This window comes from Georgenia daeguensis (genome assembly GCF_039537705.1).
Lineage (GTDB): Bacteria > Actinomycetota > Actinomycetes > Actinomycetales > Actinomycetaceae > Georgenia > Georgenia daeguensis.
This window is the reverse complement of the sequence record NZ_BAABBA010000023.1, coordinates 1-57,671: the sequence shown is the minus strand read 5'-3', so window position 1 is coordinate 57,671 and position 57,671 is coordinate 1. Positions and strand designations below refer to the sequence as shown.

The window sequence follows — 57,671 nt, the reverse complement described above, 5'->3', positions numbered from 1 at the left end:
CGGCCGAGCGTGAGATCCGCACGATGGCAGCGACGTCCTGCTGGCGCAGTCCGTGCCTGGCGGCCTCGAACCTGACGTTGGCCGCGACGACCGCGGCCAGACCGTGGGCGGTGAGCGTCGGCGGGTCGAACGGATCATGCACAGGGGTCATCTCGGTCGCCCCCTCCACCCGCCCGGACGGGTCCGGCCGCTTCTGTGAACCTCGCGGGCCGACATGTCCTTTTCGGCGGGTTCCAGGTCAGCGGGAGGCGTGCGCGCTACGCTCACGCGGGGCCCACGTGGCACGCGTCTGCGAGCACTCCACCAACCGTGCGGCTCTGGCTCGCGCGAGGCCAGCTCGGCGCGCGCGTGTGAACCTGGCGGGATCGTGGCGAGCGAAGCTCGCACAGGTCCCGCAGGTGTAGAAGTCGCCGGAAAAGTGTTGTCGCCGGTGCGCCGACGTGGGCCCGCGCGGTCATGAGGCGTGGTGGATCGACGTGCCATGGGGCGATGGTGATCGGGTCGCGGGGTCCGTCGCGGCGCGCGTCCCCAGTCCCGGCTCGCGGCGACCGGCGTCCACAGTCCCGGCTCGCGGCGACTGGCGTACAGAGACCCCCCGGGCTGCCGCGGGGTCAGCGGGCCCGTTCGGCGATTTGCCGCTCGACCCGCCGCAGGGCGAGCGCGGTCATGGCCTCCAGCGGGGGCGTGAGCGGGAGGCGGGTCAGCTGGCGCGGCAGCGGTCCGCGGAGCCACACGTCCTCTCGCCAGTCGACCGTGCACGCGTCCGGCCCGACGGGCTCGACCGTGATCTCGACGCGGCCGAGGAGGACAGGACCCAGCTTGCGGACGACCAGGACGCCGGGAGCACCGTCGTCGGACGGCGGACGGACCTCCTCGACCTGCATACGGTCCGGGAAGATGCCGGCGGTCAGCGCGATGAGCGCGTCGCCCGGGCGGGCCGGCGGGGGAGGGGCGTCGGTGGTGGTGAGGGGGATCCACCGGTGATGGCCGCGCAGATCGGTCAGCAGCGTGAACGTCTCGTCGGCGGGAGCGGGGATGGTGCGGCGCACCACGTCATCCTCGCCCATCGCCGCGCGGGCCGCCTCGCGGGACGGAGCTGGCCTCGCGGGAGCCGAGCTGGCCTCGCGCAGCCGAGCGGGGCGTGGTTCGGTGATGCCGTCGCCGACCGCCAGTTCGACAAGGGTGAGGCTCTTCCGGGAGGCTTCGGCACGCACCGGTTCACCGGGCTGCAGCAGGACGCGACGGAGCAGCGGAGCTCCCGGCGGCTGCGGCCCCGACGAGGAGGACGTCTGATGCGAGACCCTGAGCAGGCCGCAGCGCACCTGGCCCACGCCGTCGAGCTCGCGACGGCGAGTGTCGCCTCGAACGGCGGGCCGTTCGCGGCCGTCGTCGTCACGGCGGACGGGCGTACGTTCGAGGGCACCAACCGCGTGACCGCGACCCTGGACCCCACCGCGCACGCCGAGATCGTCGCGATCCGGACGGCGTGCCGGGAGACGGGGTCCCCGGACCTGGCGGGGGCGACGCTGTACAGCAGCTGCGAGCCGTGCCCGATGTGCCTCAGCGCCGCGCTGTGGGCGCGGGTGGACGCGGTCTACTTCGCCGCGGACCGGCACGACGCGGCGCGCGTCGGCTTCGACGACGCCGAGTTCCACAAGTACGTCAGCAACCACGCCGAGCGGGACCGGATGCCGCTGATCGAGCTGCGCCCGGAGAACGCGACCGCGCCGTTCGAGGCGTGGGAGGCGTACGAGGGGCGTGTGCACTACTGAGCGCGGCCCTGCACCCGGGACTACGCGGTCCGGCTCAGCAGGTCGTGCTCGGCGATGAGCTCGCGGGACAGCGTCTTGTAGCCCTCGCGCTCGAAGAAGATGGTGATCCGGTCCTCCTCGTGCCGCATCACCACGCCGTCGCCCCACTCCGGATGCACGACGGCGGCCTGGAGCGGGAACGGGTCCGGCTCGTCGGCGGGCGAGGTGGGCGGCGCCGGGGCCTGCGCCGCCCCGGCCGGCGGCGAGGACGCGTCTGACGGCGAGACCGCGACCGGGGCCGCGGGCGACGCGGACGGTCCGAGGTCGGCTGCGCCGTCGTCCAGGCAGATGTCGCACGCGCCGCAGGAGCCGGCGTGCGGCTCGCCGAAGTAGCCCAGGAGGAACTGACGGCGGCAGTCGCGAGTCTCGGCGTACCCGCGCATCATCTCCACGCGGGAGCGCTCGATGCGCTCGCGGGAGTCGGCGAGCTCGACCACGTCCGCCACCACCGCCCTCGGCGGCGCAGAGCCCTCCGCCAGGACGCCCCGGCGGGTGCGCTGGACGGCTCCGACCTCCTGGAGGGCGTTCACCGTGCTCGTGACCTTGCGCGCGGAGAGCCCGGTGCGCTCGCGGAGCGCCGCCAGGGTGAGGGCCCCGCGGGCGCGTCGGACCGCGGTGAGCACCGCGCGGAGCGCCTGCTGGTCCACGTTGGTGGAGGCGAAGAACCGTCGCAGGCCGAGGTCCTCGGGCCGGTAGTGCAGGACGACCGTCGCCTCGTCGCCGTCCCGGCCGGCGCGGCCGATCTCCTGGTAGTAGCTGTCCACCGAGTCGGGGGCGTCGGCGTGGACCACGAAGCGCACGTCCGGCTTGTCGATGCCCATCCCGAAGGCCGACGTCGCGACGACCACCTCGAGGTCGCCGTCGAGGAAGCCGCGGTGGACCTCCTCGCGCACCCGGGCCGGCAGCCCGGCGTGGTACGCCGCCACGGCGCGGCCGCCGTCGCCGAGCTCGGCGGCGTAGCGCTCGGCGTCCTTGCGGGTGGCCACGTACACCAGCCCGGGCCCGGACAGCTCGCCCACGCCCGCGAGGACGGCTCGGTGCTTGTCCTCCGCCTCGGCGTGACGCACGACGTCGAGCCGCAGGTTCGGGCGGTCAAACCCGCGCGAGACGACGAGGGGGTCGCGCAGCCGGAGCCGCTCGACGATCTCCGCCTGCACCGGGGTGGCGGCGGTCGCCGTGAGCGCGGCGACGACCGGCCGGCCGAGCCGCTCGACGACGGCGCCCAGCGCGAGGTAGTCGGGGCGGAAGTCGTGGCCCCAGGAGGAGATGCAGTGCGCCTCGTCGACGACGAACAGGCTCGGGCGCAGGTCCCGGATCCTCTCGACCACCTCGTCCTTGGCGAGCTGCTCGGGGGAGAGGAACAGGAACTCGGCGCCCTCGCGGCCGACCGCCCGCCAGGCCTGGGCGTTCTCGGCGTCGCCCTGGGCGGAGTTGAGCGCGACGGCCTCCGGTGCGCCGATCGCCTCGAGCCGAGCCACCTGGTCGGTCTGCAGCGAGATCAGCGGCGAGACGACGATGGTCGGTCCGTCGCGGAGGACGGCCGGCACCTGGTAGATCGCCGACTTCCCGTACCCGGTGGGCATCACGGCGAGCACGTCGCGGCCCTCGACGACGGCGGTCATCGCCTCCTCCTGGCCCGGGCGAAGAGACTCCCAGCCGAAGGAGTCCCGTGCGACGGTCCGGATGCGGTCGGCGGTGGCGCTCATGCGGGCTGCCCGGCCACGGCGGGGCGGGGGAGCGAGGCGGTGGGGGCGTCGGTCACCGGTTCACTCTGCGGCCCGCCCGGCGAGGCGGCAATCGGAACGGTCCGCCGGCCTGCGCAGGACGTGAGTGGCGCTGCGGTGACGACGTGACAAGTCGGGACGCAGGGGTGGCCGTGCTCACAGGCGGGTCAGATGCAGCAGCACGAGCTGCTCGGGCTTGAGCGCGGGCGCCTGGACGCCGACCGCGGCGAGGACGGAGCCGGGCAGCTCGACGAGGGCGTCCCACCACGGAGTCGGCGGCGCGCCAAGGTGGCCGCCGGGGCCGTCGCCCGGGACGAGCGGGGCCACCCGGTAGGTCGACGCCGGGTCGAGCCCGGGCAGGCGGACGGGTCCGGGCGGCGAGATCACCGACGTGCGCAGCTGGACGAGCGCGAAGACCGCCTCGCCGCCGTCCTGCGCCACGGTGCCGTGGACCCAGAGCGAGTCGTCCGGGCGGTCGGCGTGGACCACGGTGCCGCTGTGCAGCAGGTCGCGGTGCGCCTTGTGGGCGGCCACCCAGGCGCGGACGCGCCCGAGCTCGTCGGGCGTGGCCGAGGTGAGGTCCCACTCGATGCCCAGGTGGGAGAAGAACGCCGTGCCGGCCCGCATGTCGAGCGTGTGCGCGCGCCCGGTGGTGTGGCTGACGGGGGAGGCGATGTGGGAGCCGAGCAGCTCGGGCGGGAGGAGCAGCCCGGCGCCGGCCTCGATCTGCTGCCGCTCGAGCGGGTCGATGCAGTCCGAGGTCCAGACGCGGTCGGTGCGGGCGAGGATGCCGAGGTCGGCGCGCCCGCCCCCGCCGGCGCAGGACTCGATCTCCAGGTGCAGGTGGGCGGCGCGGATCTCGTCGATGAGCCGGTACACCGCACGCGTCTGCTCGTGCACGCCGGCCCGGCCGGTGGCCTGGTGCCCCGGCTCGACGAGGTCGCGGTTGTAGTCCCACTTGATGTAGTCGATGGCGTACTCGTCGAGGACGGCCATCATGTGGTCGCGCACGTGGGCGTACGCGCCCGGGTTGGCCAGGTCGAGCACCTGCTGGTGGCGGGCCGGCACCGGGAGGCGGCCCCCGGCCGAGAAGATCCACTCCGGGTGCGCGCGGTACAGCTCGGAGTCGGGGTTGACCATCTCGGGCTCGAACCACAGCCCGAACTGCATGCCGAGGCCGTGGACGTGGTCGACGATCGGGTGCAGCCCGTGCGGCCAGACGTCGGGGGAGACGTACCAGTCGCCGAGCCCCCGGGTGTCGTCCCGCCGGGAGGCGAACCAGCCGTCGTCGAGGACGTAGCGCTCCACGCCGACCGCGGCGGCGCGCTCGGCCAGCGCCTTGAGGCGGTCGAGGTCGTGGTCGAAGTACACGGCCTCCCACACGTTGACGAGCACCGGGCGCGGGGAGCGCGGGTGCTCCGGTCGGGCGCGCAGGAAGCGGTGGAAGCGGCCGGACATCTCGTCCAGGCCGCTGCCGTGGGAGGCGTACACCCACGGGCCGGCGTACGACTCGCCCTCCGCCAGGCGGACCTCGCCCGGCAGGAGCAGCTCGCCGCCGGCCAGCAGCGAGGTGCCGAGGTTCGTCCGTTCGGCGTACGTGCGCGTGTTGCCCGACCACGCGACGTGGACGGCGCGCAGCTCGCCGGAGCGCCAGCCGAAGCCGCGCTCGCCGGCGGCCATGACGAGGCTGGCGTCGTGCCCCCGGGCGCGGCGGGACTCGCGGAGGTGGGTGCCCAGGGTGAACGCGTGGCGCTGCTGGGCGCGCTCGCGCAGGTGGCGCCCGGTCAGGTCGAGAATCTCCGCCGCCTCGGACGGCACCGGGAGCGCGAGGTCGAGCGCGGCGAGGTCGAAGGTCCCAGGGGCCGCGTTGGTCACGTCGGCGCGCATCCGCAGCACGCCCGCGTGCAGCAGCTCGAGGACGATCCCGAGCCGTAGCCCCGCCACCGCGTCCTCGGCGGCGACGGTGACCCGCGAGTGCACCACCGGGTCGCCGTCGACCTCCTCGACGCCCAGCGACGTGACCTCGAACGCCGTGGAGAAGTCCCGCCCGTCCCGGTGGCCGGCGAGGCCAGGGGTGCCCAGCCAGCCGGCGGAGTGCTCGGGGAGCAGGGACAGCGGCACGGCGACGTCGGCCTGGCCCGAGACCAGCGGCGGCTCGCTCGCGCGCCGCAGCTCGGCGAGGGCGGCCGGGCCGAGGTCGCCGAGGTCCCGGCCCCAGTGCAGGACGCGGGGGAGGTGGCCGCCGGTGCAGTCCAGGACGACGGCGGTGCCGCCGGCGCGGAGGTGGTGGATGTCGGTCACACGGACCTTTGTAGGCGCCCGGCCGGGCCGCGTCCAGAGCGGCCGCCCCGCGTTGCCGGGCCCGACCGTCTCTTGTACAAAGGTGTGACACGTGTGGCCTGTGTCACAAGGGGGTGTTGCGGTGAGTCGACGACGACTCCAGGCGGCGGTGGCGCTGACCGGCGCGGCCTCCATGCTCGCGGCCTGCGCCGCCGGCGCGGAGGGACAGACGGAGCTGGTGTTCTTCCAGTTCAAGCCCGAGGCGGTGCAGTACTTCGAGGAGCTGGCGGACCGGTTCGAGCAGGAGAACCCCGACATCCGCATCGTCGTCGACAACGTGCCGGACCCCGAGACCGCGCTGCGCACGCGGCTGGTCAAGGAGGACGTGCCCGACGTCATGACCCTCAACGCGAACGCGACGTTCGGCGAGCTCGCCTCCGGCGGCATCTTCAAGGACTTCTCGGGCGAACCGGTTCTCGACGACGTCAGCGACGACTACGTCCAGGTGATCGAGGACCTCGGCGCCTCGGAGCCGGGCGCGGTCAACGGCGTCCCGTTCGCGGCCAACGCCTCCGGCGTGCTCTACAACGTCGAGCTCTTCGAGCAGCACGGCGTCGAGGTCCCGACCACGTGGCCGGAGCTGGTCGAGGCGGCCGAGACCTTCGAGGCGGCAGGGGTCACGCCGTTCTACGCCATGCTGCTCGACGCCTGGACGGCGCAGTCGCCCATGGCCCCCCTGATCGTGCAGACCACGCCGGAGGACTTCTGGGAGCGGCGCTTCGCCGGCGAGACGTCGTTCTCCGAGGCCTGGCCGGAAGGCGTGGAGAAGCTGGCGACGCTGTACGACTACACCCAGCCCGACCCCCTGGCCTTCGGGTACCAGGAGGGCACGCGGGCGTTCGCGCAGGGGGAGTCGGCGATGCTGCTGCTCGGCAGCTACGCCGTGCCGCAGGTCCGCTCCTTCGAGCCCGACTTCACCGTCGGCTCCTTCGCCCTCCCCGGGACCGACGACCCGGCCGACACGGTGCTGGTCTCCGGCGTCGACGTCGTCATCGCCGCCGCGGCCGACGGCCCTCACGAGGAGGAGGCCCAGCGGTTCATCGACTTCCTCATGCAGCCCGACGTCGTGCAGGAGTACACGCAGCAGCAGGTGGCGATCCCGGCACTCGAGGGGCTCGCGAACGACGACCCGGCGCTGGAGGGCGTCCAGAGCTACATCGAGGAAGGACGCATCGTGGGCTTCTTCGACCACCAGTTCATCCCCGCCATCCCGTTGGCGCCGCTGCTCCAGCAGTACCTCATCGACCGCGACGCCGAGGCGTTCCTCGGCGGGCTCGACGACAACTGGGACCGGGTCGCCGCACGGCGGACCTGGGGCCTCGGGGCGGTGCAGGAGTGATGGCCGTCGCGACGGGGTCCCGGCCCGCGAGCCGGGGGACCGGGCAGACCCCGGGCGGCCGGCGACGCCTCCGCGAGGGGCGGCTGGACCGCACCTTCTACTGGATGGTGCTGCCGGCATTCGTGCTGTTCTTCGTCTTCCACACGATCCCGGTGCTCCAGGGCATCTTCTACAGCCTCACCGACTCCCCGGGCTACGGGGAGTGGAACTTCGTGGGCCTGGCCAACTACGCGGCCCTCTTCGGGGACGAACGCGTCCGCGACGCGTACCTCTTCACGTTCCAGTTCGCGATCGTCTGCACGGTCCTGGTCAACGTCATCGCGCTCGTGATCGCCATCTGGCTCAACGGGCGCATCAGGTTCAGGAGCACTCTGCGCGGGATCTACTTCATCCCGTACGTCCTGGCGCTGCTCGTCATCGGCTACGTCTTCCAGTACATGTTCAACCAGTCGCTCCCGGCGATCGGGCAGGCGCTGGGGATCGAGCGGCTCTCGACGTCGATCCTCGCCGACCCGAGCCTCGCCTGGATCGGGCTGGTGGTGATGACCGTCTGGCAGGCGGTGGCCTTCGCCATCATCATCTACACGGCGGGGCTGCAGACGGTCCCCGCGGAGCTCTACGAGGCGGCCTCGATCGACGGCGCCACGCCCTGGCGGCAGTTCTGGTCCATCACGATGCCGATGATCTGGTCCTTCTTCACGATCAACGTCGTGCTCTCGCTCAAGAACTTCCTCCAGGTCTTCGACCAGGTCATCGCCATGACCGGCGGCGGTCCCGGCACCGCCACCGAGACCATCGGCGTCCTGATCTACCGGGGCGGCTTCCAGGGCGGGGAGTACGGCTACCAGATCGCCAACGCGGTCATCTTCATGATCATCATCATGGCCTTCGCGCTGTTCCAGCTACGCGTGCTCCGCCGCGAGGAGGTGTCGGTCTGATGTCCGACTCCACGTCCGTCACCCTCCCCGAGCCCGACGTCGAGCACGGCGGGCGCCCGCGCCGCCGGCGGCGCGGCGACGTCAGCGGCGTCAACTGGTGGCTGACCGCGCTGCTGATCGTCCTCAGCCTGACGATCTTCGTCCCGCTGTACTTCACGGTCGTGACGGCGCTGAAGACGCCGCCGCAGCTCGGCGGCACCGGCTTCTCGCTGCCGAGCGAGTGGTCGTGGGGCAACTTCGCCGAGGCGTGGCGGCTGACCGACTACCCGCGGGCGGCGCTCAACAGCGCGGTGATCACCGTGGGTGCCGTCGTCCTGACCCTGCTGACCAACTCGATGGTCTCCTACGCGATCGCGCGGAACATGAGGCGGCGGCTCTTCAAGGGCCTGTTCTACTACTTCATCACGGCGCTGTTCATCCCGTTCCCCATCATCATGCTGCCCGCGGCGAAGCTGACCGCGACGCTCGGCCTCGACAACCAGGCGGGGATGATCCTGCTCTACACGGTGTACGGGCTCTCGTTCAACGTCTTCCTCTACACCGCCTACATCGCCTCGATCCCCCACGAGCTCGAGGAGGCGGCGCGGATGGACGGCGCGAGCACGTGGGGCGTCTTCTGGAAGGTGATCTTCCCGCTGCTCGCGCCGATCAACGCCACCGTCGGCATCCTGACCTGCGTGTGGGCGTGGAACGACTTCCTCCTCCCGGTCATCATCATCTCCGACCCCGGCGGCGCGACCATCCCGCTGGTGCAGTACGTGTTCCAGGCCCAGTTCTCCGCCGACTTCACGCTCGCCTTCGCGTCCTACCTGATGGCGATGGCGCCGCTGCTGATCGTCTACCTCTTCGCGCAGCGGTGGGTGATCTCCGGCGTCACCCGGGGCGCGATCAAGTAGCGCCGACGCCGACGCCGACGCCGACGCCGACGCCGACGCCGACGCCGACGCCGACGCTGACGCCGGAAGGTGGGCTCCGACGTCGGCTCCTAGGGTGGAGGGCATGACGGAGCAGAACCCGGAGACAGCCGTGCGGACCGAGCAGACGGGCGCGGCCACGCACGCGCCGGGCGCGGAGTGGTGGCGCACCGCCGTCGTCTACCAGGTCTACCCGCGTTCGTTCGCGGACACCGACGGCGACGGCGTGGGGGACCTGCGGGGGGTGATCGGCCGGCTCGACTACCTCCAGCACCTGGGGGTGGACGTGGTGTGGCTCTCGCCGATCTACCGCTCGCCGCAGGACGACAACGGCTACGACATCTCCGACTACCAGGACATCGACCCCACCTTCGGGACGCTGACGGACCTCGACGAGCTCATCGCCGGCCTGCACGCGCGCGGGATGCGGCTGGTGATGGACCTGGTGGTGAACCACTCCTCGGACGAGCACCCGTGGTTCGTGGAGTCGCGGTCGGGGAAGGACTCGCCCAAGCGGGACTGGTACTGGTGGCGCCCGCCGCGCCCGGGCACGGTGGGCGGTGAGCCGGGTGCGGAGCCGACGAACTGGCACTCGTTCTTCTCGGGCTCGACCTGGGAGTGGGACGAGGCGAGCGGGGAGTACTACCTGCACCTGTTCTCCCGCAAGCAGCCGGACCTGAACTGGGAGAACCCTCAGGTGCGCCGGGCGGTCTACGACATGATGCGCTGGTGGGTCGCCCGGGGCGTGGACGGGTTCCGTATGGACGTCATCAACCTCATCTCCAAGGTGGTCGGGCCCGACGGTGAGCTCTCCGACGGCGTGGTCGACCCTGCTCTCCCGGCCGGTGCCTCCCGGTTCGCGGACGGCTCGCCGCTCTACACCAACGGCCCGCGCCTGGAGGAGTTCCTGCGCGAGATGCACGAGGAGGTCCTCGGCGCGGGCGCGCGGGACGGCGAGGTGCTCATGACCGTGGGCGAGATGCCCGGCGTGACGCTGGAGCTGGCCCGCTCGGTGACCGACCCCGCCAGCCGCGAGCTCGACATGGTCTTCACCTTCGAGCACGTCGGCATCGACCATGGCCCGGTGGGGAAGTGGCAGCTGAACCCGCTGCACCTGCCGGCGCTGAAGGCGAACCTCGCCACCTGGCAGGAGGGGCTGGCCGACGCCGGCTGGAACTCGTTGTACTGGAACAACCACGACCAGCCGCGGGTGGTCTCGCGGTGGGGGGACGACTCCGCCGAGCACCGGGTGAGCTCGGCCAAGACCCTGGGCACCGTGCTGCACCTGCTGCGCGGGACGCCGTACGTCTACCAGGGCGAGGAGCTCGGGATGACGAACGTGGGGTGGGCGGAGATCGACAGCTACCGCGACATCGAGACGCTGAACTTCTACCGCGAGTCCGTCTCCGGCGGCGCGTCCGACGGGGAGGTGATGGCCGGCATCGGGCCGGTCTCGCGGGACAACGCACGCACGCCGATGCAGTGGGACGACTCCCCGCACGCCGGGTTCACCACCGGCACGCCGTGGCTGTCGGTCAACCCCTCCTACGTGCAGATCAACGCCGCGGCCGCCGTCGCGGACCCGGACTCCGTCCTGCACCACTACCGCCGCCTGATCGAGCTGCGGCACACCCTCGAGGTGGTGGTGGACGGCCGGTTCGCCCTGCTGCTGCCCGAGCACGAGCAGGTCTTCGCCTACACCCGGACCCTCCCGCGAGAGGGGCCCGTCACCGGTGCGGGCGGCTCCGTCGACGGCGCCCTGCAGCCCCGGATGCTGCTCGTGGTCGCCAACTGCTCCAGCGCGCCGGCCGAGGTGACGCTGACCGGCATGGCCGCACCGCTGGCCGGCGATCTGCTCCTGACCACCCACCCCGACGGCGCACCCGCGGAGGGAGAGCTCGTCGCGCTGTCCCCGTGGGAGTCCCGGGTCTACGCGCTCTGAGCGCACCGGCGGTGGGGACGAACGTCTCTCACCACGGCCGCGACCGCGTGCGAGCGTGGGAGCAGCGGGACGGACCGCCGTCGGAGCGCGGACGCCCGCCGACGAGGAGTCGTGGTCGCCATGGGCGCACTGGTCGTTTACGAGTCGATGTACGGCAACACCCGGGCCGTCGCCGAGGCGGTCGCCGAGGGGCTGCGGACCGTGATGCCGACCGAGGTGGTGGAGGTGGGCCAGGCCCCCGAGCTGGAGTCGCTCGAGACGGACCTGCTCGTCGTCGGCGCGCCGACGCACGCGTTCGGGCTGAGCCGGCCGGAGACGCGGCGCGACGCCTACGAGCGTGCCGGTCACCCCGTCATCTCCGAGGCCACGGGCGTGCGCGAGTGGCTGGGCGCGGCGTACAGCGTGCGTGAGCACCTGCCCGTCGCCTCCTTCGACACGCACGTCAAGGCTCCCTTCCCCGGCTCTGCGCACGCTAGCGTGGCGAAGCGGATCGCCCGGCTCGGTGGCGAGCCCGTCGGCCGCGGCCAGAGCTTCCGGGTGCACGGGTACGAGGGGCCGCTTCTCGACGGCGAGATCGAGCGGGCTCGCACCTGGGGCGCCGAGCTCGGACGGCTCGTCGCGGGTGACCGGGTGGCGTAGAGCAGGCCATTTGGGCGTCGAGGTGGCGGGGCCGGTAACCTGTTCCCCGGTCCCCGCCCTCGTAGCTCAGGGGATAGAGCACCGCTCTCCTAAAGCGGGTGTCGGCAGTTCGAATCTGCCCGAGGGCACCGTGCGTCACCGAGGCGCTTCGCCACGTTGGCGTGAGCGCCGACGACGAGCGGGGCGGGCGGTGCGCCCCAGGTCGTGCCTCGTGAGCGACCCGGTGCTCCAATGGTCAGGTGCGGTTCGACCTCGAGACCACGGCATCGCCGGAGCAGGTGCGTCGCGCGCTGACGGACTTCACGGACCGCCGGCTGCAGATCTGGAGCCGCACGCTCGACCCGAGGACCTATGAGCTGCGGGACTCCGGGGAGACCTGGGCCGAGGCGCGTGAGAGCAGCTCCGGGTCACCGTTCTGGGTGGTCGTCCGCTACGACTGGTCCGATCCCGACGTCGTCAGGTGGACGGTGACCCAGAGCAGCTACGGCGGCGGCGGCGAGGGCTTCGTGCGGACCTCGCCCCTGGGCGACGGCGGTAGCCGGGTCCACGCGGAATGGAGCTACAGCGGCGCACGGTGGACCCAGAGACCGCTGCTGTTCCTGCTCCAGCAACGCCCGATGGTCGTGCTGATCTCGCGGATGTGGACCTCCGCGTTCAACCGTTACGCCCTCGAGGACGGACGCTGAAACCGGTGCGCTCCGGTCGCCGGCTGTCGGCTGTCGGCTGTCCGTGGTACTTCCCAGTCCCGGGCGTGGTCAGCTTCCTGGAACACCTCACTGCGTACCTCCGTGGCTACGCGCACTTCAGGTAGCGCAGCCGGGAAGCAGCAGAGAAAGCGTCACTCCGTGGGGGCCGCCGGCGTCGCGATCTCCGGCTGCAGCGGGGACGGCACGCCGTCCGCCGGCGCCTGCTCGGCGGGCGTGGGCGACTCGGTCGGGGCGGGCGACGGGTCCTCGGACGCGGGTGCGTCGTCGGCGGGAGGCGTGACCTCCTCGGCGTCGGAACCCGGCTCGGGCTCCGTCGTCGGTGCCTCCTCGGCGATCTCGCCGTCGGTCCCGGTGGGCTGCTCCACGCCGGGCGGCGGGGTGGCCGGGTCGGTGACCTGGTCCTCCGTCTCAGTGCGGGTGCCGTCCTCGGGGACCGTCCCGGGCCCGGAGTCTGTCGTCTCCGGCTCGACGGCGGCCGGCGCGTTGCCGAAGAGCGAGGTGCCGGCGCCCTCCTCGCCACGGACGACGTTGGCCAGCGGCTTGCCCGCGGCGAGCTCGACGAGCGTCACGGCCGCGAGCACGGCGGCGAAGAACGCGACGACGGTGATGACGATCTTGCGGTAGCCGTACCGGTCGACCACGGCGCGCCAGGCCGCCCGGAGCCGGTCCGCCCGGCCGCCGGCGGCGGCAGCCGCCGCAGTGCTCCCACCGGCGACGGCGGGCACGGAGCCGTCGACCACCGTGGCCGCCTCGAGGGCGACCGTCGAGCCGTCGGTGGGGCCGTCGGAGAGCGCGATGGTGGCGGTGGTGCCGGCGTGCGTGCGCGCCCGCACCTTGCGCACCGGCGGTGCGGCCGCCACGCGGGCGGCGGTCCGGCGCAGCGAGCTGGTGTACAGGTAGTTCGCCAGCACGGTCACGACGCTCGAGAGTGCCGCGCCGATGATGGTCCCTGCCACGCCGAGGGTGGAGAGGAGGCCGGTCGCAGTGACCGCGGCGAGGGCGCTCGCGGTGACCTGGACGCCGGACGGCCTGTCGGACGGGGCGTCCTTCTCCGGCTCGGGCTCCTGCTCGGGGGAGAGGCGGGACGTCTCGGGCGCCGCGACGGCCGGGCGGGGTGCGGCCGCGTCCGGTGCGTGCGGGTCTGCGGGGGCGGGATCGTGCTCGGGTCGTGAGGTGGCGTGAGGCCGACTGTCGAGGCTCATATGCCTTCCAAGGTTACTGACGGTCGGCTCTGAAGTGTCAGGTCGCGGGACATTGGCGGTGTTCGTTTGCTCACGCCGAGGTGCCCGCCCGGCGCGGCTAGGGTGGCGCCACCGGATCTCAACGTGGGGGAGCGACTCGTGGACCAGCGCATCGGGGTGGGGATCATCGGGCTGGGCACGATCGGGGTCGCCCACGCGCGCGTCCTGCACGAGCTGGGGGACCGGGTGCGCCTGGTCGCCCACAGCGGCGGAAGCCCCGCCGCCGCCGCGGAGGCCGGGTGGCCCGACGCCGTCAAGGTCGGCCACGACGACGTCGCCACCCATCCCGGCGTGCAGATCGTCGTCGTCTGCTCGCCCTCCGCGATGCACGCGGCCCAGACGCTCGCGGCGCTCGACGCGGGCCGGCACGCCGTCGTCGAGAAGCCGCTGTCCCTGACCGTGGGGGAGGCCGACCGGATCACCGCGCTCGCCGCGGAGCGCGGGCTGACGGTCGCCATGATCTCCCAGCGCCGCTTCGAGCCGGAGAACCTCTACCTCAAGGCGCGCCTGGACGCGGGCGACCTGGGCGAGCTGCGTCTGGCGCGCACCCACGTGCACTGGTGGCGCGACGACGCCTACTACGCTGCCGCGCCGTGGCGCACCACCGCCGACGGCGGCGGTGGGTCCCTGCTCAACCAGGGCATGCACTACGTCGACATCCTGCGCTGGCTGTGCGGGGAGGTGGTCGCCGTGACCGCCCAGCAGGCCACCCTCGCCCACCCGATCGACACCGAGGACACCACGGTCGCCACGGTCCGTTTCGCCTCCGGGGCGCTCGGCCTGATCAGCACCTCCACCGCCACCTACCCGGGCTCGCCGGCCACCCTGGCGCTGGACCTCTCCCGTGGTGGCATCGAGGTCGCGCAGGGCCGCGTGCTGCGCTGGGACGTCGACGGCGTCCCCGCCCCCGACGTCGGCGCGGCACCCGCCGGTGATGTCACGGGCGCGTCGGACCCGCGCGGGATCGGGATCGGCGGGCACCTGGCGCAGTGGCGGGACGTCCTGGACGCCGTCGCGCAGGGCCGGCCGCCCGCGGTCGACGCCGCCGACGCGGCCCGCACCATCCGCCTGCTCAGCGCCATCGGTGAGGCCGCCGCCACCGGCCGGACCGTGGACCCGGCCGCGCTGAGCTGACCGGGAGGGTGGCAGGGTCCTGCCACGTCCACTTCCGGCCGCGCCACGAGGGCCTCAACGGGCCGTGACACCCGTCGCGCCCGGTTACCTTCGTCTCGTCCCGGGCTTCCGGAGGGACGTCCCGCGAGGGGCGTGGGGGCCCGGGGCCGAAACTTCCCGGCGCGGGACGGCAGGCCCGGCGTGCGCCGGTACCTGGACGTGCTTGCGCGCGGGCACTGCCAGGCGCCATGCTGTGCGCCAGATGGAGCGCGACGCCTGCCCCCCCTGCGCGTCGCGCTCCATCCACAAGGGCCGCCGCAGCGCGCCGTCGCCGCCGCACGGTGCCCCGCTCCCGGCCTCCCGTTCCACGCTGGAGCCGCCTCCGGCCGCGTCGCCGCGGGCCTGCGCCACATGTGCGACGACGCCACGGCGCGGCTCCCCGCTCCTCGGGCCCGCGCTGCCTACCTTGGAGAAATGACCCCTCCTGCGCTCTTCTTCCGCGGCGGGGCTCCGCGCCGTCACGCCGCCGCCCCGACCGCCCAGGACAGCCGGGCCCGCACGTCCGAGACCGTCGTCCCCGACGCGCCCGCGCCGGGCTCCGCGTTCGGCCGGGGCGTCGGGCGCACCGCCCCGGCGTCCGGCCGCCCACGCCCGCGGCCCGTCGCCGCGGAGCGGGCCGCCACGGTGGAGACGGCGGTGGCCGGCTGGCGCCGCAACCTCGTGCAGCTGGGCGGCACCAGCACCCTCGCCGACCTCACGCTGCTGGGCGACGCCGTCATCGACCTCACCGCCGCGCACCCCTCCGGCATCGCTCAGCTCTACGCCGGGCGGACCACACGCCTGAGCAACCTCGTGCGCGAGGGCAGCGCCCAGCTCGCCGCCCGCCGCGCCGCGCGCACCGTGCGCGCCCGGGCGGACGAGATGGCCCACCGCTACGGCATCGCGCCGACCTACCTCGCCATCGGGGTGGCCACGTGGACCGAGCTGCCAGAGCCCGTCGTCGAGGAGACGGACGACGCGGGCACGGTGGTCCTCGAAGCCTCCAGCGACCCGGGGCACGCGCACGCCGACCACGCCGCGACCTCCGCCGGCAGCCCGGCCACGTCCGGGAGCCCTGCCACGTCCGCCGGCCCCGAGGCGTCCGGCAGCCACCAGGGAGCGGGCGACGTACCCGCAGGGACGGAGGATGTCGACGCGCCTGCGGGCGGAGCCTCTGCCGTCTCCCCGGCCGAACCCGCTGTCTCCTCGCCCGACCCGGCTGTCTCCTCGCCCGACCCGGCTGTCTCGCAGGCCGGCCCCGCGCCCGCGACCCACGCCGGGCCGGCGGCCGACGCCGTCGCCACGCCGTCCCCGGTCACGCCCGCCGCGCCGCGCACCCGGGTGCGCACCATCCACGCCCCCGTGCTGCTGCGCGCCGTGCGGCTGAACGCCCACCCGGGCCCCGAGTCGGACTTCGACATCGACCTCGAGGCAGCCATCGAGGTCAACCCGGTGCTCGTGCGCGCCCTGCGCGCCGCCGGGGTGGGCGTCGACGTCGCCGCCGTGGCCCGCGCGGCTTACACCGAGCACGGTTTCTCCCCGCGCGGGGCGCTGCTGCGCCTCGCGGAGCTGGGCCGCGAGCACCTCGCCGGCTTCGAGCTCTCCGAGCGCATCGTGGTGGGCCCGTTCGTGCACCCCGGCCAGGTGCTCGTCGACGACCTGGACGCCATGCGCGAGTTCCTCCCGGGCTCCGACGTCGTCGCCGCCCTCGCCGGCGACGAGGACGCCCGCGCCGCGCTCGACGTGCCGCCACCCCCGCACGTCCCCGCAGACCGTGCTCCGGAGGACGAGCGCGGGGTCGGCGACCTCGACGTCGACCAGGCGCACGCCGTGGACGCCGTCGCGGCCGGCCGGCACGTGTTCCTCGACGCCCCGCCCGGCGCGGACGTCGCGGGGACCGTGGCCGCCGTCGTCGCGGACGCCGCCGCCTCGGGGCGCACCGTCCTGTACGTGCCCGGCTCGCGGCGTACCGGCCGCACGCTGCTCGCCCGCCTGGAGGACCTCGGCCTGGGCGACCTGGCGCTCGACCTGTCCTCCGACGCGCGGTGGCGGTCCACCGCGGCCGAGCGCCTGCGCGAGGGCCTGAACCCGATTCCGCCGGAGGTGGACGACGACGGCGTGCGCACCGTCCGCCGCGAGCTCACCGAGGTGCGCTCCCGCCTGGGCAGCTACGTCACCGGCCTGCACGCCGTCCACGAGCCGTGGGGCGTCTCGGCCTACGACGCGCTGCAGGCTCTCGCGCGGCTGACGTCAGCCCGGCCCGGCCCCCGCACTCGGGTGCGCCTCGACGCGGCGACGCTGCGACGGCTCGGCGACGGCGGGCTCGAGGACGCGCGCGAGCGCCTCGCCCGTGCCGCGGCGCTGGGCGCCTTCACGCTCCGACCGCACGACACCCCCTGGTACGGCGCTCGCCTCACCGACGGGCCCACCGCCTCGGCGGCGCTCGAGCGCACCCAGCGCCTGGGCGAGCTGACGCTGCCCACGCTGCTCGGCCAGGTCGAGCGCGTCGCCGCCCAGACCGGCCTCGAACGTGCCACCACCCTCGACGCCTGGAGCGAGCAGCTGCGCATGCTCGACGGCGTGGCCGAGGCCCTCGACGTCTTCCTCCCGCAGATCTTCGAGCGCTCCGCCGCGGACATGGTCGTCGCCACCGCCACGTCGGCGTGGCGCAAGGAGAACGGCGTCTCCATGAAGGGCTCGGTGCGCCGCCGGCTGCGCAAGCAGGCGAAGGACCTGCTGCGTCCGGGCCGGCCGGTGAGCGACCTTCACGCCGAGCTCGTCCGTGTCCAGGAGCAGCGGGAGATCTGGCGGCGGCACAACCCCGCCGGCGGCTGGCCCCGGCTGCCCGACGGGTTGGCGGAGATCAAGGCCACCGAGGCGCAGGCCCGGGCGGACGTGGAGCAGCTCCAGGACGTCATCGGCGCCGGGGCGGGCAACGACGACCTCTTCGCCGTCCCCCTCCCGGCCCTGACCGAGCGGATGAAGGAGCTCGGCCTCGACGCGCCGGCGCTGCGGCTGCTGCCCGAGCGCACCCGGCTCCTCGGCGAGCTGCGCCAGCAGGGGCTCGGCGGGCTCGTGGACGACCTGGCGCAGCGGCGCGTCCCCACCGCCCTCGTCGGGTCCGAGCTCGACCTGGCCTGGTGGAGCTCGGTGCTCGAGCAGATCCTGCGGACCGACCCCGCCCTCGCCGGCCTGGACGGGCCCGCGCTGAAGGCGCTCGCCGCCCGGTTCCGTGGGCTCGACGAGGCCCAGGTCGCCTCTCTCGTGGGTCCGGTGCGGCGCGCCGTCGCCGCCCGGGTGCGCACCGCCGTCCGCGACCACCGCGAGGAGGCGGCCCGGCTCTACCGCGCCCTGGGCGCCGACCACGGGGCGAACCTGCGCGAGACCCTGGGCGCCTACCCGCACGTGGCGCCCGTGGCGCGCCCGGTGTGGCTGGTCGCGCCGATGCTCGTCCCCCAGGTCCTGCCCGAGGGGCCGAACGTCGACCTGCTCGTCCTCGACGGCGTGCAGCACCTGCCCGTCGAGCAGGCGGTCTCCCTGCTGGCCCGGGCGCGCCAGGTCGTCCTCGTCGGCGACTCCCGCCGTGGTGGCGACGGTCTGGTGGGCGCGCTCGCTCCGCTGCTGCCCGCCGTGACGCTCCCGACGGGCCGCGCGGAGCGCGACGAGGGAATCTCCGCGTTCCTGGCCACGCACGGCTACGACGGCGTCATCCGCTCCGTCCCGGCCCCGCCGTCGGCCTCGCGCATGCGCCTGGACCTCGTGGAGGGCTTCGGGATGCCGGCACCCGGCAGCGACGCGGTGGAGTCGGTGCAGTCCGAGGTCGACCACGTGGTCGACCTCGTGGTGGACCACGCGCTCTCCCGCCCGGAGCAGTCCCTCGCCGTCGTCGCCCTCAACGCCCGCCACGCGGAGCGGGTCCGCGAGGGCGTGAACGCCGCGGTGGCCGGCAGCCCCGCGGTGGCGGACTTCTTCCGGTACGACCGTGACGAGCCGTTCACGGTGGTGGAGGTCGACGCCGCCGGCGGGCTGCGCCGCGACGTCGTGATCCTCTCGGTCGGCTTCGGCAAGACCCCGCACGGACGTGTGCTGCACCGGTTCGGGCCGATCTCCGCGCCGGACGGCCTCGCCTGCCTCGTCGACGCCCTCGACGCCGTGCGGCACCAGCTCGTGCTCGTCAGCTGCATCGGCCCCGGCGACCTGGACCGCTCACGCCTGCGCCAGCCCGGGCCACAGCTCCTGGCCGACCTCATCGAGCAGTCGGCCACCGGCGACCTGCCCGTCGAACAGCCGGACTCCGCGCCCGCCGAGAGCCCCGACCAGCTCCTGGTGGACCTGGCCGAGCGGCTCTGGCGCCTCGGCCTGACCGTCGTGCCGCGCTACGGCGTGGAGGGCGGGGTGCGCATCCCCCTGGCGATCGGCCACCCCGACCTGCCGGGCGAGCTGCTGGTGGCGGTGCTGACGGACGACGCCGAGTACGTGGCCGAGCAGTCGCTGCGACGCCGCGACCGGCACTGGGTGCAGCGGCTGACCGCGCGCGGCTGGCGGGTGCACATGGCGTTCTCCACCGCGGTGTTCATGGACCCGCAGGCCGAGGCGCAGGCCATCCTCGAGGCGGTGCTCGAGGTCGTCGAGGAGAGGCGGGCCGCCGCGCTCGCCGCCCGGCCCGCGGCACCGGGGATGACCGCGCTGCCGCACACCTACGACACCGGCGCGGAGCCGTCCGACGCCCCGGACGGTGCGCCGCATGCGGCCGAGGCTGCCGAGGGCGACGGCGTCGCGGCCGGCGTCGTGACCGAGCCGAGCACGACGGAGCCGGGCGGGACCGCGGAGCCCACCGTCCGGCCTCGCGCGGTTCCGGTGCGCGACCGGGGTCCGCGCCCGCCGGTGGTGCGCAGCCTCCCGCTCGCCGCGTACAGCGACGACCAGCTCGACGATCTCGTCGCCTGGATCGAGTCCGACGGCGCCGAGCGGGAGGACACTGAGCTGGTGGAGGAGCTGCGCGCCGAGCTGGCGCTGACGCGCCGCGGTGCCCAGGTGGACGCCGTCCTCGGGCACGTGGTCCGCCGGCGGGCGCGATGAGCACCGGAGCGAGCGAGGGGCCGGACCCGGGCGAGGGGCCGGACCCGAGCGAGGGGGCAGGCACGGCCGGGCAACCCCGTGCGCGCGGGCGTCACCGTCGCGTCGTGGCGCTGTCGGAGGTGGACCGGCGCCGCCTCGAGGCGGGCGAGATCGCCGACCCGGTCGACGCCCTGCACGCCCCGGACGCCGGGGCGGTGGAGGTCTCCGACGAGCCCGGGCACGGCGAGGGCCCCAACGACGCCCGCCTGCTCCGGGACGTCCCGCCGCACTGGGGGCGCCGCTGAGCACGGCCGGCACGACGAGGGCCCGCCACGTGGCGGGCCTTCGCGATTGTCAGTGGAGCTGGTGGGTGCCGACGACCGAGCCTCCGTTGCTGCCGCGCTGCTGAGCGGCGAGCAGGTCGCGGATCTCGGTGAGCACGCGGACGTCCTCGGCGGGCGCCGCCGGCTCGGTCTCCTCCACCTTGCGGCGGGCGGCGAGCTTGTTCATCGGCAGGACGACGAGGAAGTACAGCGCCGCGGCGACGAGCAGGAAGTTCACCAGTGCCGTGAGGATGGAGAAGGGCAGCACCTGGGCGCGGTCGTCGCCGGAGCCGAGGGTGATGACCCAGAGGTTGTCGAAGTTGGGCTTGCCGAAGATGCCCCCGATGAGCGGGTTGAGCACCTTGGTCACGATCGAGTTGACGACCTCGGTGAACGCGGCGCCGATGACCACGCCGACGGCGAGGTCGACCGCGTTGCCGCGCGAGATGAATTCCTTGAAACCGGCGAACATCCTTCAGATCCTTACGTGACGAGCGCGACGCGGGGCTCCGGCGTCACGGGCTGCGGAGAACGGCGCGCAGAGGCGCCCAGGCGCTCGAGCCAACGAGAACGGTAGCGACTCTGTCACTCGCGGCAACGTAGAGGTACGTGACGCTCCCCGTGCCGGGCTCGAGGAGCCCGCCACCCGACTCCGGGGTCCAGGTGGCCAGGACGACCACGTCCCGGGCGACGACCTCGGCCTTCACCTCCACCCCCGTGTCGCTGCCGGCGGCGACGAGGTCGATACGCTGCCCCGGCTCGGCGAGGCGAGCGGTGGCGGCGTCGGCGACCGGCACCGGGACGACGACGGTGCCCGGCGGCGCCGCGGACGCCAGGCCCGGCCCGGCGAGCATGGCGGGCTGCAGCGCGGTGCCTGCCGCGAGGCCGACGGCGAGCGGCCGCCCCACGGCGTCGTCGGCGTCACGGAGCACGCCGGCCGGCTGGCTGCCGACCGGGAGTGCCTCCACACGTACGTCGTCGGCGGCGAGCACGCTGCCCGCGGGCAGATCTGCGGCGAGCGTGAGCACCCGCTCGGCCGGAGGGTCCGGCGGGCGCAGGGCGGTGACAGCGACCGCGGCGGCGCAGGCGAGGCACAGGGCGGCGAGGAGGTGCCGCCGTCGCCACAGGAGGCGGCGCGCGCGGGCGGCGGGGGAGCGGGACGGCGGGACCGGGGTGCGAGCGCGCATGCCGCGACGCTAGGAGAGGCAGCCTGCCGGTCGGCCACGGCGTCGTGGCGGCTGTGGACGGCGGTGCGGCGAACGTGACTGTGGACGCGCGGGGCGGCGAACGCTTCTGTGCACGCGCGGTGGGGCGAGCACGGGTGTGGACGGTCCCGGGCTCCGGAGGCGGCCCGGACCGTCCTTCCACCCACTGCCGGGAACCCCGGCGAGGGCCGCGCGGGCGAGGGCCCGCGCGGTGCGGCCGGGCAGGGGGCCCGGCCGGTGGATCAGCTGGCCGCGGCAGCCTTCGCCGGAGCGGAGGAGGACGACGTGGACGAGGAGGACTCGCTCGAGGAGGAGCTCGTGGAGGACGAGGTCTCCTTGGGCGCCGCCGGCGAGGACGCCGTGGAGCCGGAGCGGGAGTCGGTGCGGTAGAAGCCCGACCCCTTGAACACCACTCCGACGGAGTTGAAGAGCTTGCGCAGTGCGCCGCCGCACTCGGAGCAGACCGTGAGGGCGTCGTCGCTGAACGACTGCTTGACCTCGAACTCGTTGCCGCACACTGTGCACCGGTAGGCATACGTGGGCACTGCTGACCTCCGTCGGGACGAGGGCGGATTCTGGCACTCCGCCGCACCGAGTGCCAATCGTACTCCCGGCGCGCTCGACGTCGCACGGTGACGCTGCACACCCCGACCGGGATGCCGGGCGAGGTCCCGCCCCCCGGTTAGGCTCGGCTCGTGCAAGGTCGGTCCGCGCTGCAGAAGGCGCTCCTCATCGTCCCCGCGGTGCTCGTGGTGGTGCTCGTCGCCGGTCTGCTCGTCGGAGCGGGCGTCGTCCGCCGCCCGCTGCCCGACCACACGGGCAGCCAGCGGCTCGAGGGCCTGGACGGGACGGTCGAGATCATCCGCGACGAGCTCGGCGTGCCGCAGATCTACGCGGGCACCGACGCGGACCTCATGCGCGCCCAGGGGTACGTCCACGCCCAGGACCGCTTCTTCGAGATGGACTACCGGCGGCACGTCACCGCGGGCCGGCTCTCCGAGCTGGTCGGTGACAACGAGGCTGCGCTCTCGGCCGACCTGGTCATCCGCACCTTCGGCTGGCGCCAGGTCGCCGAGCAGGAGTGGGACCTGCTCACCGACGAGTCGCGTGCCCTCTACGAGGCCTACGCCGACGGCGTCAACGCCTACCTGGACTCGCGGGAGGCCTCCGAGCTGGGACTGGAGTACACGGTGCTCGGTACCACCACGGAGCTGGGCCCGATCGAGCCCTGGGAGCCGGTCGACTCGCTCGCCTGGCTCAAGGCCATGGCCTGGGACCTGCGCGGCAACTACGACGCCGAGCTCGGGCGGGCGGCCAACCTGCGGACGCTGGGCGACGTCGCCCGCACCGAGGAGCTCTACCCCGAGTACCCGTACGACTCGCACACCCCGATCATCGCCGGTGCCAGCACGCCGGGGCCCGCGGCCGCCCAGCCGGAGCAGCCCGCAGCCTCCGCCGGGACCGACACGAACGCCGCGGGCCGCGAGGGGACGACGGCGGAGGGCGACGTCGTCGCCGCCTCCGGCGCGGAGGTGACCGCCGCGCTCGGCGGGTTCGAGGCCGGGCAGGCCCTCGCGGACGCCGCCCGGGCGCTGGACGCGGTGCCGGTGCTCCTCGGCGAGGGGGAGGGCGTGGGGTCCAACTCCTTCGTCGTCTCCGGCGAGCACACCGCCAGCGGCAAGCCCCTCCTGGCCAACGACCCCCACCTCGCCCTCGACGCCCCCGGGCTCTGGTACCAGGTCGGGCTGCACTGCACGGGCGGGGAGGAGGCCTGCTCCCTCGACGTCGCCGGGTTCTCCTTCGCCGGCCTGCCCGGCGTGGTCATCGGGCACAACGACCAGCTCGCCTGGGGGCTGACCAACCTGGGCGCCGACGTCACCGACTTCACCCTCGAGCGCCTCTACGACGACGGCACCTACCTGCGCGACGGTGCCCGCGTCCCGCTCCAGACGCGGCGAGAGACCATCGAGGTCAACGGCGGCGAGCCGGTGATCACGACCGTGACCACCACCGAGCACGGCCCGATCGTCTCCGAGGTCCTCGCCGACACCGGCGTTGCCGGCAGCGTCCCCGTGCCCGAGGGCGCCCCGCCCGCCGGGTTCTCCGGCTACGCCGTCGCCCTGCAGTGGACGGCGCTGACCCCCGGGCGCACCGGCGACGCGATCTTCGCCATCAACCGGGCCCGCGACGCGGAGGACATCGCCGCGGCGGCCGCGCTGCTCGAGGTCCCGGCGCAGAACATCGTCTTCGCCACCGCCGACGGCGACATCGGCTACCAGGCGCCGGGCAAGATCCCCGTGCGCGCCGCGGTGCCGGACGCGCCGGTCCCGTCGGACGGCTCGTGGCCGCGCCCGGGCTGGGACTCGCGCTACGACTGGCAGGGGTTCGTGCCGCCGGAGGACATGCCCTCGGCCCTCAACCCGCCCGAGGGTTTCGTCTCGGCGGCGAACCAGGCGGTGGCGCCGGCCGGGCAGGGCCCCTTCCTCACCACCGACTGGGACGCCGGCTTCCGCAGCCAGCGGATCCGCGCGCTCATCGAGCACGAGATCTCGCAGGGCGAGCCCGTCGACGTCGCGGACATGAACGCGATCATGCTCGACGACGCCAGCCCCTTCGGTCCCGCCGTGCTGCCCGCCCTGCTCAGCGTCGACGTCGACGACCCGTTCGTCGAGGACGCGGTCGACCTGCTGCGCGAGTGGTCGGCGGAGGGCTTCCCGGCCCACACGTCGAGCGCGGGGGCGGCGTACTTCAACGCCGTGTGGGGCAACGTTCTCCAGCTCACCTTCGCGGACGACCTGCCGGCCTCCCAGGCTCCCGACGGCGGAGCCCGGTGGCTGCTGGTGGTCCAGCGCCTGCTCGAGGACCCGCAGGACCCGTGGTGGGACGACCGCACCACGGTCAACATCGTGGAGGGACGCGACGAGATCCTGCGGCAGGCGCTGGTGCTCGCGCGCCAGCAGCTGACCAACACCATGGGCAAGGATCCGGGCGGCTGGCAGTGGGGCAAGCTGCACCGGTTCGCCCCGCAGCACCCCGTGCTCGGGGGCGAGGGCGTGCCGACGCTGGTCCGGCGCGTCTTCAACCCGGGAGCGGTGGAGGTCGCCGGCGGCACCTCGATCGTCGACGCCACCTCGTTCGACACGGCCGCCGTCGACGAGCTCGGCCGCCCCGACTTCACCGTCACGGCGGGGCCGTCGATGCGCATGGTCGTGGACCTGGCGGACCTGGACGCCTCGACCTGGGTGACGACGACCGGGTCGTCCGGCCATCCCGGCTCGGACCACTACACCGACCAGATCGACGCGTGGGCGGCCGGGGAGACCTTCCCGTGGCCGTTCAGCCGCGAGGCGGTGGAGGAGGCGGCGTCGGCGACGCTGACGCTCGCGCCGCCGGAGTGACGCCCGGGGCGCGCCTCAGCGCTCGGTACGGGGCTCCGCCGCGCTCAGGTCGCCGGCCTGCGCCGCCAGTGCGTCTCGCTGGAACCGTGACCCCTCGAGGAGGAACCAGCGCTCGGGGGTGATGACGGCCGGGATGGCGACGTCGTGGTCGTCCACGGGGAGCAGCATGTCCGCGATGAGCTCCTCGTCGTAGACCATGGCGAACACCTGCGCGCCCGGCCGGATCAGGCGCAGGACGCGGTCGTACCAGCCGCCGCCCTGCCCCAGCCGCGTGCCGCGGGCGTCGACGGCCAGGGCCGGGGCGATGACGACGTCGGCCTCGGCGATCGCCTCGGCCGGCAGTACCGGGCCCGAGGGTTCGGGGGGCCGGCCCGGCGCCCGCACCGCGAGGTCGTCGGCGCCGCGGTACTCGGCCCAGTCACGGTTCAGGCCGGGCCCCAGCACGGGCAGGAGCACGCGGGTGCCGCGCTCGCGCAGCGCCTCGAGGAGGGGCCCGGAGTCCGGCTCGGTCGAGCGCGAGACGTAGGCCGCGACGCACCGTGCGTCGCCGACCGCCTCGAGACCGTTGGCGGCGAGGGCGCTCGCCGCCCGCGCGCGCTCGCTCTCGGAGCGCTGGGAGCGGGTCTCCCGGACGATCGGCCGGAGCACCTGCTTCGCGTCCTCTGCCTCGTAGCCGTCCGTCCGTGGAAGCGCGAGCTGCGTGCGGTGCATGGCCCCAGTCTTTCAGCCGCGACCGTCACAAACCACCAGATCCGTGCGTTTCGCCGACCGCGGAAGGCGGCGTGCCGTGCGACGGCCCGTCATCCCCCGTTCACCGGCGCCCGTTAGCCTCGGGCTATGTCAGCACACGAGAACGCTCCCCGTACCAGGGTCCGCAAGGCGGTCGTGCCGGTGGCCGGCCTGGGTACCCGTTTCGCCCCCGCCACGAAGGCGATCCCCAAGGAGATGCTCCCCGTGGTGGACCGTCCGGCCATCGAGTACGTGGTCGAGGAGCTCGCCGAGGCGGGGATCGACGACGTCCTGATGGTCACCGGCCGCGGCAAGGGGGCCATCGAGGACCACTTCGACGCCGCCCCCGAGCTGGAGGCCACCCTCGAGCGCAAGGGGGACGCCGCCCGCCTCGCCGCGGTGCGCCGCTCCTCCGGCCTCGCCCACCTGCACTTCGTGCGCCAGGGCGAGCCCAAGGGGCTGGGCCACGCGGTCCTGCAGGGCAAGGACCACGTCGGCGACGAGCCGTTCGCCGTCCTCCTCGGCGACGACCTCATCGACGCGCGCGACACGCTCCTGACCGACATGATCGCCGTCCAGGAGCGCCTCGGCGGCTCGGTCATCGCCCTCCTCGAGGTGGACCCCGCCCAGATCAACCTCTACGGCGCCGCCGCCGTGGAGCCGACCGACACCGCGGTCGGAACGCTCGGGCAGGGCGACGTCGTCAAGGTCTCGGAGCTGGTCGAGAAGCCCCCGGTGGAGGAGGCGCCCTCCAACCTCGCCGTCATCGGCCGCTACGTGCTCCACCCGGCGGTCTTCGGCGTGCTCGAGCAGACCGGGCCCGGGCGCGGCGGGGAGATCCAGCTGACCGACGCCCTGCAGACGCTCGCCCGGATGGATCCCTCCGAGGGCGGCGGCGTGCACGGCGTCGTCTTCCGCGGGCGCCGCTACGACACCGGCGACAAGCTCGACTACCTCAAGGCGGTCGTGCAGCTCGCCGCCGACCGGGACGACCTCGGGTCGGACTTCACCGCGTGGCTGGAGGCGTTCGTCCACGGCCGCCGGGTGGAGCTCGGCTCCGCCCCCGCCGCCGGCCCCGGGGCGAGCGAGCCCCACGCGCCAGTCGGGCCGTGAGGAGCGTCCAGGAGCACCTCGCGGCGTGCCTGGCGGCGGTCGGGCCGCTGCCGCCGCTCGAGGTCGTCCTGCCCGACGCCGTCGGCTGCATCCTCGCGGAGGACGTCGTGGCCGCCGCCGACCTGCCGGTGGCCGATCTCGCGGCCACCGACGGCTACGCCGTGCGGGCGGCGGACGTGGCGGAGGCGCGCCCGGACGCGCCGGTGACCCTGCGGGTCATCGACGAGGTGCGGGCGGGTGCGGTCGACCCGATCCACCTCGTGCGCGGCACGGCGGTGCGCATCGCCTCCGGCGCGCCCCTGCCCGTGGCCGCGGACGCCGTCGTGCCGATCGAGCAGACGGACTTCGGGCGCGCCACCGTCGCCGTGCGGACCGCCGCCGTCGAGGGGGAGAACGTGCGGCGGCGGGCCGAGGACCTGCGGGCGGGGGAGATCGTCCTCCCCGCGGGGGAGCGGGTCGGCGCCCGCCAGGTCGCGCTGCTCGCGGCCGCCGGCCGGGGCCGGGTCGGCGTCCATCCGCGCCCGCGGGTGGTGATCGTCTCCGTGGGCGACGAGCTGGTCGAGCCCGGCCGCCGCGCCGAGCCGGGCCAGGTCTACGACGCCAACGGCCATGCGCTCGCCACCGCGGTGCAGGACGCGGGCGCCGCGACGTTCCGCGTGGCCGCCGTCCCCGACGGGCGCCGCGAGCTGCGCGAGACCCTCGAGGACCAGCTCGTGCGGGCGGACCTCATCCTCACCACCGGGGGTCTCTCCTACGGCGGGAACGACACCGTCAAGGAGGTGCTCGCCCCGCTGGGTACGGTCCGCTTCGACAACGTCGCCATGTGGCCGGGTCGGCAGCTCGGCGTCGGGCACGTCGGGGACGGCACGCCGATCTTCGCCCTGCCCGGCGACCCGGTGGCCGTCCAGATCGCCTACGAGACGTTCGTGCGCCCCGCGCTGCGCACGATGGCCGGCTACGCCGAGCTCTACCGTGACTCCGTCCCTGCGGCCGTGACCGACGGCTGGTACTCGCCTGCCGGGCGGCGCGAGTTCGTGCGCGTCCACGTCACCGGCAGCCCCGCCGAGGGGTACCGGGCCGAGCCGGTGGGTGCGCCCGCCTCGCTGCTGCTCTCGGCGCTGGCCCGGTCCAACGCGCTCGCCGTGGTGCCCGAGGACGTCACCGACGTCCGGCCGGGGGACCGGCTGCACTGCCTCCTGCTGGACGCGTGAGGGAGCCGTGACCGCCGTCGTGCCGTGGCCGGTGACCCTGGTCGAGGACCGGGTGGGCCTGCGGCCGCTGCGCCAGCGCGACCGCGCCACCTGGGAGCGGCTGCGCCGCGCCAACGCGGCCTGGCTGGAGCGCTGGGAGGCGACGTCGCCCACCGGCGAGCCGCCGTCGACCTTCCGGTCCTACGTCCGGACCCTCGACCGGGGAGCCCGGGCCGGCACGGCGCTGCCGTTCGTCGTCGAGCTCGACGGCGAGCTCGTCGGCCAGCTCACCGTCTCCTCCATCACACGCGGGTCGTTCTGCTCGGCGACGATCGGCTACTGGGTCTCCGAGCACGTCGCGGGCCGGGGCGTGACCCCGCTCGCCGTGGCCATGGCGAGCGACTTCGCCTGGTACGAGGCGGGCCTGCACCGGATCGAGATCAACATCCGTCCGGAGAACGCCGCGTCGCTGCGCGTGGTGGAGAAGCTCGGCTTCCGGGACGAGGGGGTGCGGAGGCGGTTCCTGCACATCCAGGGCGACTGGCGCGACCACCGCTCGTTCGCGCTCACCGCCGAGGAGGTCCCCGGGGGGCTCGTGCGACGCTGGCGGGAGCGCGGCGGCACGGTGCGCTGAGGACGTTTCGGACCGGCGAATCACACTGGTGCAAGACACACCGCACGCCGGTCCTCCGCCCGGCAGCGGTGGGGACCTAGCGTAGTGCCGTGGAGCTTCAGGGGTACGTGGTCGTTGCGCTGACCCTGATTCTTCTCGGCTACCTGCTCCCGCACCTGGTGCGGACCAGGCAGCAGCTGCTCGACTCGCGTGTGGAGGACCGGTTCTCCGGCGATCTCCGCATCCTGGCCACGGCCGGGACGCCGGACACGGCCCAGGGAAGGGTCGTCCACCCCCGGGGCCACACCAGTGGCGCACGACCGTACCTGCACGACCCCGCCCGACGACCGGAGGCACCCATGAACAGGCCTCGTGCCCGCTCCGAGCGCGCCACGGAGGACGCCCGCGCCCTCGCCGCGGCCCGCGCGGCTCGTGCTGCCCGCGTCTCGCGCCGCGCGGCCGCCGCCCGGCGCCGCCTGGTGCTCACGGTCGCGCTGCTGCTCCTCAGCGGTGGCGCCTGGGCCGCGGTCGGGCTCGCCGGCGCCAGCTGGGCGCTCGCCGTCGTCCCGACCCTGCTGCTCGGCGCGGTGCTCGTCCTCGGCCGGCGCACCGCCGTCCGGGCAGCCGCGCACGACCGCCGCGACCGGGCGGAGATGGCGCGCCTCGAGGCCCGCCTGAAGGCCGTCTCGCGCCGGGCGCAGGCGGCCCCGCCGCGGCGCACCACCACCGGCACCGACCGGCGCGTGGCGTCCGGGGACGTCACCGGTCAGACCGGTGCTGAGGCCTCCGCAGAGCGCGATGTCGAGGTCACCGCCGAGCGACCCGGCACGTCCGCCGTCGACGGTCCGGGGGAGGACGACCTCGAGGCGCCCGTGGCCCGGGTGTCGTCGCGCGCCGAGTCGGTCGCCGGCGCGGCAGACTCCGCACCGGTCGCTCTCCCCGAGGGGGCGTCGAACGACTCCGGCGAGGACGACCCCGAGGCGCCCGCCGCTCGCACACAGGGCGTCGAGGTGTCCGCGGAGGAGGCACCTTCCGCGCACCGCGGCGACGGCGACGCGGACGGACTCGCCGACGGGACGGCGTCGACCGGCACGGTCGAAGCCGCCGACGACCGTCCGTGGACGCCCGTGCCGGTTCCCGCGCCCTCCTACACGCTCAAGCAGGACGCGCCCCGCCGCGACGTCGCACCCTACGAGACGGTCTCCGGCCCGACGGCGGCCGTGCCGCAGCGACCGAGCGTCGCGTCCCCCGCGGGTGCACCCGTGCAGGTCGAGGAGCCGGTCGCGCCCACGCTGGACCTCGACGCGGTCCTGGCCCGTCGCCGCGCCGCCGGCGAGTAGCTCGCGAGCTGGGGGCACCCGCACGTGACGTACGCAACTGGCGCGGAACGGCCTCCGATTTCGCACCACCGCCGGGGCCGGTGCTATCGTGGTCCGGTGCTCGCGAGGGCACGATGGGGCTATGGCGCAGTTGGTAGCGCGTCTCGTTCGCAATGAGAAGGTCGGGGGTTCGAATCCCCCTAGCTCCACTTCCGGAAGGTCCTTGACCAGGCATCAGCCAGGTCGGGGACCTTTCTCGTTCCTGGATGGCGCCGGCGCGGATGCCGTTCCACCCATCGCCGTCGAACGGTCCGCGCCGCTGCAGCAGGTCCACGCCGGAGGCGGGCGGGTGACCGTGACCCACACCTCGCGCCCCAGCACCGGCGCAGCGGGACGTTCGTCCCGTATGCTCGACCACGGCTCACGAGCCGCAACGGCGCATCGATGACACGACACGCGAGGTGCTCCACAGCAGCTTCTGACACGGCACGGTCGACCGCGTCTTCCGTACCCCACCGTCAGGAGCACCTTCTTGTCGTCCCATCACGCCCAGGCACCTGGCACCTCGCGCGCCGCGATCGGCATGATCGCCGTGGCCGCCGCCGCGGCCTTCCTCGCCACCTTCAACGAGACCTTCCTCAACGTCGCCCTCACGCCGATCATGACGGACTTCGGGATCGACGTCTCCGTCGTGCAGTGGCTGGCCACCGGCTACCTGCTGGTCGCCGCCGTCTTCGTCCCGGTCTCCAACGTCCTGTACCACCGCTTCCGCACCCGGCCGCTGTTCGTCGCCGCCGTGGCCTTCCTCGTGGTCGGCTCCGTCGTCGGCGCCCTCGCCCCGAGCTTCGGCGTCCTGCTCGCCGGCCGGCTGCTGCAGGCGGTCGGAACCGGCCTGCTCACCCCGATCGGCATGAACATCACCCTCGCGGTCGCCCCGCGCGAGAAGCTCGGCCTCGCCATGGGCATCATGGCCGCGATGACCACGCTCGGCCCGTCGATGGCGATCGTGGTGTCCGGCGCCCTGCTCTCCGTCGCGCCCTGGACGACCCTGATGTGGGTCTTCGGCGCGCTCTCGCTGATCGTCCTGCTGGCCGGCGCGGTGCTGCTGCGCAACGTCGCCGAGCTCGGCCGCCCCGTGCTAGACGTCCTCTCGTTCCTGCTCGTCGCCGTCGGCCTCGTGGGCCTGCTCTACGGCATCTCCACCGCGTTCAGCGGCTCCCCGCTCGTCGCCGCGATCACCGCCGCGGTCGGCATCCTGGCGCTCGCGGCGTTCGGCGTGCGCCAGAACCGGATCGAGCACCCGCTGCTGAACCTGCAGCCGTTCCGCAGCACCCCCTTCGTCCTCGGCGTCTCCATGACCATGCTGGGGCTGCTCTTCGTGTTCGCCATGAACGTGGTGATCCCGATCTTCCTGCAGTCCGTGAAGGGCCAGACGCCGATGGGCGCCTCCCTCACGCTGGCCCCCGGCATCCTCATGACCGTGGTCCTGGGCCCGGTCGCGGGCCGACTGTTCGACCGCCACGGCGGCCGCGTCATGATCCCCGCCGGCTTCGCGATCATGGCCGTCTTCGCCCTGCTGGTCGGCGCCGCCGCCGGCCACGAGTCGGTGCTGCTGTTCGCCGCGCTGTACGTGCCCGCGGTGCTGGCGACCTCGCTGGTCATCGGCCCCTCCCAGACCTTCGCGCTGTCCAGCCTGGACCGTCAGAGCAGCCCCCACGGCGTGACCGTGGTCAGCACCAGCTTCCAGATCGCCGGATGCCTGGGCACCTCGCTCGCCATCGGCGCGTACAACGCGCTGACCACCCGCGGCCTCGCGAGCGGCTCCGACCTGCTGGGCGCCTCGGTCCTCGGCTTCCGGGGCGCCGCCGTGCTGGTCGCCCTCACCTCGGTGGTCGGCGTCGTCCTCGCCTTCGCGGCCACCAGGGCCGCTCGGGCCGCCCGCGCGGCACGCGCCGCCGAGGCGGGGGAGACCATCGGTTCCGGCCGCGCGCACACCGTCGTGGACCTCATGAAGACCGACGTCTACGCGCTGAGCACCGAGCAGAACGTCCTTGAGGCCCTGCAGATGTTCACCGATCGCGGCATCTCCGGCGCGCCCGTGCTGCGCCCGGACGGGTCGCTGGCCGGCTTCCTCTCCGACGGCGACGTCATGCGGTACCTGTCGGCCGAGCACCCCAGTTCGACCAACATCTACTCCTTCGCCATCGGCGAGTCCGACGATCTCGAGGACGCCCTCGCGGACCTCGTGTCGCTGCCCGTGATGCGCCTGGCCACCCACGAGGTCGTCACGGTGGACGCGAACGACTCGATCGCCGACGCCGTCGCCGTGCTGTCCGACAAGCACCTCAAGAAGGTGCCGGTGGTCCGCGGCGAGAACGGCCCGATGATCGGGATCGTCAGCCGGTCCGCGGTCAATCGGCTGGCCATCTCCTCCTACCTCGCCTCCCGCGAGGAGCAGGCCCGGCCCGCCGACGGCGAGACCGGCGCCGTCGAGCGTGAGCCGCAGCTCGCCTGAGCCGACGGACGTCCCGTAGGTCACGACGAAGCGGGTGGGGTGCCGAGCAGTTCCCCGCCCGCTTCGTCGTTCCGGCACCGACGCAAGCCGGCTGGAATCAACGCCTCGCCGTCCGCTTCCCACCGCGGGCGACGGAGCCCCGCCCGTTTAGATGCGGAGGGTGCGGGCCCGGTCCACGCGCGGGCCCACCAGCACAGGGCGACGACGGAGGCCGACCCGGTGACGAGGCCGCTGAGGGGACCCACACCCACAGCAGGCGGGGGTGAGCCAGGTGCCGGTCATCGCCACGACCACCAGCCCCGACGCCCAGGTCCTGCTCCACCGTGAGCAGCCAGTAGAGCAACGTGAGGAACACGGTCGACTGCAGCCCCACCCAGCCCGCCACCAGCCACAGGAGCCGGTGCTCGCCGCGCAAGTTCCAGAGGCTGGAAACATGCGGAACGGCCCAAACCTCGCGGTTAGCGTGATGCCCTCGCCGTGTCGCAAACGAAGGAGTTGGCGAATGTTTGATGGCCGTGTCATGGGGCGCCTGATCCGTGTTGAGGTCAGCGTCCTCCGTGAGTTCGCTTGGGAGTGTCGTCCATGATCGGGAAGCTCGATCGAGCCGTCGCCAAGGTCTCCAACGTCCTGGGCATGGTCTCCGGCGTGGTCACCGTGCTGCTCATGGCGGTGATCCTGGCCGATGTCGTGCATCGCCTTGGGCGAGGCAGCTCCCTCGTGGGCGCCTACGAGCTCGCCTCGGCGCTCCTGGTGGTCATCGTCTTCTCGGGCATCTCCTACGTGGAGCGTGCCGACGGCAACGTGAAGGTCACCTTGCTCACGGACCGCCTGCCCGTCCGGGTGGCAGCCGCCTTACGTGCGACCGGCACGCTGGCCGCGCTCGTGACCGTCCTGTGGTTCACGCGCGCCACCGCCATGGAAGCCATGGCTTCGTTCGGGGTCCGTGAGGTGCAGGCGGGGGTCGTCGACTTCCCGATCTGGCCCATCCGGATCGTGATCGCGCTCGGCTTCTTCGCGCTGGTCTTCGAGTTCCTGGTGCGGTTTCTGAAGCAGGCGAGCCTCGTGCTCGTCTCTGCGCCCGCCCCCGCGGCCGGGGTTGCCGGCAACGCCGAAGGCGCCAATTCCGACGACGCAGACTCCTCGGTCCTCGCGGCGGCCGGAGTGGCCGGGGGTGAGCGCGCATGAGCGTCGAGCTGATCCTCGTCGTCGTCGGAGTCGTCTTCCTCGCCCTGCTCGTCGCCGAGACGCCCATCGCCTTCTGTCTCGCCGGTGCCGGCGTCCTGGGCATCGCTCTGATGAAGTCCGTCGGCGTGGCCGACGGCGCCATGGGTTCGGTCCCCTTCAGCGCCACTAGCAACTACAGCCTCACGGTCATCCCCATGTACGTGCTGCTGGGCATGCTCGCCCTCCACGGGAAGCTCGCCACGCGGTTGTACGCGGTGGCGAGCCGGCTCCTGGGCTGGCTCCCTGGCGGGCTCGGCATCGCCACGGTCGGGGCGTGCGCGGGCTTCGCGGCCGTCTCTGGCTCGAGCATCGCCACGGCGGCGACGATCGGCAAGCTCGCGACGGCGGAGATGCGCCGCTACGGCTACCCGGCGGCCCTGGCGGGCGGCATCGTTGCCGCCGCGGGCTCGCTCGGGGTCCTGATCCCGCCAAGCATCCTCATCGTCCTGTACTCGATCATGGCCGAGGTCTCCATCGGCAGCATGCTGGTCGCAGGCATCGTGCCCGGCATCGTCCTGGCGGGCGCCTACGCCGCGTATGTGCTCGTCCAGGCCAAGCGCCTCGACCTCAGCGCGGGAAAGAACCTCGCGACAGAGCTCGCTGTTGCTGGCGGCCTCTCCACCGCGACCCAGGCAACGGCGTCCACCGCCCAGGCGGCCACCGCCACCCGAAGCATGAACGCGGCACCGGGCGGCTCGCACACCGGCGGGGGAACCGCCGTCGCTACGCTCGAGCACGATAACGACGACGCCGAGGGACCTGAGAACCCGACGTCCTTCCAGATGGTGCGCGCCGTCGTCTGGATCGTCCTGATCTTCGCCGCCATCCTGAGCGGCGTGTTCACCGGGGTGTTCACGGTCATCGAGTCGGCCGCTGTCGGGGCGCTCCTCGCGCTGGTCATGATGGTCGTGGAATCCGGCAAGTCCGGGCCCCGCGTGGTCTTCCACCGCCTCAAGGTTGCCGCGCTGGAGTCGACATCCGTCATCGCGATGGCGTTCGGCATGGTCATCGGAGCGATGATCCTGACCCGCTTCCTCGTCATGGCCCGGGTGCCGAACCGGCTTAGCGAGTGGGTCACCAGCCTCGACGTCGCCCCGACGATCGTCGTCATCGCCATCCTGCTGAGCCTCATCCCGCTCGGCATGTTCCTGGAGTCGCTCTCGATCCTGGTGATCGTGGTGCCGCTCGTGGCGCCGGTGGTCCACGAGCTCGGATTCGACCCCATCTGGTTCGGCATCCTCTTCGTCATGATGGTCGAGCTGGGCCTCATCACGCCGCCCGTCGGGATGAACGTGTTCGTCACCGCGACGACGTCGAGGATCTCGGTCGAAAAGGTCTTCCGCGGGGCCATGCCGCTCTTCCTCGTCTCGCTCGCGGTCGTCGCCCTGCTCTTCGTCGTCCCGGAGATCGTGACGTGGTTGCCCGACCTGCTGTCTGACTAGGACCGGACTCACGAATCACGGGTCACGTGCGTCCTCGTGACGCAGACCCGCACGCGTCGGAGCCTCGACGCAACCCACCATGTCGTCATGCCTGTGGCGCGCAGTCACAGCAGTCCAACCACCTGCCGACCCATCGGGTCCATTCATCTGAGGAGCCATCCCCGTGAAGAAGTCCAGCCTCATCCCCGCGGGCGCCGCAGCCGGTGCCATCGCCCTCGTCCTCGCCGGCTGCAGCAGCTCGTCAGCCGGATCCGAGGGCGGCGGCCAGAGCGAGGTCACGATCAGCTACGCGTCCTTCGTCGACGCGAAGAACCCGCACAGCCTCGCCTTTCAGGAGTGGGCCGACCAGGTCACCGAGGCGACCGACGGCGCTGTGACGTTCGAGCCCAACTACAACGGCTCGCTGTGCGCGGCCGGGGAGATCGTGTCGTGTGTCGGCGCGGGCACGGCGGACATGGGCTTCACCTCCGCCGCCTACGAGCCCTCCCTCCTGCCGATCACCATGCTCGGCACCATCGGCGTCGTCACGAATGACGCCCAGGCCCAGGCCGACGCCGGCACCGCCCTCTACGAGGAGTCCGAGGAGCTGCAGGCTGAGTTCGAGGGCCAGGGCATCCGCCTCATGTTCAACACGCCCGCCGCCCCCAACGTCCTCGCCTCGGCCGAGGAGGTCGCCGACCTCGATGCCCTCGACGGTTCCACCATCCGCGCCGCCGGCGAGGCCGCCATAGCCCTGGAGAAGCTCGGCGTAAGCCCGGTGAACATGGCGATCGCGGAGGTTTACGAGTCGATCGAGCGCGGCGTCATCAGCGGCATCCAGACGTCGATCGACGGCATCTCCTCCAGCCGACTCTTCGAGGTGGCGCCGCACATCTACGACGTCGGCGAGTACATGGGCAACGGCGTGCTCCTGCACACGGTCATCAACCAGGACGTGTGGGACAGCCTGAGCCCCGAGGCGCAGGACGCCATGACGGCGGCGGCCGACGACGTCGCCGGCCGGTTCGTGGCGGACTTCGCACGCGCCGGCGCCGAGAGCGACTGCACCAAGATCATCGAGGCCGGCGGCACGGTGCAGCCGATCGGCCCGTCGGAGGACGGCGTCGCTTGGGCCAAGGCCGCGCAGGAGGACCAGATCGCCAACTGGGTCGAGGACGCGAGCGGTGCGATCGATGACCCCCGCGCCCTGTTCGACCGGTTCGTCGAGCTCGTCGAGGAGCGCGAGAGCGGGGACGACGCATTCACCCCCGCCGGCGTCTGCATGGAGATGCAGGGCGCCTGACGCTCGCCTCGGACCCATGACGGCCCCCCAGTGGCGCGCCGTCGTCGCAACACGATCAAGTGAGGAAGTCATGGAGACAGTTCTCGTCACCGGCGGCTCCGGGATGCTCGGTTCGGCCGTCGCGGCCGGCCTCGTCCGCGCGGGTCACCACGCCGTGGTGTTCGACCAGCGGATCAACGAGCAGAACATCGGCTCGATCCGCGACCAGGTCACCGTCATCCAGGGTGACGTCTGCGACCGCGACCAGCTCGAGGCCGTCGTCACCGAGCACCGGGTCACGCGCATCATCCACCTCGCCGCGCTGCTCTCGGTGCACGTCCAGGCGGATCCGGACCGCGGGCTCCGGGTCAATGCTCTGGGCACCAACAACGTGTTCGACGTCGCCGTCAGCCTGGGCATCAAGCGCGTGGTGTGGGCGAGCACCGCCGCCGTCTACGGTCGCAAGCACCACTACGAGAAGCTCGTAGGCCGCGGCGGCGCGGTGAGCGAGGCCGATGCGCCCACGCCCCGGGACATCTACTCCGCCACCAAGCTGCTGTGCGAGCTCCTGGCGCAGCGCTACGCCGCCTTGGGGCTCGACGTCGTCGGCCTGCGCCCCGTCACCACCTACGGTCTGGGCGTGCAGACCGGCGCCGTGGGAGAGCTGCTCGCCGCGATCGACGAGGCATCGGCGGGACGCACCGGCCACGTGGGCAAGTACTGGTCCGAGGACGCCCACATCAACCCCATCTTCGCGGTCGACTGTGCCTCCCAGTTCATCCAGACCTGTCTGCATCCCGAGCCGCTCCAGCAGCCCATCTACAACACCGGCACCGGGGAGTACGTCACGATCGGGCAGATGATGCGGGTGGCCACCGAGCTGACCGGTGCGCCGATCCTGTTCGACCACCAGGCGGGGGACATGGAGGTCTTCGACTGCGTCGACTGCGACTCGACCGCCCTGCGGGACGAGCTCGGGTGGGTGGCGCAGTACGACCTGCGCACAGCGGTTGAGGCCTGCATCGCCGAGTTCCGGCGCACCGTCAGGGATGCGGCGTGACGTCGGCGTCAAACACTCAGAACGTGGGGAAGCCTGCCGTGCACGTCATCACCCGCGACGACGTCGTGGACGTCGTCGGCCGATACGCGGACTGCCTTGACCGGCGTGACTTCGCGGCGTTCCAGGAGCTGTTCACCGAGGACCTCGTGGCCGAGTATGCGGGCGGCGATCCCGTCACCGGGCGCGACGGGATCGTCGGGTTCGTGCAACGGGTGGCGCTCGCGGACCTCACCCAGCACTTCCTCGTGCCGAACGTCGTCGAATGCGACGGTGCCACCGCGTCGGTGTCGTTCCACGGTGTCGCCGTGGCCGTCACGGGGGAGCGGGCCGTGGTCCGCGGGCTGACGTACACGGCACAGCTCGTCGCCAGGCCCGACGGCGCGCAGATCAGGGGGATTCAGCAGCAGGCGCTGTGGTCCACCGAGCTGGACGTCAAGCAGAACCCAGGGGCGCTGTTCGCGGGCGGCGCCCCGAGGTAGACGAAGCACTCCCCGCACACGGATGGACGAAACTGCGGCTTACCTGGCAGCGTGCCGGGTAAGCCGCAGCTTTCTATCCGGTAACTCGGTGTCCGGTGGCCTCGCGCGGCGGGCCTCAGCCAGCTTCGGTGAACCCCCACACGGCACCGAATGAGCCTGCCGGGAACGTGTGGATGCCCTCGGCGGACCGGGAGAACGCTACGTCCTGCCCGGCCAGGTGTCCGGCCACTGCGTCGAGGTCAGTCACTTGGAACGTGATGCCGACGTACTGGTCGGCCTGGGTCTCCTCACCCGAAATGACGTCGCGGATCGGCTGCGTGCGCGGCGTCGCGAACCGCATGACCGACTTTGCGTACAGGACGTCCACGAAGTCGGCGTCCAGGCGCTCGCTGTACCCCTCGCCGACGATCTGCCCGCCCAGGACCTCCACGAACAAGCGGAGCGCCCGCTCACGGTCGTGCGTCAGCACGGTGTGGTGGGCGCTGGTGACGATGCCCAGCGGATCGTCGCGGGAGACGACGCCGGGCCGCCATGCAGGGTCGAGGCGCGGGTCGGCGAGCTGGGAGTATTTGGGCCAGTGCCGCCGGCCCATCCGGTAGAACTCGTAGGTCAGCCCCGTGTCCTCCGGCAGCGTCCAGATCATCGGGCAGTCCCAGACCAGGTTCGACTGCGGCACCTCGCCGTCGTGGATGAGGTTGCCTTCCTGGTCCCGCGTGCGAAAGCCGTGACGCTCCAGGCCGCGTGCGACGTCCTCGATGTGGTCGGTGTACCAGGCGATGTCAACCAGGCCCGCACCCTCGCGGTAGACGGACGCGCTGCGGTCGCCCGGCAGCTTCAGCAGGGACGGGCACAGGACGTCGAGGCTCACGTCACCGAGCACGAAAAAGTAGGAGTAGTTGATCGGGTAGTCGGGGTTAAGCACGGCGAGGTCGAACTTGTCCTCCCACCGCACCTCCCGTCGGCCGAACACGCGGCGGAACCATCGGGCCGCATCCTCCAGGTCCTCGACGACCAGCGTGGGGTGGAACATCATCGGGTATGGGTTGAACAACGGGCGGTCCCTTCGCGCGTCCGACAGATCTCGCGACGCTAACAACGCCGCAGGCGTCGGTGGCGGGACTTCCCGTGGGCGGAAACCCCGACGGTGGCACGCGCCCCAAGAGCGCCGGTGGGCAGTTCAAAGGCTGGCCGGTGGGTCAGCTCAAGGGCCCGTTGTCCCATGCGCTGCGCAGTTCGGCGCGCACCAGCTCGCATGTGCGCAGCAGGGCCTGCCCATGCTTCTCGGCTATCGATCGGTTGAAGCGCACCGTGGGCGCAGCGATCGAGAGTCCCGCATACAGGTCCCGCTCGGGAAGGCTGATCGACGCTCCCAGGGCGCCGACCCCCGGTTCGACCTCCTCCTCGTTGAGTCCGTACTGGCGCTGACGAACCTCGCCGAGCGCGGCGAGGATCGCCGCCACCGACCAGGGCCTCCTGCCGGCGCTCGGGGATACGCCCTCGGCGTACAGAGCCACGACGGTGCGGGGATCCATCTCGGCGAGCACCGCCTTGCCGGCGGCCGCTGCGTGGGCCGGCACGGAGGTCCCGGTCCGCAGGGTGACACGCAGGTTGTGGTGGCTCTCGAAGCCGTCCAGCAGCTTGACCTCCTGCCCGGACAGGATCAGGAGGTGGACCGTCTCCTGAACGGTCGCGTTCAGGTCCTGGAGAAACGGACGGACGATCCGGATCAGCTGAGGGATGCGCTCCTCCACCCGCGGGCCGAAGATCCGCGGCCCGGGGCGGTAGAGGCGGTCCTCGCCCTGGATGACATAGCCACGGAACGCCATGGTCGAGAGCAGCCGGTGCGTCGTCGAGGCGGCGACGTTCAAAGCGCGGGCGGCGTCGTGGACGCCCAGCTCGCCACGGTCTGACACCAGCGTCAGGAGCATCAGAGCGCGGTCCACCGATTGGACCGCATAAGGGTCGGTGTTGTGCTGCACAGAACAACCCTAGCGTTACGTTGTGCAAGACACACCTCATGTGGCTTCATTTGTTCTGGTTCGACCCGATTGCTCCAGGTGCTCTGGGGGGCGGTCGACGTCGAAGTGGGCCATCGCGACGGAGGCACGCCGCGCGAGCCCGCCCGCACGGTGACGCCGGAAGATCCGGCGTCGTTCCGACACGTAGGGAGTAGATCAATGACAGCTGGCAGCGTTGCCACGGCACGACGAACCGACCGATCCGCCGAGGTGACCCTCGACGCTCGGGTGGTGGCAAAGGAGCCGGTAGCGGCCGATACCGTCCGCCTCGTCCTCGATCCGGTCGGCGAGCCCCTTCCCACGTGGGAGCCAGGCGCGCACATCGACCTGCGCCTCCGGCCGGACCTCGTCCGCCAGTACTCGCTGTGCGGCGATCCCGAGGCCCCGTACTGGGAGGTGGCGGTACTGCGCGAGCCCGACGGCAAGGGTGGGTCGCGTCACGTCCACGAGGACCTGGCCGTCGGCGACGTCGTTGAGGTCCGCGGGCCACGCAACCATTTCAGCCTCGCCCCGGCCGAGGAGTATCTCTTCATCGCCGGCGGCATCGGCATCACTCCCATCCTGCCCATGCTCCGGGTGGCGCAGGCGAGCAGGACACCGTGGCGCCTCGTCTACGGTGGGCGCACGGAGAGCTCGATGGCCTTCCGTGACGAGCTGCAGGCTCTCTACGGAGACCTGGTCTCGCTCCACCCGCAGGACGAGACCGGCCTGCTGGACCTCGCGAGCCTGGTCAGTGCGTGCAGCGCGGCCACGCAGATCTACAGCTGCGGCCCGGCAGGCATGCTCGGCGCCCTCGAGGCGCTGTGCACCGGCGACACAGCACCGCGCCTGCACGTGGAGCGCTTTGTTCCAAGAGAGCTCGACCCGTCCATCGAGGACAACGAGTTCGAGGTAGTCCTGGAGCGCTCGGGGCTCAAGCTGACGGTGCCCGTCGGGCGGTCCGTGCTCGAGGTGGTCGAGGATGCCGGCATCTATGTGGAGTCCCAGTGTCGCGCCGGAACCTGCGGCACCTGCGAGACAGACGTGCTCTACGGCGAACCCGACCACCGTGACTCGCTGCTCGACGAGGACGAGCGCGCCAGCTGCGAAACGATGATGATCTGCGTCTCGCGAGCCCGATGCCCACGCCTGGTGCTCAATCTCTAGCCCAGTCCGATCAGCGCACCGAAGCAACTTGTGTCAATGCCGCGAGAAGGAATGACCGTGGAGAACAACCTTTACCAGAAGCCTGCCTACGTCCTCGGCTCAGTGGACAAGGTCCTGCAGCTCCTCCAGCTGCTCCGGGACACGGGCTCGATCCGGCTACTCGACGCTGCGCACGAGCTGGATGTCTCGCCGTCGACGGCGCATCGCCTCCTGTCCATGCTCGTGTACCGCGGCTACGCCGTGCAGGACGACGGGCGCCGCTACTTCGCCGGCCCGGCGATCGGTGCCGAGGCGGCAGCTTCGACGGCGACACTGTCGGTCAAGAACGCCGTCCTGCCGTACATGGATGAGCTCGCCGCTGAGACAGGGGAGTCGGTCAGCCTGATGATCCGGGTCGGGCTGGACGTCCGGTTCCTCAGCACGGTGGAAGGGCACAACGTGTCTTGCGTGGGCGACCGCCGCGGCGCCGTGCTGCCGGCGTACAAGACATCGGGCGGTAAGGCGATGCTGGCGCTCCTGGACGAGGTGAGCGTGGCGCGCCTGTTCCGAGCGGAGGAGCGCACCGTGGACATCGCCGGGCTGCTCCATGAGCTCAGGCTCATCCGGCGCCAGGGCTTCGCGGCGAACGTGCAGTCCGCTGAGCGAGGCATCAGCGCGGTCGGTGTTGCGCTGCAGGGGCACGAGGGCTGGGTGGGCGCGCTGGCTGTCGCGAGCCCGTCCAAGCGGTTCGAGGCGCACGTGCGGAGCGGCCTCATCGGCAGGGTGATCGGCGCGCGCAAGAGGATCGAGGCGGACCTCTTCCAGCACCGGGAGGTCCAGCTTGCCGCTTCCGTCTGACGCCGAGTGGCACGGTAGCAGCTGGCGGTGGCGGCAACGGCCCGGACGGGCCGTTGCCGCGATCTGTTGTCTGCGCGGAGTCATCGCGACGTGAGCGCGCGCAACGCTCCAGCGGACGGGCGCGACCGCCGTGCCAACCCGTCCGTGGGCACCGAACAGTCGGGCCCCGGGCTCTCGCCCGGGGCCCGACTCACGGCTCTGGCGCCGGCTACGCCGTCGAGTTGAGCACGACGTCCAGCTGACGGATGCGGAACGTGATCTCGTGGGGCCCGCCCACCGGGATCTCCTCGATGGGAGTCGCCCGTGTCATGTTCGGCCAGGCCGCGAAGAGCACCTCGAGAGACTCCTCGAGCTCGGCCCGGGCGAGGAGCTGCCCGATGCACTGGTGGGGGCCGAAGCCGAACGCGAGGTGGTCTGCGGCATTCCAGCGGCGGAGGTCGAGCGTCTCCGGGTCGGGGAACTTCGCCTCGTCCTTGTTAGCCGAGGCGTTGGCGATGATGGCGCCGTCCCCGACGGAGAGCAGCTGATCCCCGATGGTGACCTCGGCCTTGACCGCCCGCCGCTGAGCCGTCTGGTTGGGGGAGGTGAACCGCAAGAGCTCGTTGACCGCGTTGGCGACGTACTGGCGGTCTGAGAGGTTCTGGACGAAATCCGCCAGCTGGTCGCGGTTGTCCAGCAGCGCGAGGATGCTCAGCGCCATGGCGTTCGCGGTGGACTCGAATCCTCCCGCCAGCAGCATCCGCGCGTAGCCGATCACCTGCTCACGCGTGATGGCCCCCTTGACGAGGTGCTTGGAGACCAGGTGGCCCAGCATGTCATCGGTGGGAGCGTCGATCTTGGCCTGGACGAGGCCCTCAAGGTAGGCCGTCAGCTTCTCGCCGGCCCCGGCCGCGACCTCGGCGGTCGAGTCCCCGGAGAGGAACAGGGCGCCCTGCTCGGCAAAGAAGTCGCGATCGTCGTACGGCACTCCGAGCAGCTCGCAGATCGCGTAGCCCGGGATGAAGCGGGTGTACTTGTCGACGACGTCCACCACACCTGAGGGGTCGAGGTCGTCGACGAGCTTCTGCGCGTAAGCGCGCACAACCGGTCGGATCTTCTCGACGGCGCGGCGCGAGAGCCCGCGCTGGATCATCGCCTTCTCGGTCAGCTGCTCCGGCGGGTCCATCGTGCGGAGGTTGCGCTCCTTGTCGATCGTCGCGGCGAGGGCGGGGCTACCCGAGGGGTACCCGGCGAACTCGGGGTTGTTGCTGAGGTGGTCGTGGCTCAGCGCCGCCGTCTTGCAGTCGTCGTACCGGGTGATGAGCCACGGTTTGGTGCCGTCCCAGTGGTCGACGCGGGAGACGGGGCACTTGCTCCGGAGCTCTGCGAACTCGGCCGGCTGCCCCAGTGGGTCACCATCGGGCTTGGCGAGAGGAAAGGTCAAGGTTCGTTCTGGACTGTCCAGGGTCATGGCGAGGCTCCTTCGAGATCGACGCTGATGAGGCCCACTTTCCGGGCGGCGGCGGGCGATTGCCAGGGCTTTCCTCTCGGTGAAAACAGCCGTCACGCTCAAAGTTGGCAAGGCTACGGTGGCGCCTGTTCGGCGGAGTGTTCGATACGGCGGAGTGGATTGCGGCTCGTGCCTACGCTGCCCGAACTTCCGGGCCCACCACACGACCTCACCTGACGAAGGAGTCCTGAATGAGCAGCACTTGTCGAGGGGGCGCGCGAGCGGTCGCAACGATTTCGGACAGGTTCTCCGAAAAGTTCGGCGAGCGTGCGGCATGACGACGGCAAGGCACGACTTTGACCTGGTCGTCGTCGGGTCCGGCATCGCCGGGCAGACGGTGGCGACGACGGCGGCGGAGGCCGGCCTGCGGGTCGTGCTGCTGGAGAAGACGGAGAAGCTGGGCGGGTCCTCAGCGATGAGCGGCGGCTGGTTCGCGTTCTCCGGGACGCCGGAGCAGGCCGAGCTGGGCATCGAGGACTCGGCCGAGCTGTTCCTGCAGGACATGCTCGAGGCCGGGGAGCACCTCAACGACCGGGCGCTGCTGGAGGCCTACCTGGCCAACCAGGAGACGACGTACCGGTGGCTGAAGGACCACGGGGTCCAGTTCCGTGAGGTCGAGATCAGCTCGGGGATGTCCGCCCGGCGCGGCCACAACTCCGTCATCAAGGAGGTCCTGGCCCGGCTGCACGCGGACTTCGTCGCGGCCGGGGGGCAGACCCGGCTCGAGCGCCGCGCGGTCCGGCTGGTCCGCGAGCCGTCCGGTCGGGTGACCGGCGTCGTGGCGGCCGCCCCGGACGGCACCGAGGAGCTGTACACGGGCGGTGGCGGGGTGGTGCTGGCCACCGGCGGGTTCTCCCGCGGGAGCGACCTGCTGAAGATCTTCGCTCCCGAGCAGCTGGCCGCCATCCCCTACGGCGGGAGGGGCAACACCGGTGACGGGCTGAAGATGGCCTGGAAGCTCGGGGCGGGCCTGGCGGACATGTCGTTCGTCTCGGGGACGTACGGCTCCCACCCGGAGACGGGGGAGGAGTTCCACGAGCTGCTGACCGCGTACTACATGGGCGCGATCATCGTGAACAAGAACGGCGAGCGGTTCGTCGACGAGTCCCTGGACTACAAGACCCTGGGCCGCGTGGTGCTCGACCAGCCGGGCGGCCTGGGCTTTGAGGTCTTCGACGCCAAGGTGCGGGCGAAGTCCCACCGGGGCATCCCTCTGAAGGACATCGACACCCTCGAGGAGATCGGCCACGTGTTCCGGGCCGAGACGATCGAGGAGCTGGCCGAGGTCGCCGGGATCGAGCGGGACGCGCTGGTGCAGACCGTGGCGCGCTACAACGCCGCGATCGCCGGGGAGGGCACGGACGAGGTCGGGCGCACCAACCTGTGCAACGGGCAGGGCGATCTGCTGCCGATCGACACGGCCCCGTACTACGCCTACCCGGCCAAGTCGCTGATGACGACGACGTACTGCGGGGTGACGATCGACCCGTCCGGCCGGGTGGTCGACGTCGACGGGGACATCATCGAGGGCCTGTACGCCATCGGTGAGGTCACCGGCGGCTTCCACGGCGCCGCCTACATGACGGGCACCTCGCTGGGCAAGGGCGCCGTTTTCGGCCGTCTCGTCGCGCTCGAGGTTGCGGAACGGCTGGGGGCCACCGTGGACCGCGCCCCGGCAGGCCTGTACCCATGACACGGCTCGTCACGGTCGCTGACCACGATCGCGGTCCGCAGCCGCCCGCGTCCGCCTTCCGCCGGCGGGGGCTCAGGGGCTGACGGGATGGTCGAGTCCCAGCACGTCCAGCGCGCGGGACAGGACGTCCGGGAACGGCTCGCGCGGCGCGGACGAGCGCGACCAGGCGCGCAGGGCGGCCAGGAAGGCGCCCGCGTGCGCCTTTCCGAGCACATCGGCGGTGAGCTCGTCGGCACCGCGACGGCGGAGGTGGTCCGCGACGATCCGCCCCGCGCGGCTCTGGCGGCGGGCGGCGGACTCCTCCAGCTCCTCGGCCACCCCCATCGGCTCGGCGTTGGCGAAGGCCAGGACCACCGTGCCGGGCTCCATCGCGGCGGCCAGCCGGAGCAGCGCGGCACGGACGTCGGCCACGGCGTCGCCCGGCCCGTCGCCCCCACGGGTCGCCGCCAGGTCGGCGGCCAGGCCCTCCAGCGCGTCGTCGACCGACGTCCACAGTAGGTCGCTCTTGGTCGGGATGTAGTTGAAGAACGTGTTGCGGCTCACGCCCGCGCGCTGCGTGATGTCCGCCACGGACGTGGCGTCGTACCCCTTCTCGAGGAACAGCTCGCAGGCCGCTTCCTCCAGGATCTCGCGGGACGCGGATCGCGGCCGGCCCGCCCGGCGCCCTGAGCTCATACCGCGATCGTACGGACCGCCGGTCCCGAGGGCCGGTTATTGTTGGGCCCGGTCCAACAATCGAGTGAAGGTGCTGTTTCATGGCCGCTGCCCGGCTCCCTGCCCTGCCCGCCCGACGCGGCACCCGCCTGGCCGCGGGCGCCGCGGCGCTGACGCTCGTCCTCGCCGCCTGCAGCGGCGGCGGCGGCGCGGACACCGCGGGCACCAGCGGCGAGCCCGTCGAGGGCGGCACCCTGGTCTACGCCACGGGGGACGCCGAGCCCACCTGCCTCGACCCGCACGTGGGCGGCAACTATCCCCAGGCGCTCATCAGCACCCAGTACCTCGAGCCGCTCGTCGGCCGGGACGCCGAGGGCGAGATCCAGCCCTGGCTGGCCACCGACTGGCAGGTCAGCGACGACGGCCTGACGTGGGACCTCACGCTCGCCGAGGGCATCACCTTCACCGACGGCACCCCGCTGGACGCGGAGGCGGTCAAGGTCAACATCGAGCACCTCCAGGACCCGGACACCGCCTCCTCCACCGGCTGGCTCGCGGTCCAGAAGATCGCGGAGGTGGAGCCGGTCGACGAGACCCACGTGCGCCTCCACCTCTCGGAGCCGGACTCCGCCCTCCTGGAGTCGTTGTCCATGCAGTGGGCGGCGATGCAGTCGCCGGCGGGCATCGCGCGCGGCATGGAGGAGAACTGCGCCGCCCCGATCGGCACCGGCCCCTTCGTCGTCGCGGACTGGGTGCCCCAGCAGCACGTCATCCTGGAGCGCAACGAGGACTACGCCACCCCCGGCCCCCAGGCGGAGAACGACGGGGCCGCCCACCTCGAGCGGATCGAGTGGCGCTTCCTGCCCGACCCCGCCACCCGGTGGGCCGCGCTGCAGTCCGGCGAGGTGCACGTCATCGACAACCCCGAGCCCGAGGCGATCACCGCGGCCGAGGCGGGCGGGGAGATCACCCACATCGACGCCCCGCGCCCCGGTTCGGTCAACAGGATCGAGCTCAACTCTGCGCAGGCCCCGTTCGACGACGTCCGCGTGCGTCAGGCGTTCGTCTACTCCGCCGACGTCGACCCCGGCATCGAGACCCTCTACCAGGGCGTGGCCACCCGCTCCCACTCCCCGCTCTCCAGCGTCGAGCCGATGGCCTACTCCGACCCCTCGCTCTTCGTCACCGACCTGGAGGAGGCAGAGCGGCTCCTCGACGAGGCCGGCTGGTCGCAGGTCGACGACGAGGGCTACCGCGTCCGGGACGGCGAGCGGCTCACCGTGCGGATCCCGGTGAGCACGAACCAGTCCGTCGCCGCCGAGCAGGCGCTCTTCGAGCAGATCCAGGCCAACACCCGCCGGGTCGGCTTCGAGGTCGTCCTCACCCCGCTCGACCTGTCCGCCTGGTACGGCGCCCTCGCCGCGCCCGAGGACGGCGGCGAGAACCAGTACGAGGCGGTCAGCGCCCCGTACACCAAGGTCGGCCCGGACGTGCTGCGGATCCTCTACCACTCCGACAGCACCGTGCCCGCGCCCAGCGGCTACTTCGCCAACCTCTCCCAGGTGACCGACGACGAGCTCGACGCCCTCCTCGACGAGGCCGCCCGCAGCACCGACCCGGAGCGGCGTGCCGAGCTGTACACCGAGGTCCAGAAGCGCGTCCTCGAGGGCTACTACATCCTGCCGCTGTACGACCAGCAGAACCACTTCCTCACCCGCGGGGTCACCGACGTCCGGACGCTCGGCACCGTGTCCACGCCCACCTTCGTCGACGCCCGCCTGACCTCCTGAGGGGACCCGCCTCGTGACCGTGCTGCGCTGGCTGCTGGGGCGCCTCGCCGCGGCGGCGCTCGTGGCGTGGGTGGTCGCCACCGTCGTCTTCTTCGCGCTGCGCGCGGCCGGCGGCGACCCCTCCGAGGCGATCCTCGGCGGCCCCGGCTCCCAGGCGAGCGAGGAGGCGATGGCCCGCGTGCGGGCGGAGTACGCCCTCGACGAGCCGCTGGTGGTGCAGTACCTGCTCCAGCTCGCGCGCACCGTCACCTTCCAGCTCGGGGACTCCTACGCCCGGCGCCGCCCCGTCGCCGAGCTCGTCGGCGACCAGCTCGGCGGCACCCTCGCCCTGGCGGCGCTCGGGCTCCTGCTCGCCTGGCTCCTCGCCCTGGCGGTGGCGACGGCGGCGGTCCGGGCCCGCGGACCGGTGGCCCGCCGGGCCGTCGGCCTGCTGCGCGCCGGCGAGGTCGTCGCGTCGGTGATGCCGCACTTCTGGCTCGGCGCGGTGCTCATCGCCGTCTTCGCCGGCGGCGCGGGCTGGCTGCCGGCCACGAGCAGCGACAACTCGCTGCGCTCGCTCCTCCTGCCCGCGATCACCCTGGCCGTGCCCGTGGCCGGCTTCCTGGGGCAGGTCATGCGCGACGGCCTCGAGGAGGCCCACACCGCGCCGTTCGCGACGACGGCGCGCACCCGCGGCGCGTCGGAGGCCTGGGTCCTGTGGCGGCACTCGCTGCGCCACGCGGCCCTGCCGGCGATCGCGCTCAGCGGCTGGGCCTTCGGCTCGCTGCTCTCCGGCGCCGTCGTCGTCGAGACGCTCTTCGGCCGCCCGGGCCTCGGCCGGCTGCTCGTCGACGCCACCCACTCGCGCGACGTCCCCCTCGTCATCGGCGTCGTGCTCGTCATCGCCCTGGGGTACGTCGCGGTCATGACCGTCGCCGACGTGCTCGAGCGCGTCGTCGACCCGCGTCTGCGCGAGCGGGTCGAGGCCGCGGCGACCCCCGGCGGTGAGGTGGTCGCATGACGCAGGCCCTCGCCCTCGCCGGCCGACGTCGGGACGCGGCCCGGGCGGCCGCGTCCCGCTGGCTGCGGACCCTGGGACCGGGCGGCGCGGTGAGTGCCGCCGTTGTCGCCGTCGTCCTGGTCGCGGCGCTCTTGCCGACGCTCCTCGCCCCCGGCGACCCGACCGCCGTCGTCCCCGCGCAGGCCTACACCCCGCCGAGCCCCGGCGCCGTCCTCGGGACCGACGCCTCCGGGCGGGACGTCTACACCCGGGTGGTCCACGGGGCCGGCCAGTCCCTCGGCGTCGGAGCGGCGGCCACCGCCATCGGCCTCTCGCTCGGCGTCGTCCTCGGCTTCGGGGCCGCGCTCGGCCCGCGCCGGCTCGACGCCGTGCTCAGCCGCGTCGTCGAGGTGCTGTTCGCCCTGCCGAGCCTGGTGCTCGCGCTGCTGCTCGTGGCGGTGCTCGGCGCGGGCGTGGGGCCCTCGGTCCTCGCCGTCGGGCTGGCCACGGCGCCGGGCTACGCCCGCATCCTGCGGGCCCGTGCTCAGGCCGTCGCGCAGAGCCCGTACGTCCGGGCTGCGCGGCTGGAGGGCGTGTCCGCCCCCGTGGCGTTCGTGCGGCACGTGCTGCCCAACACGGTGTGGCCGCTCATCGCCGTGGCGACGCTGGGGATCGGGCAGGCGATCGTGTGGGTCTCGGCCCTGAGCTATCTCGGCCTCGGCGCCCTGCCGCCGTCGCCCGAGTGGGGAGCCATGCTCAACGCCGGCCGGCTGCACATCACCACCGCCTGGTGGCTGACGGTCGCGCCGGGGCTGGCGATCACGGTGACGGCGGCCGCGCTGACCTTCCTCGGCCGGCGCCTGAGCGCGGTGGCGCCGGCATGAGCGCCGCCCTGGACGTCGCCGGGCTGACCGTGAGCTTCCCCGATGTCGGGCAGGTGCTGCGCGGCGTCGACCTGCGCCTGGAGCCCGGACGGTGCCTGGCCGTCGTCGGGGAGTCGGGCGCCGGCAAGTCCGTGCTGGCGCGCAGCGTCGTGGGCCTGGCCGGCGAGGGCGGCGCGCCCGCGACGGTCGCGGCCGAGCGCTTCACGGTGGCCGGGCAGGACGTCACCCGCGCCGACGAGCGGCGGTGGCGCCGACTTCGCGGGGAGCAGGTGGGCTTCGTGCTGCAGGACGCGCTGCAGTCCCTCGACCCGCTGCGCACGGTGGGCGCCGAGGTGGGCGAGTCGCTGCGGCTGCGCGGGGTGGGTCGCCCCGAGCGGCGGCGCCGGGTGCTGGAAGCCCTTGCGCGCGCCGGCCTGGACGAGCCGGCCACCCGCGCCGCGCAGCGCTCGGGCGAGCTGTCCGGCGGGATGCGCCAGCGGGCCCTGATCGCCTCGGCGATCGTCTCCGAGCCTGCGCTGCTGGTGGCCGACGAGCCGACCACCGCCCTGGACGCGACGGTCGCCCGCGGCGTGCTCGAGCTGCTCGGTCGGCTGCGCGACACCGGCACGGCGGTGCTCCTGGTGACCCACGACCTCGGTGCCGTGGCGCGGCTGGCCGACGACGTCGTCGTCCTCGACGGCGGTCGCGTGGTCGAGGCCGGGCGCACCGACGACGTGCTGGGCAACCCCGGTCACGACGTCACCCGGGCACTGCTGGCCGCCGTCCCGCACGGGGCGCGCCGCCGCCCCCCGTTGCCGGCGAGCGAGCCTGTGCTGCGCGCGACCGGCCTGCGCCGCCGTTACCCGCTGCCCGGCGGCGGGACGGCGAGCGCGCTGGACGGCGTCGACCTGGTCGTGCGCCGCGGGGAGGCGCTGGGGGTGGTGGGGGAGTCCGGGAGCGGGAAGTCCACCCTGGCCCGGATGCTCGTGGCCGCCGAACGGCCCGACGCGGGGAGCGTCGAGCTCGCCGGCGAGCCGTGGAGCGAGCTGCCCGAGCGGCGCCGTCGGCCCCGCCGCCACCTCGTCCGGCTCGTCCCGCAGGACCCGCTGGGCTCTTTCGACCCGCGCTGGAGCGCGGAGCGGGTCCTGCGGACGGCGCTGCGGGTCTCGGGCAGCAGCCGCACGCCGGTGGAGCTGCTGGAGCTCGTGCGGCTGCCGGCGTCGGTCCTGGGCCGACGGCCACGGTCGCTGTCGGGCGGGCAGCGCCAACGGCTGGCCATCGCACGGGCACTGGCGGCGGAGCCGTCCGTCCTGGTGCTGGACGAGCCGGTCTCCGCGCTCGACGTGACGGTCCAGGCGGCGATCCTCGATCTGCTCGTCGAGCTGCAGGAGCGCACCGGGACGGCGCTGGTGGTCATCTCGCACGATCTCGCGGTCATCCGGCAGGTCTGCGAGACGGTCGCCGTCATGCACGACGGGCGGATCGTCGAACGCGGCCCGGTCGAGCGGGTGTGGCGCGACCCGACCGCCCCCTTCACCCGCGCGCTGCTGGAGGCGGCGGTGACGCTTCCCTGAGCGGGACGGGCGCCCGGCGGTCCGCGGACGCACGGTAAACAGCCAGTGTCCGGCATGCGAGATCCATTGACACGATCTGGACCGTCACGCACACTCGTCCCCATGTTCACGGCCCGGCCAGTGCTTGTGGGCCCGCGCACCGCGGGCTCCGTCGACCTGCTGTCGACGCACCGGCGCCTGTGTCGAATGTGTCGCTGACCCAGCCGCAGCTCTGACGAGCGCACCCGCAGGCAACAGCCTGGACCGCGGCGCGCTGACCCCACCCGCTGCGTGGTGGCACATCCGACACCGCACTCTGCTGGCGACAAGCCAGCTCCCGGCGTCGGCCCCAGACCAGACTGAGCATCGAACGCCGAGGAAACCGACGTGCTGAACCGTAGCCTTTTTGACGTCCTGCCCATCCAGGCGGTTGTCGCCAACGCCTCACCGAGCGCCTGGCGCGACGGCCTGGTCGTCTCTCAGCGGCCTGGTGCGCTGACCGTCATGCTGCTGGACGGGCAGGAGGGCACGCTGATCACCGGGGCCACGCCTGCGGTCGGCGAGCCCGTCGCGGTCCACCCTGTCGCGGAGGTGATCGCGATCGGGGACACCTGGTACTCGGCGCGGCCCCTCGTCGGCGGCGACGCCTGAGCGGGCTAGCTCGCCATCCCGGACATCATCTTCGAGCACGCGTCGACCATGGCCCGGCAGGCCGAGGCGCAGATCCGGCAGTGCTCGGACATCTCGGCGTGCATCTCGCACTCCGCCGCGCACGCCTCGCCCATCGCCATGCACGCCGACATCATCGGCCTCATGACGTCCATGTCGTAGCCGCCGGGGCGCATCATCATGCGCATCATCGTCGTCGCGACGTCGGCGGTGTTCATACACATGGACGCGCATCGCCCCATGTTCTCGCCGCTGTCGGCGTCGGCACACATCGTCGCGGCCATCGCCGCCGCCGAGCACGCCTCCATGCAGCCCTGCATCATCGTCATGTCCATGCCCGTCATGCTCGGCATCTGCATGGACTTCATCATGTCTGCCATCATGCTCATCACAGTTCGCCCGCCCTTGTCGCTGACCGATGATTCCTGGCGCTGTCGACGGTACGCCGGGCCCCGATGCGGACGCCACAGCTCCAGGGGTATATAGCCGCCTTCGTGCAGGTGCGGGCCAACCGGGGCCGCGGGCGAGGGGGAGGCTGGGTGCCTTCCCGGCCGTGATCAGACGTGCAGCGTCCGCGACCTGCCCACGCGCAGGCCAACGAGGAGCTGGACCACCGCGACGACGCCAACCAGGAGCAGGACGGTCGCGCCCGGCCCCGTGACGCCCCGCAGCACCCCGGCCAGCACCAGACCAGCCGCGGCGAGGCCGTAGCCCAGCGCCTGCGACATGGCCGAGAGCTGGCTCGCGGTGGCCGGGTCCGCCGCGCGCAGCCCGACGAGCGAGAGCGCGACGACGAACGCCGAACCCGTGCCCAGGCCGATGAGGACGATCCACACCCACAGCAGGCCAGGCGCCAGCCACACGCCCACCATCGCCACGAGCACCAGCCCAGGGACCACGGTGGCGGCGAGGCGCTGGTCCCCGCCCACACGCATCAGCGACGGCACGGCGAGGTTGCCGACGATCGCGACGGCCTGGAAGGCGAAGAGGTGCCAGCCGGCCGTCACCGGGTCGACGCCGAGGTCCTGCTCGACGCTCGGCAGCCAGTTGAGCAGGGAGTAGAACACCGTCGACTGCAGTCCCATGTAGGCCGCCACGAGCCAGGCCAGCCGGTGCCGGTACACGGAGCCGCGACGACGGCGGGGAGCGTCGCCTGCCGCGACGGGCTCGGTGCGGTCCCCGGTCGCCGCCCCGCCGGGCGTTGCCGCGGGGCCGGCTGTCGCGGGTCCGTCCGTCGAGCCCGAGTGGTGCGCGGCTACCGGCGCGCTGGTGCGCACCCTGGCGGCGCGCAGGCGGGGCACCCACACGGCGAGCGCGAGCGCCACAGGTGCCGCCCAGACGCCCAGCGCCAGCTCCCAGCCGCCCACGGCTGCCAGCGGCACGGCGACCCCGGAGGCGATGGCGGCGAAGACGCTCTGGGTCGCCACGTACCACGCGGTCGTGGCGGGGACGCGCAGCGGGAAGTCCTTCTTCACCACCACCGGCAGCAGCACGTTCCCGACCGCGACCGTGGCCCCGACCAGCGCGGTCCCGATCCACAGGTTGGTGGCGGGCCCGGGCGCCGACCGCAGCAGCGTGCCGAGGGCCAGGACCACCAGCGACACCAGGACGGTGCGCTCGACGCCGAAGCGCCGTGCCAGCGGGTGCACCACGGGCGAGACGACGGCGAAGGCGACGATCGGAACCGCCGCCAGCACCCCGAGGGCCGCGCTGCCGAGCCCGAGCTCGTCACCGATGACCGGAAGCACCGGGCCCACCGCCGTGATCACCGGGCGGAGGTTGAGGGCCACGAGGAGGATCCCCGAGAGCAGCAGCCACACGGGCAGCCGGCTCGACGAGCGGGCGAGACTGCTCAATTCATCTGCTCCAGGAGATCGAGAGGGGGCGGCCACGCCAGCGGGAGTGGCAGCGTCGCCCGCCCACCGTAGCGACCACCGGCGTGGCCCGGCGTCGGTGGGCGCACCTAGCCTTCGGAGCGTGATGACGAGGGAGTACGCGGCGCAGCCGTTCGAACCCACCCCGAGCGGGCGCCTGCTCGTCCGGCGCCCCTCGCCGGACGACCTCGACGTCGTCTTCCGGGTGCACGCCGACCCGAGGACCAACGTGCACAACCCGGCCGGTCCGCCCGCCGACCTGGGCGCCGCGGCGGCGCACCTCGAGGGCTGGCTCGAGCACTGGCGTCAGCACGGGTTCGGCTACTGGACGGTCCAGCTCGCGGCAGGTCGCGAGGCGCAGCGGCCCGGTGAGCTCGTCGGCTTCGCCGGTCTCCGCCACGACGTCTGGCTGGGGCGGCCCGTTCTCAACCTCTACTACCGTCTCGCCCCCGAGCACTGGGGTCACGGGTACGCCACCGAGCTGGCACGGTTCGCCCTCGGGTCCGCACGCCGCATGCGCCCCGACCTGCTCGTGGTGGCACGCACCCGGCCCGACAACGTGGCCTCCCAGCGCACCGCGCTGGCCGCGGGGATGGTGCGGCGGCCCGACCTGGAGGTCGACGACGAGGCAGGGCACGTCGTCGTCCTCGCATCCCGGCCCGCCGGGCCTCAGGAGCCGTAGAGGCGGGCACGCGAACCGGGCGGCGCCCGCACGGCGACGGCGCGAAAACCGCAGAATCCTGCGGATCAGGGCAGCCTAACCTTGCTATACACCGGCCCCGATGAGGCCTACAAATGAGGTATGGCCGTCATCGGGTTCCTCCGCGAGCATCGGGTCGTCACGGCCACGCTGCTCGTGGGGCTCGTCGGTGGCGTGCTCGAGCTCGCCGGCCTGGCCGACGCCGCCCGGTGGGTCATCTCGGTCTTCGCGCTCGTCGTCGCTGCCCTCCAGGCGCGCGGCATGATCGCGGACCTGCGCGCCGGTACCTACGGCGTCGACATCCTCGCCGTCACGGCCATCGTCTCCACGGTGCTCGTCGGCGAGTACTGGGCGGCGCTGGTGGTCTGCCTCATGCTCTCGGGCGGCGAGGCCCTCGAGGACTACGCGGCCGGGCGCGCCCGGCGCGAGCTCTCCGCGCTGCTGGAACGCGCCCCGCAGGTGGGTCACCGCCTTCTCCCGGACGGCACGGTCGACGACGTCCCGGTCACCGAGCTCGTCGTGGGGGAGGAGGTGCTCGTCAAGCCGCACGAGCTCGTCCCGGTCGACTCCGTCCTCCTCGACGACGACGCCACCTTCGACGAGTCCTCGCTCACCGGCGAGTCCCTCCCCGTCGACCGCCGTCGCGGCGACGACCTGCTCTCCGGATCGGTCAACGGCGGCGAGGCCGTGCGCGTGCGCGTCAGCGCCGCCGCCGCGGACTCGCAGTACCAGCGCATCGTCGAGCTGGTCCGCGAGGCGCAGGACTCCAAGGCGCCCTTCGTGCGCCTCGCCGACCGTGTCGCGGTCCCGTTCACCGCCGTGGCGTTCCTGATCGCCGGCCTGGCCTGGGCCCTCTCAGGGGAGGCGACGCGTTTCGCCGAGGTGCTCGTTGTCGCGACCCCGTGCCCGCTGATCATCGCCGCGCCGGTCGCCTTCATGGCCGGCATGTCCCGCTCCGCGCGCAACGGCGTGATCGTCAAGGGCGGGGGAACCCTGGAGCAGCTGTCGCGCGTGCGCACCGTGGCCTTCGACAAGACCGGCACCCTCACCTACGGCGCCCCCCGCGTGGCCCGCGTCGAGGTCGCCGACGGCCTGAGCGCCGAGGAGCTCCTCTCGCTGGCCGCCGCCGTCGAGCAGTACTCGTCCCACCCGCTGGCCGCCGCCATCGTGGCGGCCGCACGTGCCCGACGGCTGCCCGCGCAGGCCGCCTCTGAGGTCGAGGAGGTGACCGGCCACGGCGTTCGCGCGCGGGTGGGAGGGCGCGTCGTCGTCGTCGGCAAGGCGACCTTCGTCGCCGCCGAGGTGACCGGCGTGCAGGACGTCCCGCTGCCGCCGGGGCAGACCGGCGTCCACGTCGGCGTGGCGGGCCGTTACGCGGGCATGGTCGCCCTCGCCGACGAGACTCGCGCCGAGACGGCGGAGACGCTCGCGGGGCTGCACCGCGCCGGCGTGCGCACCACCATGATGCTGACCGGCGACGCCGAGCCGACCGCACGCCACATCGCGGCGGAGATCGGCATCGACGACGTCCGCGCCGGGCTGCTGCCCGAGCACAAGGTCGACGCCGTCCGGGCGGTCACCGCGCGCCCCGTGATGATGGTGGGCGACGGCGTCAACGACGCCCCGGTCCTCGCCGTCGCCGACGTCGGGGTCGCGATGGGGGCGAAGGGCTCCACGGCGGCCAGCGAGTCCGCGGACGTCGTCGTCATGCTCGACGACCTCTACCGGACCGTGAGCGCCGTGCAGATCGGCCGGCGCACCATGCGGGTGGCCTGGCAGGCCATCGGCATCGGCGTCGGGTTCTCCGTGGCCCTCATGCTGGTGGCCGCGGCCGGCCTGCTGCCGGCCATCGTCGGGGCGTGGATGCAGGAGCTGGTGGACCTGACCTGCATCCTCTGGGCGCTGCTCGCCTCGCGCCCGGGCCGGGAGGAGCGGGCGGACCACGCGCGGGTGGAGGCGGTGCGGGCCGAGCGGGCCCGGGCCGCGCGCGCGCCGGTGGGCCGGGCGTCCCTGGCGCGCCAGTAGCGTTGGCGCACGTCGGCGGCCGCCCGGTCGCCGCCGCGCCGTCCACGCACCGGTCCATGGAGGTCCCGATGCTCCCGCTCGTCCCCGCACCCGCCCACCTGCGTCTGCTGGACGCACCGGGGTTCCGTCTCGTCGCGCCGGTCCGGATGGTGGTGCCTGACGCCGCGCGACTGGACGCGTCGGCGCTCGCCGGCCTCGCGGACCTCCTCGGCGAGGCGTCCGGCGGACCCAGCCTGCTCGTCCACGGCCCGGCCGGCGAGGGGCCGGCGGTCGTGCTGGAGCTGGCCGACGGCGGAGCCTCCGGCGCGGGGGGCCGGCCCCGGCCGCTGACCTGGGAGGCCGCCGCCGAGGAGGCGTACACGCTGAGCGTCGACGCCGACCAGGTGCTCCTGCGCGCCGCCCGGCCCGTCGGCCTCTACCGGGGCGCGACCACGCTGGTCCAGCTGCTCCGCGACGCCGCCGAGCGCGCCGGCCAGGGGGAGCCGCCCGTGCTGCCGGCGCTGCACATCCAGGACGCCCCGCGCTACGCCTGGCGCGGCGTGATGATCGACGTGGTCCGCCACTTCTTCGACGTCGACGTGCTCAAGGAGGTCATCGACCTCGCCGCGATCTACAAGCTCAACGCCGTGCACCTGCACCTGACCGACGACCAGGGCTGGCGCCTCGAGCTCGCCTCCCGGCCGCTGCTGACCGAGCTGTCGGGCACCAGCCAGGTGGGCGGCGGTCAGGCCGGGTTCCTCACCCGCGCCGACTGGGAGGATCTCCTCGAGCACGCCGCCGCCCGCCGCGTCACCCTCGTGCCGGAGATCGACGTCCCGGGCCACGTCAACGCCGCCCTGCACGCCTACGGCGAGCTCACCCCGTCGGGCGAGCCCGCCCCGGTCGTCACGGGCGCGCACGTCGGGTTCTCCAAGATCACCCTCAACGAGCCGGCCACGCTGCCCTTCGTCCGCGACGTCTTCACCGAGCTCGCGGAGCTGACGCCCGGGCCGTACGTGCACGGCGGCGGGGACGAGGTCGACACGATCACCGAGCAGGACTACGCCGACTTCGTCGGTGCCCTCGGCGAGGTGGTCGCGGGCACGGGCAAGACGCTTGTGGTCTGGCAGGAGGCGGCCGCGGCGGACCTGCCCGAGGGGACCGTCGTGCAGCTGTGGGCCTCGACCCTGGACCCCTCGGGCGTGCGGGAGGCGGCCGGCCGCGGGCACGACGTCATCATGTCGCCGTCGAACCACGTCTACCTCGACATGAAGTACGTGCCGGACTTCCCCCTCGGGCTCGACTGGTCCGGGCACGTGGACGTGCGACGGTCCTGGGAGTGGGACCCCGACGTCCACGTCGACGGGATCGACCCCGCGCGGGTGCGCGGCGTCGAGGCCCCGCTGTGGACCGAGACGGTGGTCACCCGCGAGGACCTGTTCACGATGCTCCTGCCCCGGCTGGTCGCCGCCGCCGAGGTCGCCTGGACCCGGCAGGACGTCCGCGACGACGGCGGGTTCGAGGACTTCGCCCGCAGGCTGGCGGCCCAGGTGCCCGTCTGGCGGGAGCAGGGGTGGGCCTTCTACGCCTCCGACGAGGTGGAGTGGGCCGACGTGGAGGCGGACGCCGTCGATCGAGGCTGAGGACCCCCGGCGGCGACGTCCGCCCGCGCCGGCGGCCCGCGCCGGCGGCCCGCGCCGGCGGCCCGCGCCGGCGGCCCGCGCCG

General features: G+C 73.1%; 47 protein-coding genes and 2 tRNA genes (1 of these 49 running past the window's edge). 34 read left to right on the top strand and 15 right to left on the bottom strand.

The features are described 5' to 3' along the window. Both ABD774_RS17880 and ABD774_RS17875 read right to left on the bottom strand, forming a co-directional pair. A protein-coding gene (locus ABD774_RS17880; RefSeq protein ID WP_345044200.1) for a helix-turn-helix domain-containing protein crosses the window boundary here: on the bottom strand, positions 1–151 show its 5' portion. 128 nt of this gene lie to the left of the window's left edge; the window shows 151 of its 279 coding nt (coding positions 1–151); its start codon is at positions 149–151; the stop codon falls past the left edge of the window. A 460-nt stretch (positions 152–611) separates the two neighbouring features. Continuing rightward, entirely contained in the window at positions 612–1,214 is a 603-nt protein-coding gene (locus tag ABD774_RS17875) for an SRPBCC family protein (protein WP_345044198.1), read from the bottom strand. A gap of 78 nt (positions 1,215–1,292) precedes the next feature. Between ABD774_RS17875 and ABD774_RS17870 the strand changes: the two genes are divergently transcribed. After that, on the top strand, positions 1,293–1,772 hold the full coding sequence (locus ABD774_RS17870; protein ID WP_345044195.1) for a nucleoside deaminase: 480 nt from the start codon (positions 1,293–1,295) through the stop codon (positions 1,770–1,772). A 20-nt stretch (positions 1,773–1,792) separates the two neighbouring features. Here the strand turns inward: ABD774_RS17870 and ABD774_RS17865 are convergent, their stop codons facing one another. After that, positions 1,793–3,517 (bottom strand): RecQ family ATP-dependent DNA helicase, encoded by a 1,725-nt coding sequence (locus ABD774_RS17865; RefSeq protein WP_345044193.1) that lies wholly within the window; start codon positions 3,515–3,517, stop codon positions 1,793–1,795. Between the two features lie 174 nt (positions 3,518–3,691). Then, on the bottom strand, positions 3,692–5,836 hold the full coding sequence (locus ABD774_RS17860; RefSeq protein ID WP_345044190.1) for an alpha-galactosidase: 2,145 nt from the start codon (positions 5,834–5,836) through the stop codon (positions 3,692–3,694). Positions 5,837–5,957: 121 nt separating this feature from the next. Between ABD774_RS17860 and ABD774_RS17855 the strand changes: the two genes are divergently transcribed. From ABD774_RS17855 to ABD774_RS17825, 7 genes are all read left to right on the top strand, one after another. Further along, positions 5,958–7,214: an ABC transporter substrate-binding protein gene (locus ABD774_RS17855; RefSeq protein ID WP_345044187.1), complete on the top strand. Its 1,257-nt coding sequence runs from the start codon at positions 5,958–5,960 to the stop codon at positions 7,212–7,214. Further along, complete coding sequence (locus tag ABD774_RS17850; protein WP_345044184.1) at positions 7,214–8,152, top strand: carbohydrate ABC transporter permease; 939 nt, start codon at positions 7,214–7,216, stop codon at positions 8,150–8,152. The genes ABD774_RS17855 and ABD774_RS17850 overlap by 1 nt, the downstream gene beginning before the upstream one ends. Next, positions 8,152–9,048: a carbohydrate ABC transporter permease gene (locus ABD774_RS17845; protein WP_345044181.1), complete on the top strand. Its 897-nt coding sequence runs from the start codon at positions 8,152–8,154 to the stop codon at positions 9,046–9,048. Before ABD774_RS17850 ends, ABD774_RS17845 begins: the two co-directional genes overlap by 1 nt. Before the next feature lie 103 nt (positions 9,049–9,151). Next, positions 9,152–11,008, top strand: a complete 1,857-nt coding sequence (locus ABD774_RS17840) for a glycoside hydrolase family 13 protein (protein WP_345044179.1) — start codon at positions 9,152–9,154, stop codon at positions 11,006–11,008. A 120-nt stretch (positions 11,009–11,128) separates the two neighbouring features. After that, positions 11,129–11,647 (top strand): flavodoxin family protein, encoded by a 519-nt coding sequence (locus ABD774_RS17835; RefSeq protein ID WP_345044176.1) that lies wholly within the window; start codon positions 11,129–11,131, stop codon positions 11,645–11,647. 55 nt (positions 11,648–11,702) lie between these two features. Continuing rightward, a tRNA-Arg gene (locus ABD774_RS17830) sits at positions 11,703–11,775 on the top strand. Between the two features lie 111 nt (positions 11,776–11,886). Beyond that, positions 11,887–12,333: an SRPBCC family protein gene (locus tag ABD774_RS17825; RefSeq protein WP_345044174.1), complete on the top strand. Its 447-nt coding sequence runs from the start codon at positions 11,887–11,889 to the stop codon at positions 12,331–12,333. Between the two features lie 152 nt (positions 12,334–12,485). Here ABD774_RS17825 and ABD774_RS17820 read toward each other — a convergent pair whose 3' ends face one another. Next, positions 12,486–13,556, bottom strand: coding sequence for an ICP22 family protein (locus tag ABD774_RS17820; protein ID WP_345044172.1), 1,071 nt, complete (start codon positions 13,554–13,556; stop codon positions 12,486–12,488). A 138-nt stretch (positions 13,557–13,694) separates the two neighbouring features. Here ABD774_RS17820 and ABD774_RS17815 point away from each other — a divergent pair, with 138 nt between their 5' ends. From ABD774_RS17815 to ABD774_RS17805, 3 genes are all read left to right on the top strand, one after another. After that, on the top strand, positions 13,695–14,729 hold the full coding sequence (locus ABD774_RS17815; protein WP_345044171.1) for a Gfo/Idh/MocA family protein: 1,035 nt from the start codon (positions 13,695–13,697) through the stop codon (positions 14,727–14,729). A 453-nt stretch (positions 14,730–15,182) separates the two neighbouring features. Continuing rightward, complete coding sequence (locus tag ABD774_RS17810; protein ID WP_345044169.1) at positions 15,183–19,826, top strand: hypothetical protein; 4,644 nt, start codon at positions 15,183–15,185, stop codon at positions 19,824–19,826. A gap of 104 nt (positions 19,827–19,930) precedes the next feature. Further along, the gene (locus ABD774_RS17805; RefSeq protein ID WP_345044167.1) at positions 19,931–20,110 is read left to right on the top strand and encodes a hypothetical protein; all 180 of its coding nucleotides are present in this window, start codon (positions 19,931–19,933) and stop codon (positions 20,108–20,110) included. A 49-nt stretch (positions 20,111–20,159) separates the two neighbouring features. Here the strand turns inward: ABD774_RS17805 and mscL are convergent, their stop codons facing one another. From mscL to ABD774_RS17790, 3 genes are all read right to left on the bottom strand, one after another. After that, a complete protein-coding gene (gene mscL / locus ABD774_RS17800) occupies positions 20,160–20,600 on the bottom strand; it encodes a large conductance mechanosensitive channel protein MscL (RefSeq protein WP_345044165.1) in 441 nt (146 codons plus the stop codon). A gap of 43 nt (positions 20,601–20,643) precedes the next feature. Further along, positions 20,644–21,315: an SAF domain-containing protein gene (locus tag ABD774_RS17795; RefSeq protein WP_345044163.1), complete on the bottom strand. Its 672-nt coding sequence runs from the start codon at positions 21,313–21,315 to the stop codon at positions 20,644–20,646. A gap of 260 nt (positions 21,316–21,575) precedes the next feature. Continuing rightward, entirely contained in the window at positions 21,576–21,878 is a 303-nt protein-coding gene (locus ABD774_RS17790) for an FmdB family zinc ribbon protein (protein WP_345044162.1), read from the bottom strand. 150 nt (positions 21,879–22,028) lie between these two features. Between ABD774_RS17790 and ABD774_RS17785 the strand changes: the two genes are divergently transcribed. Then, on the top strand, positions 22,029–24,731 hold the full coding sequence (locus ABD774_RS17785) for a penicillin acylase family protein (RefSeq protein ID WP_345044160.1): 2,703 nt from the start codon (positions 22,029–22,031) through the stop codon (positions 24,729–24,731). A 15-nt stretch (positions 24,732–24,746) separates the two neighbouring features. On the opposite strand, the gene ABD774_RS17780 is transcribed toward ABD774_RS17785, so the two are convergent. Then, entirely contained in the window at positions 24,747–25,442 is a 696-nt protein-coding gene (locus ABD774_RS17780; protein ID WP_345044159.1) for a 5-formyltetrahydrofolate cyclo-ligase, read from the bottom strand. Between the two features lie 126 nt (positions 25,443–25,568). Between ABD774_RS17780 and ABD774_RS17775 the strand changes: the two genes are divergently transcribed. The 11 genes from ABD774_RS17775 (at position 25,569) to ABD774_RS17725 (ending at position 37,676) form a co-directional block, all read left to right on the top strand. Further along, positions 25,569–26,573: a UTP--glucose-1-phosphate uridylyltransferase gene (locus ABD774_RS17775; protein ID WP_345044157.1), complete on the top strand. Its 1,005-nt coding sequence runs from the start codon at positions 25,569–25,571 to the stop codon at positions 26,571–26,573. Then, a complete protein-coding gene (locus tag ABD774_RS17770) occupies positions 26,570–27,784 on the top strand; it encodes a molybdopterin molybdotransferase MoeA (RefSeq protein WP_345044155.1) in 1,215 nt (404 codons plus the stop codon). Before ABD774_RS17775 ends, ABD774_RS17770 begins: the two co-directional genes overlap by 4 nt. Before the next feature lie 7 nt (positions 27,785–27,791). Continuing rightward, positions 27,792–28,397: a GNAT family N-acetyltransferase gene (locus tag ABD774_RS17765; RefSeq protein WP_345044152.1), complete on the top strand. Its 606-nt coding sequence runs from the start codon at positions 27,792–27,794 to the stop codon at positions 28,395–28,397. An 89-nt stretch (positions 28,398–28,486) separates the two neighbouring features. Beyond that, positions 28,487–29,716 carry a hypothetical protein gene (locus ABD774_RS17760; protein WP_345044149.1) on the top strand — a complete coding sequence of 410 codons (1,230 nt, stop codon included), beginning with the start codon at positions 28,487–28,489 and terminating at the stop codon, positions 29,714–29,716. A 115-nt stretch (positions 29,717–29,831) separates the two neighbouring features. Continuing rightward, positions 29,832–29,904: transfer RNA gene (locus tag ABD774_RS17755), tRNA-Ala, on the top strand. 323 nt (positions 29,905–30,227) lie between these two features. After that, a complete protein-coding gene (locus ABD774_RS17750) occupies positions 30,228–32,210 on the top strand; it encodes an MFS transporter (protein ID WP_345044146.1) in 1,983 nt (660 codons plus the stop codon). A 582-nt stretch (positions 32,211–32,792) separates the two neighbouring features. Next, a complete protein-coding gene (locus ABD774_RS17745) occupies positions 32,793–33,395 on the top strand; it encodes a TRAP transporter small permease subunit (RefSeq protein WP_345044144.1) in 603 nt (200 codons plus the stop codon). Next, positions 33,392–34,876, top strand: coding sequence for a TRAP transporter large permease (locus ABD774_RS17740; protein ID WP_345044141.1), 1,485 nt, complete (start codon positions 33,392–33,394; stop codon positions 34,874–34,876). Before ABD774_RS17745 ends, ABD774_RS17740 begins: the two co-directional genes overlap by 4 nt. A gap of 163 nt (positions 34,877–35,039) precedes the next feature. After that, the gene (gene dctP, locus ABD774_RS17735) at positions 35,040–36,158 is read left to right on the top strand and encodes a TRAP transporter substrate-binding protein DctP (RefSeq protein ID WP_345044138.1); all 1,119 of its coding nucleotides are present in this window, start codon (positions 35,040–35,042) and stop codon (positions 36,156–36,158) included. Positions 36,159–36,228: 70 nt separating this feature from the next. Further along, positions 36,229–37,197: an NAD-dependent epimerase/dehydratase family protein gene (locus tag ABD774_RS17730; RefSeq protein ID WP_345044136.1), complete on the top strand. Its 969-nt coding sequence runs from the start codon at positions 36,229–36,231 to the stop codon at positions 37,195–37,197. A 23-nt stretch (positions 37,198–37,220) separates the two neighbouring features. Continuing rightward, a complete protein-coding gene (locus ABD774_RS17725; RefSeq protein ID WP_345044133.1) occupies positions 37,221–37,676 on the top strand; it encodes a nuclear transport factor 2 family protein in 456 nt (151 codons plus the stop codon). A gap of 115 nt (positions 37,677–37,791) precedes the next feature. On the opposite strand, the gene ABD774_RS17720 is transcribed toward ABD774_RS17725, so the two are convergent. Beyond that, the gene (locus ABD774_RS17720) at positions 37,792–38,727 is read right to left on the bottom strand and encodes a VOC family protein (protein WP_345044130.1); all 936 of its coding nucleotides are present in this window, start codon (positions 38,725–38,727) and stop codon (positions 37,792–37,794) included. 145 nt (positions 38,728–38,872) lie between these two features. Next, positions 38,873–39,655 (bottom strand): IclR family transcriptional regulator, encoded by a 783-nt coding sequence (locus ABD774_RS17715; protein WP_345044128.1) that lies wholly within the window; start codon positions 39,653–39,655, stop codon positions 38,873–38,875. A gap of 78 nt (positions 39,656–39,733) precedes the next feature. Here ABD774_RS17715 and ABD774_RS17710 point away from each other — a divergent pair, with 78 nt between their 5' ends. Together ABD774_RS17710 and ABD774_RS17705 are read left to right on the top strand one after the other, a co-directional pair. Further along, the gene (locus tag ABD774_RS17710) at positions 39,734–40,840 is read left to right on the top strand and encodes a PDR/VanB family oxidoreductase (RefSeq protein WP_345044218.1); all 1,107 of its coding nucleotides are present in this window, start codon (positions 39,734–39,736) and stop codon (positions 40,838–40,840) included. Positions 40,841–40,897: 57 nt separating this feature from the next. Continuing rightward, positions 40,898–41,677 (top strand): IclR family transcriptional regulator, encoded by a 780-nt coding sequence (locus ABD774_RS17705; protein ID WP_345044126.1) that lies wholly within the window; start codon positions 40,898–40,900, stop codon positions 41,675–41,677. Between the two features lie 208 nt (positions 41,678–41,885). Here ABD774_RS17705 and ABD774_RS17700 read toward each other — a convergent pair whose 3' ends face one another. Further along, complete coding sequence (locus ABD774_RS17700) at positions 41,886–43,127, bottom strand: cytochrome P450 (protein ID WP_345044123.1); 1,242 nt, start codon at positions 43,125–43,127, stop codon at positions 41,886–41,888. 313 nt (positions 43,128–43,440) lie between these two features. Between ABD774_RS17700 and ABD774_RS17695 the strand changes: the two genes are divergently transcribed. Further along, entirely contained in the window at positions 43,441–44,859 is a 1,419-nt protein-coding gene (locus ABD774_RS17695; RefSeq protein WP_345044120.1) for an FAD-dependent oxidoreductase, read from the top strand. Between the two features lie 72 nt (positions 44,860–44,931). On the opposite strand, the gene ABD774_RS17690 is transcribed toward ABD774_RS17695, so the two are convergent. Then, complete coding sequence (locus ABD774_RS17690) at positions 44,932–45,534, bottom strand: TetR/AcrR family transcriptional regulator (RefSeq protein ID WP_345044118.1); 603 nt, start codon at positions 45,532–45,534, stop codon at positions 44,932–44,934. 80 nt (positions 45,535–45,614) lie between these two features. Here ABD774_RS17690 and ABD774_RS17685 point away from each other — a divergent pair, with 80 nt between their 5' ends. From ABD774_RS17685 to ABD774_RS17665, 5 genes are all read left to right on the top strand, one after another. Then, on the top strand, positions 45,615–47,303 hold the full coding sequence (locus ABD774_RS17685) for an ABC transporter substrate-binding protein (protein ID WP_345044115.1): 1,689 nt from the start codon (positions 45,615–45,617) through the stop codon (positions 47,301–47,303). Between the two features lie 13 nt (positions 47,304–47,316). Continuing rightward, a complete protein-coding gene (locus ABD774_RS17680; RefSeq protein WP_345044113.1) occupies positions 47,317–48,303 on the top strand; it encodes an ABC transporter permease in 987 nt (328 codons plus the stop codon). Next, positions 48,300–49,166, top strand: a complete 867-nt coding sequence (locus ABD774_RS17675; protein ID WP_345044111.1) for an ABC transporter permease — start codon at positions 48,300–48,302, stop codon at positions 49,164–49,166. Before ABD774_RS17680 ends, ABD774_RS17675 begins: the two co-directional genes overlap by 4 nt. Continuing rightward, on the top strand, positions 49,163–50,719 hold the full coding sequence (locus tag ABD774_RS17670; protein ID WP_345044109.1) for an ATP-binding cassette domain-containing protein: 1,557 nt from the start codon (positions 49,163–49,165) through the stop codon (positions 50,717–50,719). Before ABD774_RS17675 ends, ABD774_RS17670 begins: the two co-directional genes overlap by 4 nt. Before the next feature lie 366 nt (positions 50,720–51,085). Beyond that, entirely contained in the window at positions 51,086–51,349 is a 264-nt protein-coding gene (locus ABD774_RS17665) for a nuclease (RefSeq protein WP_345044106.1), read from the top strand. Between the two features lie 5 nt (positions 51,350–51,354). On the opposite strand, the gene ABD774_RS17660 is transcribed toward ABD774_RS17665, so the two are convergent. Then, positions 51,355–51,750, bottom strand: a complete 396-nt coding sequence (locus tag ABD774_RS17660; protein ID WP_345044104.1) for a four-helix bundle copper-binding protein — start codon at positions 51,748–51,750, stop codon at positions 51,355–51,357. Positions 51,751–51,924: 174 nt separating this feature from the next. Beyond that, entirely contained in the window at positions 51,925–53,223 is a 1,299-nt protein-coding gene (locus ABD774_RS17655) for an MFS transporter (RefSeq protein ID WP_345044102.1), read from the bottom strand. Between the two features lie 124 nt (positions 53,224–53,347). On the opposite strand from ABD774_RS17655, the gene ABD774_RS17650 reads away from it, so the two are divergent. The 3 genes from ABD774_RS17650 (at position 53,348) to ABD774_RS17640 (ending at position 57,588) form a co-directional block, all read left to right on the top strand. Further along, positions 53,348–53,923, top strand: coding sequence for a GNAT family N-acetyltransferase (locus ABD774_RS17650; RefSeq protein WP_345044215.1), 576 nt, complete (start codon positions 53,348–53,350; stop codon positions 53,921–53,923). Positions 53,924–54,043: 120 nt separating this feature from the next. Further along, the gene (locus ABD774_RS17645; RefSeq protein ID WP_345044099.1) at positions 54,044–55,966 is read left to right on the top strand and encodes a heavy metal translocating P-type ATPase; all 1,923 of its coding nucleotides are present in this window, start codon (positions 54,044–54,046) and stop codon (positions 55,964–55,966) included. Positions 55,967–56,034: 68 nt separating this feature from the next. After that, complete coding sequence (locus ABD774_RS17640; RefSeq protein WP_345044097.1) at positions 56,035–57,588, top strand: family 20 glycosylhydrolase; 1,554 nt, start codon at positions 56,035–56,037, stop codon at positions 57,586–57,588. Positions 57,589–57,671: the final 83 nt, after the last annotated feature.

What these genes read in the sequence shown, in the direction of transcription:
- ABD774_RS17870 (WP_345044195.1), top strand. Translation starts at nt 1,293, where the DNA reads ATGCGAGACCCTGAGCAGGCCGCAGCGCACCTGGCCCACGCCGTCGAG.
- ABD774_RS17865 (WP_345044193.1), bottom strand. Translation starts at nt 3,517, where the DNA reads ATGAGCGCCACCGCCGACCGCATCCGGACCGTCGCACGGGACTCCTTC.
- ABD774_RS17850 (WP_345044184.1), top strand. Translation starts at nt 7,214, where the DNA reads ATGGCCGTCGCGACGGGGTCCCGGCCCGCGAGCCGGGGGACCGGGCAG.
- ABD774_RS17845 (WP_345044181.1), top strand. Translation starts at nt 8,152, where the DNA reads ATGTCCGACTCCACGTCCGTCACCCTCCCCGAGCCCGACGTCGAGCAC.
- ABD774_RS17840 (WP_345044179.1), top strand. Translation starts at nt 9,152, where the DNA reads ATGACGGAGCAGAACCCGGAGACAGCCGTGCGGACCGAGCAGACGGGC.
- ABD774_RS17835 (WP_345044176.1), top strand. Translation starts at nt 11,129, where the DNA reads ATGGGCGCACTGGTCGTTTACGAGTCGATGTACGGCAACACCCGGGCC.
- ABD774_RS17820 (WP_345044172.1), bottom strand. Translation starts at nt 13,556, where the DNA reads ATGAGCCTCGACAGTCGGCCTCACGCCACCTCACGACCCGAGCACGAT.
- ABD774_RS17810 (WP_345044169.1), top strand. Translation starts at nt 15,183, where the DNA reads ATGACCCCTCCTGCGCTCTTCTTCCGCGGCGGGGCTCCGCGCCGTCAC.
- mscL (WP_345044165.1), bottom strand. Translation starts at nt 20,600, where the DNA reads ATGTTCGCCGGTTTCAAGGAATTCATCTCGCGCGGCAACGCGGTCGAC.
- ABD774_RS17795 (WP_345044163.1), bottom strand. Translation starts at nt 21,315, where the DNA reads ATGCGCGCTCGCACCCCGGTCCCGCCGTCCCGCTCCCCCGCCGCCCGC.
- ABD774_RS17780 (WP_345044159.1), bottom strand. Translation starts at nt 25,442, where the DNA reads ATGCACCGCACGCAGCTCGCGCTTCCACGGACGGACGGCTACGAGGCA.
- ABD774_RS17775 (WP_345044157.1), top strand. Translation starts at nt 25,569, where the DNA reads ATGTCAGCACACGAGAACGCTCCCCGTACCAGGGTCCGCAAGGCGGTC.
- ABD774_RS17745 (WP_345044144.1), top strand. Translation starts at nt 32,793, where the DNA reads ATGATCGGGAAGCTCGATCGAGCCGTCGCCAAGGTCTCCAACGTCCTG.
- ABD774_RS17740 (WP_345044141.1), top strand. Translation starts at nt 33,392, where the DNA reads ATGAGCGTCGAGCTGATCCTCGTCGTCGTCGGAGTCGTCTTCCTCGCC.
- ABD774_RS17730 (WP_345044136.1), top strand. Translation starts at nt 36,229, where the DNA reads ATGGAGACAGTTCTCGTCACCGGCGGCTCCGGGATGCTCGGTTCGGCC.
- ABD774_RS17700 (WP_345044123.1), bottom strand. Translation starts at nt 43,127, where the DNA reads ATGACCCTGGACAGTCCAGAACGAACCTTGACCTTTCCTCTCGCCAAG.
- ABD774_RS17695 (WP_345044120.1), top strand. Translation starts at nt 43,441, where the DNA reads ATGACGACGGCAAGGCACGACTTTGACCTGGTCGTCGTCGGGTCCGGC.
- ABD774_RS17690 (WP_345044118.1), bottom strand. Translation starts at nt 45,534, where the DNA reads ATGAGCTCAGGGCGCCGGGCGGGCCGGCCGCGATCCGCGTCCCGCGAG.
- ABD774_RS17685 (WP_345044115.1), top strand. Translation starts at nt 45,615, where the DNA reads ATGGCCGCTGCCCGGCTCCCTGCCCTGCCCGCCCGACGCGGCACCCGC.
- ABD774_RS17675 (WP_345044111.1), top strand. Translation starts at nt 48,300, where the DNA reads ATGACGCAGGCCCTCGCCCTCGCCGGCCGACGTCGGGACGCGGCCCGG.
- ABD774_RS17670 (WP_345044109.1), top strand. Translation starts at nt 49,163, where the DNA reads ATGAGCGCCGCCCTGGACGTCGCCGGGCTGACCGTGAGCTTCCCCGAT.
- ABD774_RS17660 (WP_345044104.1), bottom strand. Translation starts at nt 51,750, where the DNA reads ATGATGGCAGACATGATGAAGTCCATGCAGATGCCGAGCATGACGGGC.
- ABD774_RS17650 (WP_345044215.1), top strand. Translation starts at nt 53,348, where the DNA reads ATGACGAGGGAGTACGCGGCGCAGCCGTTCGAACCCACCCCGAGCGGG.
- ABD774_RS17645 (WP_345044099.1), top strand. Translation starts at nt 54,044, where the DNA reads ATGGCCGTCATCGGGTTCCTCCGCGAGCATCGGGTCGTCACGGCCACG.
- ABD774_RS17640 (WP_345044097.1), top strand. Translation starts at nt 56,035, where the DNA reads ATGCTCCCGCTCGTCCCCGCACCCGCCCACCTGCGTCTGCTGGACGCA.